This is a genomic window from Endozoicomonas sp. SCSIO W0465, assembly GCF_023716865.1.
In the GTDB taxonomy this organism is placed as follows: domain Bacteria; phylum Pseudomonadota; class Gammaproteobacteria; order Pseudomonadales; family Endozoicomonadaceae; genus Endozoicomonas.
In genome coordinates this window covers 1,654,400-1,712,070 of sequence record NZ_CP092417.1, presented here as the reverse complement: position 1 = coordinate 1,712,070, position 57,671 = coordinate 1,654,400, and the positions used below count along the sequence as shown (strand labels likewise).

Below are 57,671 nucleotides of genomic sequence, written 5' to 3'. Positions count from 1 at the left end.
CTGGTGGTGGTGATTTATCTGCCGTTGTCGTCGTTGGTGGTACGTAAGGCTGGGCAGTGGGGCCGAGTGATTACCTGGTGAGTTAATAATGAGCCCGAAGATCCTATGGTCTTCGGGTTTACAAGGGGCAGCGGTTAGGCATCCATTGATCAACTGAAATAAGACCCATTTAAAAAAGGAAGGAATGACATTTTAGGGAGCGTGTTAGGTGGGGCATACTTTATTCTAAGTGGCTTCTGAACTATTTCTTATTTGTATCAAAAATGCTGGATTACGGCAAATATGTTGTTGACTAATAGTCGTGTATTTTTAACAATTTAATTGTTTATTGTTGCGTTGCAGCATAAAAGATTTTCAGGAGAGATGTTATGTTTGAGCAGATCACTGAGCAGTATCAAAAATCCATGAAACCAATGAGCGAGCTGGCTGATATTAATGCCAAGGTGTGTGAGCAGTTGTTGCAGAAACAGACAGGCCTAATAACCCGAATGATCAAAGGCTATGTTAATTATGCTCAGTCTGCAGGTCATCCTGACGATGTCTCTGGAGTTATGGAGGCTCAAAAAGCATACGTTGAGAGCCTGCAGGATAATATTGTCACCACGGCTAAAGATACCTATGCCGTGATAACTGAAGCTCAGGAAAAAGTAGGTGAATTGATGAAAGACGCTTTCACCGAAGCTAAGGAATCTGTTGCTGATGTGACATCCAAAGCCTCCAAAGCTTCACTCAAAACTACTGCTGCTACGAATCTTAAGGTATTCGAACAGCTAATGAAGCAGCAAGCCGATTGGCTGACAGGGATGGTTAAAGACAGTGCTAGCTTTGCTCAGTCTCTGGGGCGTCATGAAGATATGTCGGGAGTCATGGAGGCTCAGAAGGAATACACTGAGAATCTGCAGGAAAAAATGGTGAACACTGCAAAAAACACCTATGCAGTCATGTCTGAAGCTCAGGAAAAAGTGGGTGAAATGATGAAAAGTGCTTTCACTGAGGCCAATAAATCGGCGGTTGATGTGAGGGCTAAAGCGGCCAAGTCTACGACAAAAACTTCAGCGGCTACCAATAAGTAGTAAAGATCACCGTAGCTCTTCTCTGAAGGGCTTTTTAACCGGCTTCAAGCTGTTATGCCTGTCTAATAAAGGGTGACCTATGAGATACGAGGCATACGATTTCTATAATAAAAGTGCCAGCGCCATGCACAATATATATGGCCTTATACTGGATATTGGCACCCACCCACTCAATCCATACAGTCATACTCCCATTGGGCGAACGACCAACGCTGCGTTGGAGTTTGCAATGCGCCTGACCAAGAGTTATGAAAAGCTTGATTTTGATATTGATAGCGTGTTGATCAATGATAAAACTGTTCGCGTCCGAGAGGAGGTTGTGCTCTCAAAATCCTTTTGCGAGTTAGTCCATTTCAAGCGAGTAGGAAGGGAAGATAAAAACAAGGTCCTACTGGTAGCACCGTTGTCAGGCCATCACGCCACGCTGTTGAAGGGCACGGTGGAAGGACTCTTGCCCGATCATGAGGTCTACGTTACTGACTGGTTAGACGCTCGGGAAGTACCTTTAGATGAAGGAGCATTTACCTTTGACCTTCATGTCAGTTATCTGATCGATTTTCTTCAGTTCCTTGGTCAGGACGTTCATTTGGTTGCCATCTGTCAGCCAGCGGTGCAGGCACTGATTGCCACTGCCGTGATGGCGGAAGAAAAAAGTACCTCTACACCAAAAACCTTGACGCTAATGGCGGGCCCCATTGATGTCAGTAAAAATCCTACCCGTGTTAATAAATATTCCCAAGAGCACAGTATGGATTGGTTTCGTGGATTTGCCATTATGACGGTGCCGCCAGGTTACCCCGGTGAAGGACGCGAAGTCTACCCAGGCTTCCTGCAGTTGGGCGGTTTTTTATCGATGAATCTTGACATGCATATTTCTAAGTACCTGGGTTTTTTTCAGAACTTGCTTGAGGGCGATGAGGAAGACGCTGATTGTTTCCGAGCCTTCTACGATGAATATATGGCCGTATTAGACATCCCCGCAGAATTTTATTTGGAAACTATAGAACGTGTTTTTAAAGCTAATGCGTTGGCTCGCAACTCCATCACCTACAATGGCAAGTCCGTCAATTTTGGGGCGATCAATAATACGGCTCTGCTGACGGTTGAAGGTGCTAGTGATGATGTCTGTGGCATAGGACAAACGCAAGCGGCGCACGCTCTGTGTAAAAACATACCCGAGACAATGCGCTGTCATCACTTGCAGGAGGGGGCTGGCCACTATGGGATTTTCAGCGGCTCCAGGTTTCGAAAGTATGTACGTCCTTTGGTGACTGAATTTATTCACGATTACAGTTGAGGGTGGAATAAACTCATGAGTTTGAGTGAGCAACACGCGAATAGGCCTGTCGCACTGGTGACCGGTGGGGCAAGTGGTATAGGTGCCGCTATTGCCAGAGAGCTAGCCCGCGATGGTTTTTATGTAGTGATCAGCGATATCGACCTGAAGGCAGCAGAGAGTATAGTCGCAACTATATGTGAGCATGGCGGTAGTGCATCAGCTTTGTATTTAGATGTTACCCATCAAGAAAGTATCGATGCTTGTAGAAAAACCATCAAGGGAGAATTTACTCGACTTGATGTGTTGGTCAATAACGCGGGCATTCAGCATGTGGCAAAGTTGGAAGAATTTCCTGTCGATAAATGGCAGCTGGTTATCGATGTGCTATTGGTAGGACCTGCCATGTTGACCCGCGCTTTTTTGCCAATGATGAAAGAACAAAAATATGGGCGCATTGTGAATATAGGCTCAATTCACGGTTTGATCGCATCACCCTATAAGAGCGCCTATATCGCAGCGAAGCACGGTCTGCTCGGTTTTAGTAAAACCATTGCGTTAGAAGTGGCCGAGTACGACATCACCATTAACACTATTTGTCCAGCCTATGTAAAAACGCCGCTAGTGGAAAAGCAGATTGCTGACCAGGCTAAGTACTACGGTATCAGCGAAGATGAAGTGATCAGTAAGATTATGCTGGCCCCGATGCCGAAGCAAAGTTTTATTTCTTTGGAAGAGGTTACTGGTAGCGTTTTGTTTTTGTTGAACCCAGTGAGCCGAAATATGACGGGGCAGACAATAGTGTTGGATGGAGCCTGGACCGCCCGCTAATTCATCGGCTTATTTTTCCTCATTATCTGAGTCTTGGTGGGTGAATTTTTGCCAAGTGTCGAGGTTTTGTTCCATGATTTTACTGATCATGCCGATAGGACCAGCATCAATCATATTTTTAAGCAAGCCTTGCATCGTATCCTGTTGCTGTAATTTCTCAAAAACTGCTGGCAGCACCACACGGAAGATGACGTGAAGCCTCCTCAATCAGGTTACTCAATCTCGGAAATAACCCATCGCCCATTAGTCGGCTTTTCAGATAATCCCAAAAAGAGAGACCATACAGGCGACACGTTTTTTTCAGGCTGGCAAAGGTGTCGCGACATTGCCGCCCCAAATCGCTTCGCGTCCCACTACTGATCTTTCGTCGTTTAACATATTCTCGTATCTGACTCTCGCTCAGGTTGTTGTGCAGCGGTAAGCTCGGGTCATCCAGAACCAGTAATAGCTCTTCCTTGATTACAGCCAACCCTGACAGAGCATCCTGAAGAAGCCCACTGCACGTTTGGGTTTGGATCAGCGCCTGGAACCCCTGTCGTACTTTTATTGCCTTTTTTTCAGTTGGCTCTGTCTTGAAGTCTTTAAGGTCATCGTAAATGGCCCAGAACCATGTCCGAAGCCATTTCTGAGCCATGGCCTGCTGATCATTGACCGGATGAACTTTTGCCAGCCCTCGCTCTGCATGTATCCAGCACTGGCTGTGTTTGAAAACGTCGAACTGCCTTGCCCCATCACTGAAGGTGGTAAGATGTCCTGCTCCATGCTGTATCAGGCTGCCATAAATCATGGCTTCACTGGCCTGCTGGCGCCGTCTACCAGTTAGTCTCAGGTCTTTCATACATTCTTCCCAGGCTTCATGGCTCAGGAAGGTGACGCCTCTGTATGGATTAAGAACGCGTAGCCACTTTTTGGGGTAATCCAGTTTTTCCAGATAGATCAAGGCATCGTCGGTGAACGTGTAAGTTGACCATGGGCGGTGCAGTAGGCTTACGAAATTTTCCCGGCTTTTGCTGTCTGTGCTCTCGAACCAGGCAAAGGACTCGTTATTGATGATGGTGCAGTAACCGTTCTTCCCCTTATGCCTTGTTCCCGTGTCGTCTGTCTGGATATAACTTGAACAGCGAATACCTGTAGTCAACAGCTCATCTTTCTCAGCATGGAACTGCTCGTGTCCTTTCGTCAGAAGCTGGCTGAGTTCCCCGCTGGAAATAGAGATTCCAATGTCCCATAGCCAGTCCAGCAGTTCTGGCTGGGTAACGGAGCAACCATGATACTGGTGCAGAACGTAGGCCTGCAGCATTGGCCCGTAATGATGTCCATGAAGGCTGGCTGGCGGTTTGGCCGTAATGGTTTGTCCATCGGGTGTCACCCATTGCTCTAAAAGATATTCAATACTGGATGTTTGTATTGTCAGTTCCTGAACATGAAAAGGGGTGGTTCCATTCCTGATTGATCCCTCCGGAACATCAGTGGCAGCAATGGGTATGGATTTTTCCGCCGATGGCTTTCGGGGCTGTTTACGCTGCTTTCTGGTTTTCTCGTTGGGCTTCTTAACCTTCTGCTTTGACGAGGTGTCTGGGCTGGCTCCATCGTTACCCTCAGGAGCGGATGGATCTCCATCAGGGCTGCCGGTGTCATCATCGGGAGGTTTGGTGTTTGGTTTGATGTCAGGCTTTGCGGGCAGTTTTTTTAGACGACGAATCTCTGCTTCAAGCAATTCTATCTGCTCTTTGAGCTGAATGATCTGCTCTTGCTGCTGAGTGATGAATCTCAGTAGATCTTCAGGTTGTAACTGCTGGTGTTCTAGAAAAGCCATGGTGAGAGGATAGACGACTGACCGAAATTATCCTGCTTCCAGCACTTTTTGAGAAATTACAAATATTCTTTATCCAATACTGCAATGGCAGTGCTGGATTTAACAAGAAGTTTTTCTATCAACTCACTTATTTTTTTCGAATCTTCCTTAGATTCACCGTAACCAGGAGTATCCATAATGCTGAAAGAGCAATTTTTATCTTGTATCACACCACGCAAGGCAGTGAACTCAATTTCGACAACTGGAATTGAACTTGGTTGAAAGAACTCCTCAATATTAAATTTAATTTCGTTACTTTCTTTGCTTAGTTTTTTTAGGATTCTGAACATATAGTTTAGCTCGATTAAGCACTTCTGAATTTTATCCTCTTCCTGATATTGTGATTGAAATTCGTAATCAGGATTTAAAATTGCCTCTAAAACATTTCTTAATTCAGTGTTTATCTTTAGCTTTAATAATTCATGATTATCCTTTAGGGGTTTATCTTTTATATCATGGCCTGTATCCATTTCTTTACGCAGTTTGGACAATAATTCGTTAAAGGTTTTTGTTTTATCCCCAAGTTTCAATACTGGATGTACATTGCCAGGTGTATGACGAATCAGAGTGGGGAGTGCCGTCATGGCAGAGTCTCGGTAGGGTAGATGTTCCATGCCAACAATTGCATTAATTGTTGTCGATTTGCCAGAGTTGAACGCGCCAAATACAGAAAGTATAAATTCATCTCTCTTTATTTTATCTTGCTCATCTTTAATTGATTTAATATTATTTTCTATCTTTCTGATAATATTATTAAAATTAGCGTGTAAGTCTGTATGTTCCTGTGCTTTTTTATAACATTCTTTTACTTTTTCAAGAGATTCTGTTAAAGCTTCTTGATGTTTTTTCAGACAATTTTCCAGTTTAGCCCTATGTTCTTTAGGACTCAAAGTGAAACTAAGTTGTTCTTGGTCAGCTCTCCACATAGTCATGAAACGCTCAGTATAACAATTACTAGCTACGGTTAAAAAAGTGGATTCATGCTGGTTGGTAGGCTCCGACACAAGCCCCATTTTATTAAGAGCTTCCAGATCTTTCTTTTGATAGGCATCCTCTAATAATGGTTTTCCGTTTCGGAACAAGGACATGTTTGGCCCACACTCACAATGCCTTTCACTCAGGCTACCTGTTTCACCAGACTTCAGGTTTTCGTATATACAGTCCAAGTGAGCCTGTGAATGCACTGTACAATTTGTTGTGACCAATGAGCGCCCACCAAATTGAGATTGGCTCGAAACTGCTTCAAGACAGAAAGTGCATCGCTGCTGAGGTGCTGAAGAACTTGGCATGCTACTACTAGAAGGGTTCATTCACACTCCATTTTTATAAACGGGACCGTTGCTTGAAGAGTCAACTTGAAGATGACGATTATTTATTCTTAAAAAACATAAATTCTGAACTGAACAAGGTATTTCTGCCATCAGAACTAACTTATATTTTTGCTCAGTGATTCACCAAACAAGTTGCCTGAAACCGTATCATAAATACTGACACCCTGAAGATCACCTGTGGATAGTAGTACGTTTGGGCTTTGCTTTTTCAAACAGTTTTATCTGTATTCAATCTAAAACTCTAAGTTAGACAAGTTTTATTTATGTAAATAATAATATTTTGAATCATTAATAAAGCCTTATAAATATTATTGAAATAATTAAACAATAACTCGACTTTAGACTTTATCTGAAACGAAAGACTGGTCAGGTTCCACTAAAACAAAAAGCCGGTATCGCTGAATAATTTTTCAGATTCGCTTTTATTACCGGTTTTTCTCTAAAAGCCTTTGTTTATTCAGCCTCTATTTTATCTGGCTTCAATTGGCCGGACAGTTCATTGAAATTGAACTGTGACTGCTCAGAATATATTGGCGAGTCAATGCGAGTTACGAGTTAAGGTTCAGGGTTAAGGTTCAGGTCTTGCTTCTTGCTTTCATAACGGAATAATACATAAAATCCGATTTTGGAACTCAACTTCAGATATTTACAATACATCATGGAATCCGGATCAGTTCAAAGTAAAAGCTGACCCGACTCCCCGGTATTGATACAGCGTGAAACGAAACTAAACCCGCCCACCCACCCCTTTAAACTTCTCAATAAACGCCGCAATTTTCTGAAACACACTCTGCTTCTTGGTCAGATACTGCGGATTTAACGGACTCATTTTCGGCAAAATGGCATTCAGCTCCGTGCCATTCTCGCTGGCAAACTCCCGTTTCAAAGAGGTAGCAATATACCGTTTGGCAGCTTCATTGTTCAGGCTTTCTGCCTCAATCAGTTCATCAGCCTCACGCTGCTGTTCCTTCTGTGCATACGTGAAAAAAGCATCAATCACACTGGCTTTGTCGCCAATCTCATCAAGATCAGTCTGGTTGATAAAGTCCACCACCAGGCCTTCTTTGGCACGGTTGCCAAGGCTGGCACGAATAACACGGCGCACTTCATCCACCAGATCAGCCTTGCTTTTGGTTTTCTTGTTGTGCTCAAAGATCAGCTCCAGAATGTAATCCAGATTGATCTCCTGGGATTTCAGCAGGTCCACCTCAAAGACCACATCATCCCAATCAATGGTGGATTTATCCTTGTCATCCGACGATTTCTGCCGACGCTGCCAATCACGAATATCGTTATAAGTAGAACGGTAATCCTGAATCTTGCGTTCGGCGGGCAGACGAATGGTCTGCATCTGTGCCAGTTGTTCATCATCCAGATAATGCTCGGCCTTAAACGCTTCAACAGCTGCCGGGTCGCTCATATCCACGTCTTGCAACGCTTTCAGGCTGGCAAATTCATCGTAGTTTTGCAGCACGTTTTCGACGCGCAAATATTCACCAAAGAGTTTGGCAAAGGCTTTTTTATCAGACTCTTTTTCAATGGCGGCAGGATCAGGAAAGCGTTGCTCCAATTCCTGCACCACATCCATAAAGCCCCGTCTGGCTTCGCCGGTGACCAGATCAGTAAAGCCTTCCATGTACTCCTTGTAGCTTTTTTCCAGCACCACGTTTTTGGTGTTTTTATCCCCAAACAGAGTGATGGCATCCACCGTCGCCTTTTCCAGATCGCGGAAGGTGACAATATTGCCAAAGGTCTTGGTGGCATCATAAATGCGGTTGGTGCGGGAATAGGCCTGCATTAACCCGTGGAAACGCAGGTTTTTATCCACGAACAGGGTATTCAGGGTTGGCGCATCAAAGCCGGTAAGGAACATCCCCACCACAATCAACAAATCAATGTCCTTGGCTTTAACCCGCTTGGCCAGATCACGGTAGTAACTCTGGAACCCTTTGCTATCAACACTGTAATTGCTTTTAAAGAATGCGTTATAGTCGGCAATGGCTGAACTTAAAAACTCTTTAGCACTGCTGTTCATAGCCGAGACATCAAAGCTCTCATCCAGAATATCCCCGACCGCATCCTGCTCTTCATTGGCCGCAAAGGAGAAAATGGTGGCGATCTTCAGCGGCTTTTCGCTATCAGCCTGCAACTGGTTCAGCGACTCATAATAAAGCTTGGCGGCATCCACACTGCTCACCGCAAACATGGCATTAAAACCATTGGCACTGGCTTGCAGGCGATGGGTTTTCTGGCGGAAGTTATTCAGAATGTATTGAGAGACTTCACGAATACGCTCCGGGTGCAGCAGGGCCTGCTTGTCTTCTGCGGCGTTGAGCTTTTTCTCATCCTGCTCGGTTTCGATGGCCTTAAATTTCGGGCGAACATCGTTATAGTCCACCTTGAACTTGAGCACCTTTTCATCGCGAATGGCATCGGTAATCACATAGGAATGCAACTCACGGCCAAACACGCTGGCGGTAGTTTCCGCACCTAAAGCGTTCTGCGGGAAAATGGGCGTACCCGTAAAACCGAACTGATAGAACCGTTTAAACTTCTTCTTCAGGTTTTTCTGGGCTTCACCAAACTGGCTACGGTGACACTCATCGAAAATAAACACCACCTGACGGTTGTAAATAGCAAGGTCGCCCTCGCTTTTCATCAGATTGTTGAGCTTCTGGATGGTAGTGACGATGATCTTGTTGTCGTCTTTATCCAGATTTTTCTTCAGGCCAGCGGTACTGTCAGAACCATTCACACTGTCTGGTGAAAAACGCTGGTATTCCTTCATGGTCTGGTAATCGAGATCTTTTCGGTCGACCACAAAAAATACCTTGTCGATAAAATCCAGCTTAGTAGCCAAACGTGCCGCTTTGAAACTGGTTAAGGTTTTACCGGAGCCAGTGGTATGCCAGATAAAACCGCCGCTCTCCGGTTTGCTCCAGTGTTTAGCCTCATAGGAACTTTTTATTTTCCATAAAATACGTTCGGTGGCGGCAATCTGGTAAGGGCGCATGACCAGTAAGGTATCGCTGACGTCAAACACCGAGTAATGCAGCAACACATTAAGCAGGGTGCTTTTCTGGAAAAAGGTGGCGGTAAAGTCCTGTAAATCTTTGATCAGGCTGTTATCCGCCTTCGCCCAGTTCATGGTGAAGTCGAAGCTGTTTTTATTGCGCTGGGTGGTATTGGCAAAATAGCGGGTATCGGTCCCGTTAGAGATCACAAACAGCTGCAAATATTTATACAACGAGTTTTCGCTGTTAAAGCTCTCCTTGCTGTAGCGATGCACCTGGTTAAACGCTTCACGAATGGCCACGCCCCGTTTTTTCAGCTCAATCTGCACCAGGGGCAAACCGTTCACCAGAATCGTCACATCGTAGCGGTTTTTATGGGTGCCGGTCTGCTCAAACTGCCGGATGACCTGACAGATGTTACGGTGGATATTGTGTTTATCCAGCAGATGGATGTTCTGGATATGCCCGTCATCAAAGACAAAATCGAAGATATGGTCATCGTGAATCTTTCGGGTTTTATCAATAATGTTGTCGCCGGGTTTATCCAGATAGGTCTCAACAAGCGTTGCCATTCCCCGTCTGAAAACACCACATTGTTCAGGGTTTGTAACTGCTGGCGGACATTGCTGAGCATCTTCTCCGGCGTCGTTAAATCCGCTATGTATTCATAACCCTGATTTTGGAGGTCAGCGATCAGTTCCCGTTCAAGATCGTTTTCACTCTGGTAGCTTTCGTTGACCTGGTAATCCGGGGTGTATTTATCCAGAACAATAAAGTTTTTGGATTCTGCGATGGTTTTGTAATCGGCCATGATGTTACCCGTCAGCTTGTTGCGTTTTCATTATGCTGCGTTGCTGGTTGACTCAGGTTTTGGAAAACTCAACAGCAAATCACGGTAATATTCGTATTGTTGCTGGCGGAGTTTGATTTCACGGGGTAAGCCTTCAGTGAGGGAGGTGGTTAAGGTGTCGAATGTATCCAATGTTGAGATGATTTGATCTTGTGCTGCAAGTGGTGGGACTGGTACGAGGTATGTCTCAAACTCCTTCACACGAACATGAGGCACACCAGCGCCCTTTTTCATTGCATGAATATGATCCTGCTTATTTTGAAGAAAGTAATAAACAAATCTAGGTCTAAGAATTGTAGAATCAGGATGAATACTGAAAGCGTCAGTTAAAAAAATCGGCTGATTCCAATAGCTCACATAACCTGCATAAGCTCCTGATCGGGCAATAACAACTGTTTCTCCAGTTCTGTTATGTTCGCCATGAAAATATGTTGGTAATGGGCCATTTGCAACAACAGGAATATTTCCATCTGTCGTCTGCTTTTTAGTTATTGCTGTACCTCGCCGAAATGCTGCAACATCCCCCAACGTCTTCCATTCCACTTCAACTTCTTCAAAACTTAACAATTGATCACGATAGTAGTTGTATTGTTTCTTACGTGCGCTAAGCTCGGTGGTAAGCTCGGTGGTTAACGAGGTAAATGTGTCTAAAATTCGGACGATTTCAGCCTGAATCTCCAGCGATTTTTTTGGGTTTTCTGGGCAGGGGATGGGGATTCTTAGCTCTTTTAATTTACTTGCGTTGAGCGCAGGAATTCCATCAAAGGTACACAGTGCATGTATTTCAGATTCCCCCTGTGTCAGCATAGTTGTCGCCTCTCCTGAAATTAGAAATCTCAACAGGGGGCGGTCTATGAGTAATCAATGGCCCGCTATTCAGAAGAGTTCAAAGAGTCCATCATTCAGAAGATGATGCCACCCAATAATGTGCCAGTTTCGCAGTTGGTACGTGAGACTGGTATCTCTGATGTGACCCTGTACACTTGGCGAAAGAAAGCAGTATCTAAAGGAGTGCCTGTGCCGGGCGACGGAAAGAATCCAGATCAATGGACAACTGAAAACAAGTTAGCCGTAATCATTGAAACGGCTGCGTTAAATGAAGCAGAAATGGCTGAATACTGTCGTAAAAAAGGTCTGTTTGCTGAACAAATTCAGCAGTGGAAGGCTGCCTTTATTAACAGTGTTTCTGTCCAGCCTGAAAGTCAGTCAAAACAGCGTAAGGCGCTGTCTGACGAACACAAAAAAGATAAGAAAACCATCAAAAAGCTTGAGCGTGAACTCAATCGCAAGGACAAGGCGTTAGCAGAAACTGCTGCCTTGCTGGTACTCACAAAAAAGGCCCAAGAGATCTGGGGGGCGCCAGAGGACGATTAGTCTCTCTCCCGGATCGACAAAATGCTGTTAGCCTGATTAAACAGGCAGTTAAAGATGGGGCTCGTCAGTCAAAAGCCTGCAAAGCCCTTGGGTCTTACAGAAAGAACTGTACAACGCTGGATGCAGGGTGATGACGTGCGCGCAGATAATCGCAAAAATGCTGACAGGCCAGAACCGGTTAACAAGTTTTCTGAAGCTGAGCGACAGGCGATTGTTGACGTCTGTAACAGCGAGCGGTTCAAAAGCCTTCCGCCCAGCCAGATTGTGCCCACATTGTTAGATGAAGGTCTCTATATGGGGTCTGAAAGGACATTTTACCGGGTGTTGGAGGAAACAGGGCAACAGCATCATCGGGGCAGTGCTGCCAAGCCAAACAGGTATAAGCCAACGTCCTGGTGTGCTACCGGACCCAACCAGGTCTGGTCCTGGGATATTACCTATCTGCGCTCTCCGATACGGGGGCAGTTTTATTACCTGTACCTGGTGATAGACATCTTTAGTCGTATGATTGTTACATGGGAAATTCATGAAACCGAATCAGCTGAGCATGCATCAGAAATGATCACTAAAGCCTGTATCAAACAGGGAATTGCAGCCTTGGAGTGGCCACTGGTTCTGCACTCAGATAATGGTAGTCCCATGAAGGGTGGCACTATGCTGTCAACACTGCAGCGTCTTGGGGTCGTGAGCTCATTCAGTCGTCCCCGGGTCAGTGATGATAACCCCTTTTCCGAGGCCATATTCAGAACCCTGAAATACCGCCCTGGTTATCCGCGCACGCCATTTGCTGATCTTGAAGCAGCACGTAGCTGGGTGCATGGTTTTGCCCAATGGTACAACGAAGAGCACAAGCACAGTGGGCTGAAATTTCTGACACCCGGGCAAAGGCATCGTGGTGAAACCAAGGTGCTTATGGCTAACCGCAGAAAGGTTTATGAACAAGCCAAAGAACGTCACCCAGAGCGCTGGGGAAAGAGGTCAACAAGGAACTGGGATCTGGCTGATGAAGTCTGGTTGAATCCCGACAGACCTGCTGATGATCAACTAAGCAAAGCCGCTTAAGTTGAGGCGACAACTATGTTGACAAACACCGGATTGCATCTTCAACAGCAGATGATAGAGGTATCTATTATTTGGGTGAAAGTCTCATATTGATGAGTACTAACGTTCAAGATCACCCTTCCCTGATGAAAATGGAATCACATTATCACTGACCATATTTACCTTAGCCCGGTACGTTACCGACAGCAGCATCCAGCCACAGTCGAACCAACCACTTTGAATTAGTGACCTGAGTGTCAGAATGCCTTGCCCCCCGGGACACCGCCAACGCATTCCCGAACACTTCATTCGCTGTGTAACCAGCGTTTTACAGGACGCCTCAATGACCCCTGAGCCTATGGGCAGGTTGCGCGACAGGTGTTCTGCATAATTCATCCGTAACCGGTTTTTTCTGAAGTACTTTAACTCTGTCTTTAATTTCGATCGGCGGGGATGCTTGCTATGCTGGTAAGCCAGTGCCTTGATTATTTTTTCAACCCCACCCGGCTCCTCCTTCAGGATATGTCGGTAGGTGCTGAATTTCTCTTTGGACTTCGCGCTATTTTCACCGTAAGCCAGGTCAAATGCCTTCTTCAGGTGTTCTGCCGCATGGTAATAATCAACAATTTCTTCTCCCTCCGGTAGCTCTTTGGTGAAGTATGTCCAATTGTCCCGGGCTCCATCTGCCACTTTGACCAGAGTCAGATTTGGCTTTTGCTGAAGCACCTTATCCAGAAGGTTTGAAAGGGATTTTTTCAATGTCGCTTTCTTGCTTTCAGGCATTCGTCCCATCCTGATCGTAGAGAGGCGATCTCCCTGGTCATCGTAAAACGACAGTGTTCCACAACTGGCCTCCTGACAACCTGCTGGCCCTCGGGTACGTTTGCCATCAGCAACACTCTTTTCACGTTTCTCCTGACGCTTGCCGTCTTTCATTGGTAGCATCACACCGTCAAGGGAAGCAGCTACCGTCACCGCGTCAGGCGGTACTGTGAGATTCTCCGCGAGAAGGGTCTCGAAAGGGTCAAGGTGCTGCTCCCATTGTTCGTTGAGTTTTTTGGGAAGACGTGCCAGAGAGCTGGTTGAGGGTGACATATTCCCCATTAGATCGAGTAAGCTTTTTACGTCCGCGGGCGGCAACTGGGCAACCATCCATGCTGCTTGCTTCGCAGCCTTTGGTAACCAGTAGCCTTCTACAACGCCAGCCTTGAGCTCTAAAGGGACAATGCACTTATCCCCGGCATTGCGGTAGAGGCTGCGCAATACCCGGACAGGTCCTGCTGCTGACTGGTAGGTTTGATAGCTGCGTAATGCCTGGTGATACACGACCCCATTCACTTCGATAGAAGCTTTATTGATGTCTAATTTTTGCAGTTCTTCTGCCAGTATTTCTCGCTCCGCCTGAATAAAGAGGGAGTGAATCTCGTTTTCATGATCCTCAAAATGCTGGATTGGATTATTGGACTGACGAAGGAGGGTCAGTTTTTGCTGCAGTTGGTCAATAGCAGGACAGGAATCATTGGCGACTTTGGTTAGTGGCTGACATACTTCCATCGGAGCGGCCTCTCACAGTTGACTCTTTGTTTGCTGTTAGAATCATAGCTGTGTTTGGCTGCTCTCCATTCAGTTTGAAAAATTTGGTGTTACGTCTGTTTGCTGTAGCTCAAGGCCTGTGGGTGTGATCAATATGAGACTTTCACCCTATTATTTATTTTCTCGTAGTCTTTGATAGTTACTGAATAATTTAAATTGCCACGAAAATATTTGCCAGCTTGCCAAGTTATTGAGCCTACCCCAGCACCTCGTGAAGTAACACCAATTGGGTCATTATGAGCATTCCATTTATCAATAAACCCAAGTGGTTCTCGCCCGCTATTTATGACAGGGTACTCACCCGGATTCTCTAAAATTAGTTGCTTGCTAACAGAACTGCCAGTTTTTATTACAGCAATATCACCAAGAGCTAGCCACTGAATTTCAGCATCCCCAAGCAATCTTTCCAAAGAACTCAATTCACTCATGCCCGACGCTCCACACCTTCAATCTCCGCCACAATCCCATCAATATCCGCCCGGAGTTGTGCAATTCTCTCAAGAGTGATTTTCAGTTCATCATTCAGCTGGACAATATCCACCACATCACGGGTATCCTTGGCTTCCACATAACTGCTGACGGAGAGGTTGTAGCCATTCTCCACAATGGCTTCGAATGTTTCTGTTTTGGCTAGGTGGGCAATGTCTTTTTTGTTGTCGAATACTTTTAAAATCTGCTCAATATGTTCATCGGTCAGCAGGTTGTTATTGGTACCTTTATTAAACAGCCCGCTGGCATCAATAAATTGGGTATCGGTTTTGGTCTTGTGTTTGGACAGCACCAGAATATTCACGGCGATGGTGGTACCAAAAAACAGATTGGGCGCCAGTGCGATTACCGTTTCCACATAGTTGTTATCCACGAGGTATTGGCGAATCTTTTGCTCAGCACCGCTACGATAAAAAATGCCGGGAAAGCAGACAATTGCCGCCCGACCCTTAGCCGACAGGTAGTTAAGGGTATGCATCACAAAGGCAAAATCCGCTTTCGATTTCGGTGCCAGCACACCGGCAGGTGCAAAGCGGTCATCGTTAATCAGGGTCGGGTCATCGCTGCCAATCCACTTCACCGAATAGGGCGGGTTGGAGACAATGGCATCAAAAGGCTTGTCATCGCCAAAGTGCGGGTCAGTCAGGGTATTGCCCAGCTGCATATTGAACTTGTCGTAATTGATGTTGTGCAAAAACATATTCATACGGGCAAGGTTGTAGGTGGTGTGGTTGATCTCCTGACCAAAAAAGCCCTCTTCAATCACATGCTCGTCAAACTGCTTTTTCGCTTGCAGCAACAATGAGCCGGAACCGGCAGCCGGGTCGTAGATTTTATTGATGCTGGTTTGCCCGTGCATGGCCAGCTGGGCAATCAGTTTCGACACCGGCTGCGGGGTAAAAAATTCTCCACCGGATTTGCCCGCATTAGCGGCATAATTGGAAATCAGAAACTCGTAGGCATCACCAAACAGGTCGATATCGCTGCTGTGGAAATCGCCAAAATCCAAACCAGCCACACCCTTAAGCACCGCTGCTAAACGACGGTTTTTGTCAGTAACGGTATTACCCAAACGGTTGCTGGTGGTATCAAAATCGGCAAACAGGCCTTTAATATCCACTTCAGAAGGGTAACCGTTGGCAGAGCTTTCAATGGCTCTGAAGATGTCGGCAAGATCGGTATTCAGGCTATCGTTGGTGTTGGCATGCTTGACAACATTGGCAAACAGCTCACTGGGGTAGATGAAATACCCTTTGGTTTTAATGGCATCATCCCGGATCTCAGCGGTAATAACACCGTCATCCAATTCTGCGTAGTTTACACTCTCATCGCCCCCTTCAATGTAGCTGGCAAAGTTTTCACTGATAAAGCGATAGAACAGGGCACCGAGCACGTACTGCTTGAAATCCCAGCCATCCACTGCGCCCCGCACGTCGTTGGCAATTTGCCAAATCTGGCGATGCAATTCTTTCCTTTGCTGGGTACTTTTCATCATATTCATCCTGTTTGAGAAAATTTTGAGACGCTACCGCCCGCAGCTTGTACCGTTGCCTTTTATTGACGCCGGGGAGCATGGTTCCAGATAGCTCAGGGAGAAGTTTTCAAAAAGTAAACCATTGTACTAAGTGAGGAGTGATGAGAGTAGGACTAGCTGTACGATATAAGTTTCGTAAAACACTTTACTGTATATCTATACAGGTGATAGAGTTTCAAACTGATAAAGATTGATGGTGTAAAAAACATAACCAACAGCGATATAGGATAGTGCTACGATGACGGACTTTATCAGGCAATACCTACCAACCGATCCTCCCACAAGCATGTACCGAGCAGCTTCCCCCAGCCACTTTTTGAAGCTACGGTACTGATCAAAAAAGGCAATGCTAACGATTTATCCTGACCTGTCGGCTGTAATAACGGCCAAAACTGTATGCAAGGAACATGGACTGTATGCTGAAATCAACTACTCTTCTGGAACGAACTGTCACCCTGCTTCCCCTCCCGAAACAACTCAGACTCCCTGAAATCGTAATCCGCACCGATAATCATTGGACAACAGCCGCCTGCTATATTCATAACCTTACTTTCGCGAGGCTGGAAAATCTCTTCTACGTTATCGGATTTTCTACTGTTTTTGATCACGAGATTGAAGCTGCTGTTATCAAATATCAAAACAAGTATTATTCACCAATGCTGGCTGATTCGGTAACGCTACCCTTCAGGGTTGCCTTCGAAATGGATGCCCTTTCCATGTTTGACTTTTACGAACAACACTACAGAGCGCCAGTGTACTCTGATTATGTCAACGGCCTGGTTACGCACGACTGGACCATTTAACACCTATGTTGGTTTGCCAAACGACGACTACCACAACGGTATGTTTGATAAGGCTTTTCTGACTCCCTCCTGAATGATGACTTAATCCTGATTAATGCTATTTAGCCCTATTACGGGCTAAATACGGGCTATTCGGGGCGGTTTAATGCCGGGGCTATATAGCGGGGCGCTAGGCGGCTAGAGGGCGGGAGAGGGCTATATATAGGCGGAACTATTTTAGGGATTAGCGTTCTAAATAATTACTTATACTCTTAGTACTTTTTCATAGGTCATGTAGGGGAAGCGCCAGATATTACCAAGACCAATTGCAGAGCCTACGGCGGCGAGAATAAACCCGGTGCGAGAGGCCCACTGTTCCCGTTGCATACATCACTCCATAGCAACCAATAATACGGAACCAGTTCCATATACTGAAATCGAGAAAAAGGGATTGTGCCTGTTACCGCTGATCCGGGGTGTTGGATCGAAAGGCCTTTGTCGACCGGGGTGATTGTCCGACAAAGTGATTACGGCAAGCACAGCGGGTAGCCGCAGATATCAATGGAGGCTCTATTTTGATTACGAACTGCTCTACAGTGAAAACTGACTGTAGGTCACGAAAAACAAGGATTGAGCAACATTACCGGACAATATGCTGACAACCTTTGTAGATAAAGGGCTTCAGCAATGTTCAACCCAGTAGCAGTCTGAAATCCTACAAGAGCCTCAATGGAAAACGCAAACAAAACGTAATTTTCCATCCACAATGGCTATCTTTTTACAAAACTGCAAACCAATACACATTGACGTAAATCAATAAAAACACGGATTGCACTGCAAAACATTGATAATAGTCAGTTGTTATCATGGATTTCACTTCAGGCATCACAAATAAGGGATGGGCATCAATGCATATGTCTGAGTACCGGGGTGATCAACTGGTTGCACCGCTAATTATGATCTCCCCTGGTTATAATCCGTAAGCAGGTTTCCTGCATAGCATCCGGGATCAGAATCCTGATAGACTTGCGGCGACACTATTTATCAGTAATAACTACCAAAATGATTCAGGAATCTGCTGTCATCCCATGTCATTCGTTGAATTGAAAGCTGCTGTTTCCCTCACCATGGTCTTCGTCTTTCGGATGCTTGGGCTTTTTATGGTGCTCCCGGTTCTGGCACTTTTTACCGAAGATCTTCAGGGGGCTTCACCCGGTTTGATTGGAGTGGCCATTGGTGCCTATGGATTCAGTCAGGCCATGCTGCAGATTCCTTTTGGCTGGCTTTCTGATCGCTGGGGAAGGAAGCCGGTTATTTTGCTGGGGCTTGTTATTTTTCTACTGGGCAGCCTTCTGGCGGCACAGGCTACCACCATTGAAGGGGTTATTGCCGGGCGTATTTTACAAGGATGTGGAGCCATTGCTGGCGCAGTGACCGCCTTGATGGCCGACCTTACCCGGGATCAGCATCGGACCAAAGCGATGGCAATGATCGGGATGGGGATTGGAGCTGCCTTTGCCATTGCCATGGTACTGGGACCCGTTGTTAGTGATATCTGGGGATTGTCTGGGCTCTTTATCTCCAATGCCCTGATGGCTATGGCTGCGATACTGGTTATTATTCTTCTGGTACCTACGCCGGTCATTAAACGGCGGGATTTAAACTCTTCGGTTGATCGTCAGGGGTTATTGCCGGTCTTCACCAACCCGGAGTTGCTCAGGCATATTATTGGGATTTTTGTCCTCCATTTTGTGTTGATGGCTCTATTTATTTTCATTCCCGAGCTGTTGAGCAAAGATTTTGAACACTCTGGCCATGGCGGTATTTATCTGGCCATTATGGGGCTTTCATTTGTCATGATGATCCCACTGATTATCTTCAGTGAACGTCGGCGCCTGCTCAAGCAATGCTATAGCTTTAGCATTATCCTTCTGTTCGTTGCTTTTGCCCTGTTTTATCAGGGAGTGCTCAGTTCAACAATGTTGTTGATGGGCCTATTGGTCTTCTTTTTTGGTTTTAACTTTCTGGAAGCGACACTGCCATCGCTGGTTAGCAAACTCGCGCCTGCAGGGACTCGTGGCACTGTTATGGGGGTTTATTCTACGAGCCAGTTTCTGGGGGCAGCCCTGGGGGGAAGCCTTGGAGGCTTTGCCCTGCAGTATGGTGGTGTTCCCGGTGCAATAGTTCTTTGTACAATTCCCACTGCCCTGTGGTGCTGGTTGTCTGTTACTATGAAACAACCACCTTATGTGAGTACTATAGTAATGGCTCTGAATCCTGAGCTTGGTGATGTCAGTTCAATGGGTGAACGACTGGCCGGTATTGACGGTGTCCAGGAAGTGACTGTGCTGTCAGCAGAGAACACCGCTTATCTGAAAGTCGATAAGCATGCTCTGAACTGGTCTGAATTAAGACAGTTTGGCCAATGCTAACTATCGATATAAGGTTAATTAGCAGCGGTTGCAATGTGCGGTTCAGATACCAAGCCTGCGAGTTTATACAGAATAAGAACAGTGAATCCAGTATAGAGCGTTAATAATATTGAATGACCCTGCAAGGTCATTCCATGGTGTCTTCAGTGAACGCACTGTTGCTGGAGGCAATTGGAATTTAAATGAATATGGCGGAGAAGCTAAATGGCTCGAGGCGTAAATAAAGTAATTCTGATTGGTAATCTGGGTAATGATCCGGATGTGCGTTTTACCCCCAATGGCAGTGCCGTTGCAAACTTGAGTCTGGCGACCAGTGAGTCCTGGAAGGATCGTAATACCGGTCAGCAACAGGAGAAAACGGAGTGGCACCGGGTTGTTATTTTCGGCAAGCTGGCTGAGATTGCACAACAGTACCTCCGTAAAGGATCAAAAATCTATATCGAAGGTAAGCTGCAGACACGTAAGTGGCAGGGGCAGGACGGCCAGGACCGATATACTACCGAGATTGTTGTTGATGGATTCAGTGGTCAGATGCAGATGCTCGATGGCCGTCAGGAAGGTGCCATGGGAGCTCCGATGGGGGGCGGCTATCAACAACCAGGGACGCAACAACAGCAGTCTTATGCTCCGCAGCAGTCTCAGCAATACGGATCACCGCAGCAGCAACAGCAACAGCAACAACCGGTGCAGTCCCATCAACAGCAATCTGCTCCTCAGCCACAGCCAGCCGGTGGCTTTGATGATTTTGATGATGATATCCCGTTCTGACGCCGACCAGAGGCTTGTTTTTGTAAAGTTTTAACTATAAAACATTTTAGAATCAGTCGGTTGAGAAAAAAGTTTACAAGAATTCTTGCAATTCTGTAAACTTTTTGAGTCCTAACAGACTCTGGGGAGCTGACAGTAATGCAGCATTCCCAACTGTAAAAACATACCCTTCCTGATTACAACAGCTTCACTATGAAGCTTTACGATCTTCTCCATAACGCCAGTGCTACGAAAGTACACCCCTGCTTCGCTGGCCTGATTGCTCCCCGGCGATAAGACGTTCAGACAAATCCGCCACAGTGGAACTTATCCAGATTACCAGTGTCTCAATTATATAGGGAAAAATAATAATTAATTTAAGATGATGGCAGAGAGCTTTCTCTGCTTTGGACTAAGCAGGTGGCACCATGGCAGAAGCTGGATACGCTCAATTAGCTGTACCCTTACAACCAAACTTGCCGGTACAAGGCGATCAAACAACGAATGCAAGCCGCACTGAACTGACTAAAGAAAAAAGTCTATATGTTACTGATTCTTTCGGTAACACCAAGTTGGTGAGGGAGATAGAGCGTTGGGAACTCAGGTCTGTTCATGACAGACTTTTTGCCAGGCCATTAGGGCGGCAGATAGTTGAGAGGAATATAGCTAACCAGAATCCACAGGCTTCTCATGCGCGTACAGCGTTGTCTTCACTGCCAATAGTGATTTCACCGCTAGCCTTGATCAGGAACGCAGCCTATGCGGGCAACGACCTATCTGCAGTCTGGAGGGCACTACCCGATAGATCGACTGCTTCTCTCTTTGTGATGCCTCGTGCCGTCCATGTTTTTGCCGCCAGACCTGACCTGACAGAAGGCGCTTCTGCGCGAATGATCATTGAGGTGATAGCAAAAGTAGCTCAACTGGTTGACTTTTTAACCGGGGAAAGTGCCCAGCTGATTGATACCAGACAAAATAACTCTAAAGGTCACTCTGCTTCGCAGGTGGATCATTTCTTCCTGTCTCAAGCAAATTCACTCAGTGAATTATTAGGTAATCTTATCAATAGTCTTCGGTTGCTGGGGCGTCTGGAAGATAGTCAGATAGCGATGGATTTATCCAGATTGGAGGGAAAGTTGTCTTTGGCTTTGAAAGACATTACATCATTGTCGGATCCTGCTTTATTGCAAGAGGTTGACTCACTTTACCATCAGTACGCCATTGCTGCCGAGCCAAAAGGCCTCGCTATTACTCGACAAGGTCTTTCAGCGTTATTAACGCCGGAAGCAGCGAATGCTCTCAACTCCAGAGTGGGACGTGATGGGCTTTCTGCGCAGGAGAGGTCCGGGTTGAATAATATTCAAGGTAAGCATGAACTGAAAGGTGGGGAAAAGCCAGTTCCTCTTGGGAAGCCCGGTGCCCATGAAGCCGTTCGTCCTGAGTCAGGAAACAAGGTCGGTATTAATACCGGTGCCAATAGTAGTGTAATGCCACTCAGTTCTAATCAGGTAACGGGTTCGTTAAACCAGTTACTGGCTGCCACTGGTCTAGCCAATATCGCAGCACAACCACTACTGGCTGCGGAAAGTGGTCCAAAGCAGTTGCCTCCTATTATTTTGCCAAATGCAAATCCGGGGAATCGATCGGATAAAAGAAGAAAAAGCAGGAAAGAGCTTAAAGAAGAGGAAGAAAAAGAAAGGGAAGGTGCAAAGGCATTCTTTATGTTTGATGATGAGCCTTTTGAGCCATTTGATGATGAATAAGCCGAGTCATTATATTGTGGACAACAGAGGGGCAGCTGCCCCTCTGTTGTTTTTCCGGAAGGAAGGCTTGTTCTCGACTTTAGAGTTTTAAGAGCACAATAGTTCCGGCGCATAATCTGCTAAAAGCAACCATCCCCAATGACGAAATTCGAGATGGTTGCCATGCTCACTTCAGATCATCAAGTAATCCTCAGGGAGCTCGCTTCATATACAACCTTTCTTGCTGGAGCGCTATCATCAACTGCAGTACCAACGTTCTGCGAACTGCTGTTCGGTTGCATGCTTTCAGCCGACGGCTTTGTTACACAGGCGTTGTTAACAATTGATTTTCATTGTGTGTGGAGCAGCTACCACCACTGGCTATCTCAGGGCAAGTGGCAATGGAAGAACTTGGCACGCCACTTGATCCGTCTGGTCTGCTCCAAAGCTCCTGAGAATCAACCTGTGGTCCTGGGGCTTGATGACTGGGTAATCGAACGGTTTTCCGACAAAGCCCCTGCTTGTCGTACACATCATCAACACAGCAAGAAACGCAATCGGCCGACGTACATCTGGGGGCAGTGTTGGGTTTCCCTGGCCATCATATTTGAGCGGGCTGCAGATGAAGTATTTACCGCCATACCGGTGATCTCATTTCCGACACCAGCTTCAGGTAACACCAGCAAACTGAAAATTGCCGTGGCCATGCTCAGGGTGGTACGCAATGAAGTGAAGGATCGAGTGCTACGCCTGCTAACCGATTGCTGGTATATGAACTGGACACTGATAAAGCCAGCTCTGGAAATGAACATAGAAGTTGTTGGTCAGATACCTTCAAATCGGGCCCTCTATGCTTTGCCGCCAGCACCCACCGTAAAGAAGCGAGGGCGCCCAAAAAAGTACGGCATCAAGATGACGACAGAACAGGTTAAGAAACTGCCGGAAGAAAAAGCAACAGTATGGATGTACGGCAAATTTCGCAAAATACGTTATCGTACCCTGATCTGTCGCGCCAGATTCCTTAAAGGTCGTGAAGTACGCGTCGTCTGGAGTCGCTTTGAAAATGACAAAGGTCTGACCGAAAGCAGAATATTCATCTCGACCAATCCGGAACTTGAGGGACTGGAGGTGCTTCGTGCCTATTCCCGGAGATGGCCGGTAGAGCCAATGTTTCACCAACTCAAACATGCTTTTGGCTGTTGCCATTTATGGCAGCAGAAATTGCGAACACTGCTTCGATGGATGCATTTGAAAATGGCAGGCTATGCATTATTGCAGTTATTAACCGTTTGTAAAAATCAGGCATGTCTGAATATTTCTCGGATACCCTGGAGAAGCCCGGATACAACCACTGCAGGCATGATGAAAATTGCTCTTTCAGGAATTATTCCGAGGTTCTCTATTCGCAAGGGCTGGAACAGATATAAGCAAAAATATGAGTTCAATTTTCGCGATCTGATCGACCAGTTAATACCGGATAATTCAGAAGCAGCATAACTAAAGGCTTTTAGGCAAAAAACGGAAGTAATAACGAACTTGGAAAAACAGTTCACTGATTTCGGCTTGCTTCACTATAAAAAGCTGACCGAATTATCGTTTTATACAGACTCTAAAGTCGAGGGCTTGTTGCCTTGCCGGATCAATTGGCAACAATATTCACCAGTTTTCCGGGAATCACAATCACTTTACGAATGGTCAGACCGTTGGTGAACTTGCTGACGTTATCATGCTCCAGAGCCAGCTTTTCAATGGCATCTTTATCCAGGCCTGCGGGTACTTCCAGTTTTGCACGAACCTTACCATTAACCTGTACCACCAGGATGATGGCATCTTTTTTCAGGGCTTCCTCGTCAGCTACTGGCCATGAAGCATCCAGTACGGGCTCAGAGTGACCCAAAGCCTGCCAGATGCTGTGCATGGCATGAGGTGCGATAGGTGCCAGCATCAGCGTGGTAGCTTCAATGGCTTCACGCATGACGGCACGGTCCTGATCCTGATGCTGTGAATGGCTCACCTGGAACTTGTTGATCGCGTTGTTCAGCTCCATGATTGCCGCAATGGCCGTATTGAAGGTCAGGCGGCGCTCACAGTCATCCGAAACCTTATTAATGGTTTCATGTACTTTACGGCGCAGATCCTTTTGCTCTTTGGTCAGGCTATTGATATCGAAAGTCAGATCAGGAGCAGCCACATCACCACTGGCAATATGCTCTGCTGCCTGTTTCCAGAAGCGACGCAGAAAACGGTTGGCACCTTCTACCGCACTTTCAGACCACTCGAGAGTTTGCTCAGGTGGCGCCGCGAACATAGTGTACAGACGGATGGTATCAGCGCCGTACTGATCAATCAGGTCCTGCGGGTCAATACCGTTGTTTTTGGATTTGGACATCTTGCTCATGCCCGCATATTCAACCACTTCACCGGTGGCTTTCAGGGTTGCCCTAACCAAACGCCCTTTATCGTCAAACTCACTGTCCACATCAGTCGGGGCAATCCACTGCTTGACGCCTTTTTCGTCAATCTTGAAGAAGGTGTCGGCCAGCACCATCCCCTGACAGAGCAGCCGCTTGAACGGCTCATCACTTTCCACCAGACCCGCATCACGGAGCAGTTTGTGATAGAAGCGTGAGTAAAGCAGGTGCATTACCGCATGTTCAATACCCCCGATGTACTGATCCACTGGCAACCAGTAGTTGGCCTGCGCGGGGTTCAGCATCTGGTCATCAGACGTTGGTGAGCAGTAGCGGGCATAGTACCAGCTGGACTCCATGAAGGTATCAAAGGTATCGGTTTCACGGGTGGCTGGCTGGCCATTGTGGGTGGTTTTAGCCCACTCAGGATCTGCTTTGAGCGGGGACTGAATACCGTCCATTTCCACGTCTTCTGGCAGCAATACCGGCAGGTTTTCCAATAGAACAGGAACTTCAGTTCCGTCTTCCAGGTAGCACATTGGGATTGGTGCACCCCAGTAGCGCTGGCGGCTAACGCCCCAGTCACGCAGGCGATAGTTCACCTGACGCTCACCTTTGCCTTCAGCAATCAGTCGGTCGGCAATGGCGTTGAATGCCGCTTCTGAAGTCAGGCCATCAAATTCGCCGGAGTTAACCAGTTTACCTTTTTCGGTAAATGCTGCTTGTTTAAGGTCAATTGCTTCACCGTTTGCCGGTTCGATGACCTGTTCGATTGGCAGGCCAAAACGGGTAGCAAATTCATAGTCACGCTGGTCATGACCGGGAACGGCCATCACCGCTCCCGTGCCGTAATCCATGAGTACAAAGTTGGCTGCCCATACGGGCACTTCACGACCGGTGATGGGGTGAATGGCGCGGATGCCAGTATCAACACCCACTTTCTCCATGGTTGCCATTTCAGCTTCAGTTACCGCATTGGATTTGCACTCCTGGATAAATGTCGCAAGCTCCGGGTTATTGACCGCTGCAGCTTTGGCTAATGGGTGCTCAGAGGCAATGCCTACGTAGGTCACGCCCATCAGGGTATCAGGGCGGGTGGTGTAAACCTTGAACTCTTCAGGAACACACTCACCGACTGCACTTTCAGCCGCTGCAGTGCCGGGCACATTAGCAACCTTAAAGGTCATCTGTACACCTTCAGAGCGGCCAATCCAGTTGCGCTGCATGGCCTTGACCTGCTCTGGCCAATGTTCCAGCTTGTCGAGGTCAGCCAGCAATTCATCAGCGTAGGCGGTGATTTTGACAAACCACTGTGGCAGTTCTTTGCGCTCAACGATGGTGTCACAACGCCAGCAGCGGCCATCTTCGACCTGCTCGTTGGCCAGTACGGTCGCGTCGTTCGGACACCAGTTAACGGTGGCCATTTTTTTGTAAACCAGACCTTTTTCGTAGAGCCGGGTGAAGAACCACTGCTCCCACTTGTAGTAATCCGGCTTGCAGGTTGCCAGCTCACGGTTCCAGTCATAGCCAAAGCCAAGACGCTTGAGCTGGCCTTTCATGTAATTGATGTTTTCGTAAGTCCAGGGCGCTGGTGCGGTTTTGTTTTTGATGGCGGCATTTTCTGCAGGCAGACCAAACGCATCCCAGCCCATCGGCTGCAGGACATTTTTGCCCCGCATGCGCTGGTAGCGTGCAATCACATCACCAATGGTGTAATTACGAACATGCCCCATGTGCAGTCGGCCACTAGGGTAGGGGAACATAGAGAGGCAGTAGTACTTCTCTTTACTCTTCTCTTCTGAAGAGACTGCTGAAGTGCCTTCGGTGACAGCAAAGCTGTCGTTGTCTTCCCAGAATTTCTGGGCTTCGCTCTCAATCTGATGCGGTTGGTAATGCTCTTCCATCATCGCTCAACAGGCTTAATGTAAAGGATCGCTTTGATGCTTTCTTGAAAGCAGTCTGGTGAGAAAAGCTTCGTGAAAAACCAATCAAAGAGTCAGGGAAACTAATAACCAGCTAGGATACAACACTGCTGGCTCAACTGCACTTTTCCCGTTGATTTAACGACCGGTTGTCCCGGATTGACCTGTATCATCGCGGAGCAGAAAGGAGTTTGCCGTGTTCATTGATGGCATTATACGTGGCGCAGGCGCTTTGCTATCCCATCGTTATACATAGGTCTCCCACCCGATTACAGTCGTTGCAACGGGCACCTCATTTCTGCTCATGCCATCATAATATTCCGGTTTGGTATCCCAAAAATCATTGATTGTTCGATCTTTCAGACAGTCCCAAATTGACTCAATGTCAAAATATACTGCTTCACCTTTTATTACCCCATTGAATAAATTACTTGATAGCACTCTATTATTTTGATTATCAAGTAATAGAGCATAAAGGCGGTATATACTGTGAGGACAGATGATTAAATTCGGTTTAATCGTAATATCTCCTATTACAACATCGGTACCACTAAAGCTGCGAAAAGGTAATTCGAAACTCTTGCCAATATCGTTGATTTTCAGGTTTAATGCTGCCCCTTTAAATGGACAGTGGATTACTGCAACTCTCTTGATATTAACCATTGTTTGTTCTGGAACAAACAGTGTGGGAACTCTTTCATAAACTGATTTACACCCACCCCCACGCCATTGGCCAAATGCAGGGTTATTAGCCTCAACCTGATACGATGTTTGTGCACTTGATTGGAAAGTATGGGCTGACGTGCTTTGCATCAACCAATTATTAGCGTATTGACTATTAATATGTGGATTCATTCAGCAGCCTAAATCTCAAATGCATTTAGTCCATTTATATTTTGAATAGTTTCATTGATAAGAAAATTTTCTGCTTGCTACAGAGCAAAGAAGCAACCCATACTGACTGAATATTGAGACAAGCCCCATACTATGGTCAGCAATAACAGCGTACTTAATTTTGTTATGGGCTCGGGTATCCACCCCGGGCTGATAGATTTGAATTTGAACCACAGAAACAGAGAGACACGGAGAAAAGATTTCTGTTTTCTTCCTTTGTGCCTTTTTGGTTCAAATCATAGGGTGTCTTAAAGCCTACGTATGGCAAGGCTTTCACTCTTAAGTCAATGCCATTGGGTTGAGTGAGAGGCTTATGATCACATAAGCCTATTCCCGTTCCGACTCCTAGCTGGCAAATTGTTGCTGCCGGGCGATGTGCTTTTCAATCATGATATCAATGGCTTCCTGATCATAAGGTCTCAAGCCTGAGAGAATCATGGTTTTCTTCCCCATACCCACCACATCACCATTTTCACGGTAAATAAAGTTCAACGTAACCCTTCCCCGCTTGCCATTAACTTCCAAATCAGCGCCTGCCGCTTCCAGGTGAGGGTTTACCAGGTCAACTTGCTCCATTTTCAAGGTCATGCTGTCATAAATTACCAGTGGTTTAATCGTATTGATCATCACGCCATGGGACTTCATCAGAGGCACAAAGACATTGGGAAAGTTTTCACCAGAGAAAGCAACATAACTGCGCACCAGCTGTTCAATCATCAATGTGTCATGACTGCAGGCTCCATGATGCTCAATATCCAGATACATCCTGCCGGCAAGGTCATAAATACTCTTATGGCCTTTATCATTGTTACAGATTTCAAGCTCAACACCATCGGTGACCATGCCATTGAAAGTGACGCGCATATCGCTATACAGGCCTTCACTCAGCAGGATCTTGGCAAATAGCAAGTCACCCGGAACACAGAATCGTGAATTATCCACGTCGTGAAGTGGATTAAAATCATTGGCAATGCGCTTCGCAAACTGGCTGGCCTGTTCACGGGTAAACGAAAAGCGGTTGTCCACCAGAGGGGTACAGTATTGATCAATAAACATAGTAATAAAGCTGGATCCTGCCGCAGCCATCCCCACAGCCACGCAGCATGGTTTGCTTCTGGCTACCGGATGTTCAGTCATTAGTGACAAATGCCCCCTGTAAAGCAGTGAACATTCTACCCTGTTCTCGCCCACAGAACAGCAAGGCCGGGAAGGCGGCTATTACTCCGGAGGCATAAGAGCAATTACAATGACCTTACCATAAGTGGTTGACCAACCACTTATTTTATGCATGTTACGCATGCATTGCGAAGGCCGTAGTTTCAGGCAGTAGATCTTACGTTAGTACCCCCCTCAAACCTACAAGTTAATCGTAGCTTTTTGTTTAATGCATAGCTCTGCCAAGGCTTCGTTATAACTCCGGAAAAAAGAAAGACTCAACCAAGAACACATTAATATAAAATGCATTCAACATTATTTGCTAAGATATTACCACAAAACAAGGTGAGTAATGAGTTCAATAAATCAGATTTTAATAACCGCTTGAAAGAGCTGAAAAGCATTTCTGTAAAACTTAATGTTATTAATATGGTCTAATTAAGTAATTCAACCGCTAATCTTAGACTCGACAGATGGTAAGCTCTAACAATCCCTATCCTCTACTACCATTTACTCCTCCGAGCCCAAATGGTCACAGACCTTCTTTTGAAGCATCTGCAGAAGCATCTGCAGATGCATCAATAGTGGCTAAAGTGGTAATGAATCTGGATTTGGCGTCACATCTTACAACAGAGCTAAGTGCACAGGAACCACAGGATTTGCGCAGTCGTTCAGTCAAACTAAATGAAGACCAGGTCGTTCATTATACCAAGGATCAACTAATAAAGAAAAAATCACTGTGTGATCGAGGGAGCAAAGTCATTACAGAAAGAGAAAATCGATATTTTCAAACACCATCGGCAAAAACACTCTCTCATCTACTGGACCAGATCCAGACTACTTATTTGAAATACTGGGAGCTGCAGCGGATCGTGGAGATCTTACCAGAGAGGATACCGAAAAGCTTATTATCTGTTGTGGATAATCTTGAGCAGTTCGAAAACCACATTGTTGATTTTTTCCTGAGGTGCACACCATCAGACCCGGATCAGACTCAGGATCTTTTCTTAATGATTCTTTGGTTTGAAGGGGTAAAAAACACTAAACAAGAAACGGAATCAGCTAATTTCATATCAATCAGTAAACGCATTTTATCATTTTTTGAAAATGACAAAATCATCAACATACCCATCACAAAAATTAATAAAAGAGTTACTTGCTGTGATCCCAAGAATCAGAAAATGGAGCTTTTTGATGAAGATTTACTACCCGAGGTTGTCATCTCCGGCATTTCCAACTCATTAAAACACCTGTCTTGTTTCAGAGATACTGAAACCCTGAAATCCAATATATTGAAATTCATTTATGGATCTGAATTATTCAAAGAAAAACACTGCGTTCAAGCCAGTATGGCAAAAAAACTGACTGTCTCAGCACTTTGCGAATCTGCATTCAAGATGATTCACAAACTGAACAGTGATAATCTTGCACTTGTCCATGAGTCACACGACATTCCTGATTTAACTACGGATTCATTATTATTTCGTGCTCTCCGGTTTAGCGATATCGGTGAAATGACATACAATTCACCCGACATAGGCCTGTCAATACTGGAACGTCTTATCAATTTTCTAAGAGTTCCCGAATTTAAGAAAAAGGTATTCCCTGTCATACAGCAATGTGCATTACTATATATCGACAAGCCAATCTGGACGACTATTTGTAATTTCCTGATCACTCAAGATACATCCAACCTTGCCAATATCCCCAACAAAGACAGCAGACACTATATATCAGCTGTTTTTTACTACCTGAAAAACGAACCTGAAAAATCAGAAGCTGAGCTTTTAAAATCTCGAACACCTGAAGCCCAATGGTTACTCAGCAAACTATATGAGAAGAACAACCAGTTAGAAGAAGCCATTAAGAGTTCTAAACTAGCCATACAACAAGGTGTTCACGCAGCCAATCTTCAACAGGCTTTACTGCTGATCAAGAACAGCAAAAATAATATCGTTTCAATAGAGGAGGTTATTGCTGCTTTGAAGCGGGCCATAACGCATTATGATTTTATCGATGCAAAGGAAGTATCATTCTATATTCAGGGAATTATCGATCAACTGGAACTCATCGAAATAAAACCAAGGGCTCTGGAAACGACATCTACCAGGAAAAAGAAATCAAAAAAACAACGACGCCTACCAAACCCAACCGGGGAAAATGAAACCACAAAAATACAAAGTTTAAATGAAGCTCAGAGCAACAGTATTGTAAACAGAGACCTGTCTGAACAAAAACAGAATCCTGATTTTTCTGAAGATCAATGCTCTGAAGATCAATATTCTGAAGATCAATGTTCTATCAACGAAAGCATCACAGAAGAACCCATTCAAGGGAAAATCCTTAAATCAATCCATCGAACCCGGCTGTCTTATATCAGCCTCTGCGTCACACAATTATTGCACAACAGTGACTTTGAACAGGCTCGGGCCATATTACAACAATTCTGTCAGGATACTCAGTTCATAATACAACAAGCAAGCTTCGCTCACATGGACTTATGGAGCCTCAGAGTTATGGCAAAAGAATCAGAACATCTGGCAGCCTTCAATTCATCAGCCAAACAAGAACAAAAGCTCTGTGAGTTAAACATACTTAGCCAATCCGGCGAAACATTAATCCATTATGGTCTGGACCGGAAAGATTCTGAAAGAGTTTTATTATCTGACGACATTCCAAAAAACCAACTTGCTATTCGAAACCTGTTAATTGACAAAGCATTGGGATGGCTATGCTGCCTTCACCCTTGTGATCAGGATTTAGCCGACTACAAGGCGCTATGGATCAGGCAGCCACGCGCTACCGCCAAACGTCAGTTAGCTGAATTTGAACATAGCCTGTCACTGACATTCATCACCGGTTCTTTTTTATCCCTTATTGGCCACATACATGGTGATATGGCAACAGATTGTGATGATCAAAAGGAAAAAAACAGGCTTAAACATAAAGCGGGGGAATTCTATAATACGGCTAATGAATTTAATAAATGGAGAAATCGACTAAAAAATGAACCCTGCTTACGTCATCGCATCGCAAAAATAACCCCATTAGGCGATATTCAAAGGCTGAGAAGAAAACTGGTGGTATCAGGCCCGACGCCAGGGAACGGTAGCGTCAAAAATGGGATGAACCACCTTCCCCCATAGAGGCCGTAACCATCAAAGACCCACGTTGTTCTTCTGTAATACTTGCTCTGCACGATAGCTGGATCGTACCAGCGCACCGGAAACCACCTCAAGAAATCCTTTTTCCAGGCCCCATCGCCGATATTTTTCAAACGCTTCCGGCGTCACATAACGCTCAATAGGGAGATGGTTAAGGGTTGGCTGCAGATATTGGCCAAAGGTAACAATATCCACATTAATGGCTCTCAGATCATCCAGGGCTTCGAGAATCTCATCATCGGTTTCACCAAGCCCCAGCATCAGGCTGGTTTTCGTCAGGACGTCAGGACGGTATTTCTTGGCATGTTCCAGCACAGCCAGTGTCTGTTCGTAACTGGCCCTGGGATCACGCACCGGGTGAGTCAATCGGCGAACGGTTTCTACATTCTGGGCAAAGACGGCGATCGGGCTATCAACAACCTTTTCAACATGGGACATGACACCGAGAAAATCGGGGGTCAGAACCTCGACATCGGTATCCGGATTTTCTTCCTTAACCCGGCGAACCACTGCAGCATAATGTCCAGCGCCGCCATCCGGCAGGTCATCCCGGTTCACCGAGGTCAGAACCAGATACTTCAGGTTCATCAACCTGACTGAGTTAGCGGTATGCTCAGGCTCATCATGATCCAGCCACCCCTTGGGATTCCCGGTATTCACGGCACAGAACCGGCAGGCCCGGGTGCAGGTATCGCCCATCAACATGATGGTTGCAGTACCAGAGCTCCAGCACTCGTTGATGTTCGGGCACATGGCCTCTTCACAAACCGTACTCAGCTTATGTTCATGAACGGTACTTTTGACTTCTTTGTACTTTGTGCCGTGACTTGCTTTTATTCTGAGCCAGGATGGTTTCCGCTGAATCGGGGCATGCTGCCCACCGGCACTGGCTTTAATGCCATTTTTAATGGCTGTGATACCTTTGTCATTGACAAACTTGGTGCCACTTTCTACCTTGACGCTACTGTCTATCTGTACTGTCGGGATAATCTGTTCCGGCTTCATCCGCGAGCCTTCTCCGGCAAGTCCGCTATCTACCCGCTCATGGCTGTCCATTAGCCCATGGCAGTCTAACGGCTCAAGACCGTTGTTTTCTGAATGAGTAGACATGCCTCCCCCTGTTATCTTTGTATACTGCTAACTGGGTCGTTACGCTGTTGACCCATTATGCCCGCTATCCGCAGGCAGTGCTTCGCTCACCGCTTTTTCATCAACATTGAGATAACCCAGTGCTTTCTGGAAGCATACCAGCAAGCGCCGACTCACGTCCTCTATATCGACATTTCCCATCAGCGATGCCATGTCCACCACATGAAGCCCGGGATAACCGCAAGGGTTTATGCGATTAAATGGCTCCAGATCCATGTCCACATTCAGGCTGAGACCGTGATAAGAACACATTTTACGGAATCGAAGCCCTAGCGAGGCAATTTTTGCACCGTTGACATAAACACCCGGTGCATCCAGCCTGTTTTGTGCCTCTATGCCATAACTGGCAAGCATCTCAATCACGGCACTTTCCAATGCAGAAACCACGGCCCTTGGACCACTCTTCTTTCGGCGGACATCCATCAGGAAGTAAAACACCAGCTGTCCCGGACCATGATAGGTAACCTGGCCACCGCGATCCACCTGAATAACCGGTATCTCTCCCGGGAAAAGGACATGTTCCGGCTTGCCAGCCTGCCCCTGGGTGAATACCGGAGGGTGTTCTACCACCCAGAATTCATCACGGGTCTGATCATCCCTATTGGCCGTAAAGGCTTTCATCGCCTGCCAGACAGGCTCGTAGTCTCTCTGCCCGAGATAACGAACCACCAGGTCACTTCCGATACTGTCCGACGATTTGCTGCCTTTAACCATCGTAGCCCTGTCCATTACAAGACCATCTGAATACGGCCACTGGCTTTCAAATCTTCAAAAAGTGCCTGCAATTGCGGTTCGCCAGTGGCATGAATCACCACTGTCGCTGACATGTACTTGCCATTGCGACTGGTTTTCATCTTTGCATGGCCATCGAAGTCCGGTGCGTGTTTTGCCACCACCCTCAGAACAAAATCTTTATAATCGGGAGCGGAGTGCCCTACGATACGAATAGGGTAATCACAGGGGAATTCAATTTTGGGGGCTTGTGGCTCTTGCATAACCATCTACCTACATCATTGTCGGACTGTAAATAGTAAAAAGCGCTGCACCCTTTCGGAAATACAGCACTGTTTATCCTTATCTCAATCCAGGAGGCTGCCAAAGCAGAAGGCTTAAGAAAACAGTCCGGTAAAGAACAAGATAATACTATCCCAGATACGCTTGAAGAAACCTCCGGGCTCAACAGCCTGCTGGGCAACCAGCGGCACTTCACGAACCAGTTCATCGTCCAGCATAACCTTTACTGAACCAATGGTCTGGCCTTGCTCTATAGGCGCTTCAAGCTTTGGATCGATAGTCAGAGAGGCGGTCAGATTCTTACCCGTGCCTCGGGGCACGGTAACAATCAGGTCCTCAGTGATGCCAGCGGTAATTTCACTGATATCCCCTTTCCAGACCTTGACCGTTTGTAGCGGCTCGCCACCTTTTTTCACGTCCACGTTTTCAAAGAAACGGAAACCATAGGTTAGCAGTTTCTGGGCATCATCAGCACGCTGTTTCTCACTCCTGGAGCCCAACAGCACAGCAATCAGACGGCGATCATCACGCTCAGAGGTGACCGCCAGATGGTAGCCGGTATCTTCAATATGCCCGGTCTTCAGACCATCCACATAGGGGTTGGTCCAGAGCAGACGATTGCGGTTTGCCTGACGACGCAGGGGTTTGCCGGTTTTTTTATCCACGCCATACTGATAATACTTCTCAGCATACCAGCCGTAGTATTCCGGATAGTCCTGAACGATATGCTTGCCAAGAATGGCCAGGTCTCGGGCTGTGGAGTAATGGTCATCTGCAGGCCAGCCGGAAGCATTCTGGAACAGTGTGTTTTTCATACCCAGACGCTGGGCGGTGCTGGTCATCAACTGGGCAAACGCGCCCTCGCTGCCGGCGATATGTTCAGCAACAGCAACGCTGGCATCATTACCAGAAACAATGATGATACCTTTCAGCAGTTCTTCAACCGCTACCCGTTCCCCAACTTCAATAAACATCGTGGAACCGCCCAGGCTCCATGCTTTTTCACTGACCAGAACCTTGTCATCACGGTTGATGTTGCCTGCTGCCATTTCCATTTCAGCCAGGTAAGCAGTCATCATCTTGGTCAGACTGGCTGGGTGCATGGGGTCATCGGGATTCTGTGAGGCAAGCACTTCGCCACTGCCGGCGTCCATCAGGATATAACTTTTCAGGGACACTTCCGGTGGCGAGGGAATCTGTCCATAAGCACTGGCCTGGCCTGCGAAAACCAGACCAGCCACGGTCAACACTCCCAGCAAGCGCCGGGCTACCAGCTGGTGAAGGGAAGATAACATTCTTTTGCTCATGCAGGAAAATGCTCTGGGTATATGGATTTCCATCATTATAATATTCAAGTCTTTAGAGGTTAACTGCGACTCTTAGGGTAGACATTAAGCTCAAAAAAGGTTCGTTTCCGGCGGCAGAACCCACCTTGAACAGCCACAATAAAGCTTCGAAACCATTATCAATGGCTGAACAAGATGAGTACTGCAAATAGTAGATTAGTTGAAAAAAACTGTTGACCTGTTTCGACCGGTCAGAACTCCTAAGTATGGCGGAACAGCTTGGTTTTACTATACGACAGCGAGATATCCGTCCTTTGGATTTTATCCTCTCACTGATCGATGCCCTCGCTGGTGATGGAAACTGCGATACCCAGGCGGATCTACACCGTAAATTTAACGAGTTGACGGGGCTGAATGTCTCTTATCGTTCTTGGACAAATCAAGCTAAAAAGGACGCGCTGCCTACTCTTATCCTGTGGCTATGGGTGCAGTGTCTGGAAATATTTTCCCGCAAAGTCATGGCGTTTGATGAAGACAGTCCATTTTCAGAGTTTGAGCACATTCTGATTCAGGACGGTTCGTCACAAGCTGTCTATGATGCCCTGAAAGAAGCATTTCCCGGCAGGTTCTCAACGGTCAGTCCTGCTGCCGTCGAGCTTCATACGACAATGGATCTTCTCACCAACAACCTGGTGCGGGTGCAGCTGACTGAAGATACCCGTTCAGAAAGAGACTGTCTGCCACCACTGCCAACATCCATGGCCTATATCCTGATGCTAATGGATGCCGGTTATTTTGAGCTGGAACTCTTTGCCGCTATTGATGACAGGGAGGGTTCTTTTATCTGCAAGGCACCTCAGAGTATCAACCCGACGATACTCAGCGCGGTACGGGAGGATGGCAAGAATCTCAATCGCTACAAAGGACAAAAACTGAAGGATGTACTGTCTGGCTTCCCCAAAGACCAGTGCCTCGACCTGGATGTAGAATGGCCGGGATTCAAAGCCTGGCCATTCCGCTTGGTTGTCCGCTGGAATGACAAAAAACAGAAGTGGGTTTTCGTTGTGACCAACCTGAACCGGGTGGAGTTCACCTTGAGTGATGTGCTCCAGGCCTATCGTCTACGGTGGCAGATAGAGCTGATTTTCAAAGAGATCAAATCCTATTCAGGGTGGCATCGTTTTAACACCAAATCAGCGACACTGGTGTTTAGCCTGATTCTGATGTCCTTTGTGGTTGTGACGTTGAAAAGGTACCTTGCCCATGCTGCACAGGCGAACCTCTGTGAAAGTGGGAGCATTGAGGAAATCTCGACGCACAAGGTGATGAAAAGTGGGACTCACCTGTTTGGTAATGTGATTTCATCGTTGATGAATGCAGGAAAGTCATTGGTCTCATGCATTAAAAAGCTACTGGACTTCTGGGGAAATAATGCGAAACGAGAACACCCTGCACGGGATGGTTGTTCAGGGCGTACAAGATTAGGCCTTTGTGCGGTGGGTGGGGCTTAATGTCTACCTTAAGAACTGCGACTTACAACGACTGATAATAATTCATCGTTGAGCACAGCAGATCTTCCGTCAAGTCAGAAGCGAGTAAGCATGTAGTATGACTATATACTCATGAGAAATATTTTTTTCCCAAGATAGATATCGTCATTAAACGTGCGCCAACCCAACTTCTCATAAAAACTGACCTGATCCGGAGTATACAGGAATAGCGGCCCCAAGTTCTGCTGCTGTGCATATCCCATTGCCACCTTTACCAGCTGCTGACCATAGCCCTGCCCTCGCCTGGATGGCTCAACATAGACATTGGCCAGCCATGGTGAAAGCTCCGGATAGTTTGGCAGATCCTCTTTGAGAATACTTACGGACCCCCAAACACGCCCCCCCTCTGAAAGCCTGACTCTTGATCACATCTCTCCAGCGCTGAACTGCCGGGCTATCTGCCAGGTTTTTACCCGATCCTGCAATTTCGCCCAGCCTTCCCATACCACTAACCAGCCGGGCTGCCCTGTATGCTTTGAATCACCCCAACCACCAAGCCGAGCAATCGTTTGAAGCAGCCAAGTGACTGTTGGCGGCTTATCGGGCAACGCTTTTTTTTCATAGGTTAGCCAGAGAACCTGCCATTCATCATCACTGACCACCTCATTCGCGAGTGTTTTTTCACTCCAAAGCTTTCTGTCTTTGTGCTGCCTGTCATTCGGTAACATTAATGCTTCACGGATTTGCATTAGTCTGACAGCGACAAACATTAATATGACCGCAAGTCGTTCAATGTTATCCGGAGATTGCAGACGAAGCCTTTCTACTCCTGCTCCCGATTTCCAAGCCTTATGGAACTCTTCTATTCGCCATCGGAGCTCGTAAAATCGAATGATAGAGCGACAGTCTTCGAATGTTTCAATATCTTCAGTTGTCAATAGTACCCAGTGCAAACGGTCTTCGGAGTCATTGCCAATCTCTTCAGCCGACACAATATTCATAGTTACCGGTTCCGGCCTGCCGCCTGGCCTTTGCGGCGCCTGTATTGTCATCTTCTTTCTTTTGACCTGCAGCGTTGCCTTTCGCTTCTTTCTACCTCCTTTTTGAGGAACCACTATCGTATATTTCCCCAACACTTCAGTCTGAGCTAAGGAATCAAATAATAAGAGTTCGCCATCCACCAGGATTCTGTTTTGTGTAGCTCTTACAACAAACCGCTGTCGGTTATCCAGTTTGTAGTGCATATATTCGTATATATCCGCCTCCCGGTCGCAAACACTGATGATGTCAGGCATTTTACCCCCCATCCTTTGTTCTGTGTTTTCAGAGGCTCTTTGCCACTTAAAGCTTTCCTTTCCCTCGTAAGGTAGCTGACGACGTTGGTTCTTTTTCCCCCGCTGAACGTCCTCTCTAACCCATCGTTCTTGATCAATAAGCCCAATGCTTCGCTCTGTATCCGCATCAACCAAGAAGACAGAGTGGACGTGGAATCCTCTGGTTTTAGAGCCTTCAGGACCTCCAAGATCACCAAGCTCGGATCTGACAGCATGTTTATAACCCAGGGTTGTTGTATCTTCGAGAGCCAGAAGTAGGCGAGACTGTCTCGCTATTTTGGCAGTTGCCTGAAAGCCTGCCTCAGCTATTGCTTCAGGCTTTACGGCCTCATTCTCAATCAGCCGGTAAGCTCCAGTTACCAGTGCGGTATAACCTTCGCATGAAGATGACAAAGAATTACCGGTATGAGCTGAAAGCTCGGCAGCAACTTTGACAAGTCGTTTTGTACGTCGAGTATCACCCAAATCAGCACATCCAAAAGTTAGTTCTGACCATGGTTTAGGAGAAAGTGGAAGCATGACCTGTTTTATCAGTGAGAAATGATAGAACAAGGTAGCTATTTGTGATCAAGAGACAGCTCTGAAAGCACCCAGGTTTGAGGGATAACGTCCGCCAGTAACGAGGCTTCCATATCTGCTCGAAAGTCATTCAAACCACTCCCGGGGTATAAAGCCCCCCACTCAATATAATGCCACCTCGTGAGCGTTTTGATGCATGAAGGCAGATCTTTCAAATTAACAATTTTCATCAGTATTAATAGCAAAGAAATCTATGACCACAATTGTACCTCAAAGCACCGAAAAACCTGCCCCCCAAGAAAACAGGAAAGATATAAATTTGCTATACCCCCCATTTATAAAGGCCTGAAGCTGACAATGAATTATCTTGGCAAGGTTTCCAAACGCCCTCTATTTTTACCCTATGAATACACGACTATGAGCCAGCAATGCCTTTCAACCGTAACAGTAATTAATAATTCTATGATTCATAAAACATGGGGAAGCGGGAGTGACACAATGTTAAATGAAGATTTGTACGAGTGTCTGATTGAACTCGGTATTAATGAGCCTAAAGCACGAGCAGCCGCAAAAGAGAATGCCAAGCTGACGGAAATGGGTGAAGATATTGTCACTATACGGCAAACGGTCTTCGAACTCACTCGCCAGAGCAGTGGAATGAATGAGCGCCTGATCAATGTTGAAGAATTAATGACCGCTCTGATTCAGCGCATAAACGGTATGGAACAGTGGCAGACACAAACCGATGGTCACCTGACGGATTTTCAAGGTCGCCTGACAGGTGTAGAAGGGAAATTAACCAATGTTGCAGGAAGATTAACCGGTGTGGAAGATCGTTTAACCCGTGTAGAGGGTGAACTCGCTGAAATCAAAGGTATGTTGAAAATACTGGTTGATCGAGAATAGGCCAGAGTTGATCCAGCCTATCCGCCAGATCTTATGGGGCCCCAACTAACTGCTCAGGCTGTTCTGCCTCTACTTCAGTCACAGCTTTTTCTGAAGATCCCCCTTCACCGAAAGACTTTTCATTGCCAGGCTTTTCATGAACCGGCTTTTCATAAACTGGCTTTTCATAAACCAGGAAGGGCGATGCAAACTCAGCAGAGCTTAACCCCTCCAGCAACTCCTCAAGATGATCGGGACTTTCTACCGGACCAATCCGCACCCGATAAAGTGATTCAGGTGCTTCACCCTTGACAACTTTCGCCTGAGCACCAACTCGCGAAAAGATATCTCTGCGTAAGAGCTGTGCATTATGGTAGTTTTTAAAGGCGGCCAGTTGCAGGTAGAGCAAATCACCATCCCGTTGATGGGCGGGAGAGCGGGCAAAGGTCTCCGGGTCAATCCCTTCTATTGCCACATTCGCCAGCCCTGAATCAGCAAAACCCAGTTTTTTTGCGGCAACATAGGAGAGATCGATCAGTCGATCACCATGAAACGGCCCACGGTCATTTACCCGCACAACCACCGACTGACCGTTCTCCAGATTAGTTACCTTGACATAGGAGGGAAGTGGCAACGTTTTATGGGCTGCCGTCATCTTGAACATGTCATAGATTTCACCGTTCGCCGTCTGCTTCCCATGAAACTTGGTGCCATACCATGAGGCCTGGCCATTTTCAGCATACCCATTGGCAGACGCCATCGGCTGATAGTGAATACCGCCCAGGGTGTATGGTGTATTCTTCAGAGGAACCTGTATTGGCGATGGGATAGCGTCAGGAATAGTGCTGACATCAACAGAGTCAGCTGGTGGGCCATCCTGAACTTGTGTACTACTACAGCCAACCAGGGTAAACAGCATGACTGCAGCTACCAGTCTGAATAGCAGGGTGTTAATGGCCATGATGGTCCTCAGCGATACCAAGCCTGAAAGACAGGCTCCTGATCGTTTCCATTGATCAAACCTACTTCTCAACATTCTGAAAAGATCAGTAAACTCAAGCAAGACAATAATCAACCTTGCTTACCTTGCGAGGACTTCTTTTGTAACGCCAAAGACTGGTTGTAACTATCCTTCACCTCGCTGGCCAGCTGATAAACGGCAAGGGCATACATTTGGCTACGATTATAGCGGGTAATGACATAAAAATTATGGAGCCCAACCCAATACTCAGCACCGGCACTGCCTTCATGCCGCATCGCCAGAACTTTTGCTGATTGTGGTACCCTTTTCGGAACAGCCCACCCCGCCTTCTGAACCAGACTCATTTTTTTATCCGGTTTCAGTCCCGATGACACTATCTGGTCATGCTTAAGGCCTGAAACCTTTGCCTGCACTGCTACACCACTGCCGTATTTCCAACCGTGTTTTTGCAGATAGTTAGCAACACTGGCTATAGCGTCTTCGTCGCTTAACCAGATATTTGCCTGTTGATCTCCCGTATAATCAACAGCATAGGCACGATAGCTGGACGGCATAAACTGTGGAATGCCCATGGCTCCGGCATAGGACCCGGTCAGTTCATCAACATCCAGCTTCTGTTCACGAGCCAGTATCAGAAAGTTTTTCAGCTCTTTTTGAAAAAACTCAGCTCTTCGAGGAAAATCAAACCCCAGGGTCGTGAGTGCATCCAGCACTTTAAAGCCTCCGGTCTGACGACCGTAGTAGGTTTCTACACCAATAATGGCCACAATAATATTGGCCGGAACCCCCAGCTCCTGTTCAACACGTGTAAGCGTTTCTGCATTTTCTTCCCAGAAGTTAACCCCCTTCGCTATTCTTTCCGGCGTGATAAATATCTTGCGATAGTCTTTCCACTCCAGAGTGCCTTCTGCAGGACGGCTGATCAGTTCCAGAGCTCGCTCAGAACGCTCTGCCCTGGCCAGAATATGCTCAAGCTCTGTCCGGGAAAAACGATGCTCAGCTACCAACTCATCGATAAATGCATCAACATCCTGCCGGCCCAGATAGTCACTGTCATGATATTCCTGAGCCAGCACACAGGAAACCGGTGTAGCAACCACGGCGGCCATCAGCAGGCCGCCACGAACCACTCGACGGAATACCCCGGGAAAATTTTTCATGCATCCGTACCTTTTCAAAAATAACAAACTCTCAATTCTCTAATACAGCAATAACAATACATACCCAACCCTGTTTCTACATTAATCGACAGTGACTTTGAATTCTATGGTCGAAAGGTAAAGCTCTATTCTATCGGGAGACTCCCAGGAAAGAGCGATGGGTATGTATCGACATCAGGAGACCAAAACCCGCTAACAGGGTGAGCAAAGAAGTCCCCCCCCGGCTAACCATGGGCAGTGGAACACCCACGACTGGCAGCAGTCCACTCACCATCCCGATATTCACAAAAATATACACGAAGAACGTCAGAGTAATACTACCCGCCAATAAACGACCAAAGAGCGTCTGGGCATTCAGGGTGATGAATATTCCACGCCCCAGAATCAGGGTATAAAGGACAAAAAGCACCAGACACCCCATCAGACCAAACTCTTCCGCAAGTACGGCAATGATAAAATCCGTATGGCTCTCTGGCAGAAAATCAAGGTGCGATTGCGTTCCCTGTAACCAGCCCTTGCCATAAACCCCACCCGAACCAATGGCGATAGTGGATTGTATGATATTCCAGCCAGCTCCCCATGGGTCACTTTCCGGGTTCAGAAATGTCAGTACCCTCCGCTTCTGATAGTCATACATAAAGAACTGCCAGAGCACATAGATCGCAGGTACAGCAAGACAGATTGCAGAGAATATGAAACGTTTGCGCAAACCAGCCAGCAGTAAAACAAACATACCCGAAGAACCAATCAAAATTGACGTACCAAGGTCAGGCTGCCTGGCAATGAGCACCACCGGAACAGCAATAATAATCAATGAGTAAATCACATCTTTGAAAGAGGGGGGCAGTGGGCGCCTGGCCAGAAAAGCTGCCATGGTAATTGGCATAATCAATTTGATCACTTCCGATGGCTGAAACCGAAAGCCCGGCAGCTGAATCCAGCGCTGCGCACCCTTGGAGTGTACGCCCACGAACAGAACAGCCAGTAATAACAGTACCCCTGCCACATAAAACCACTTGGCCCACTGCATCAGCATTCTCGGCGGAATTTGGGCCACGATCAGCATTCCGGTCAGACTAATGCCCAGGTAGGTAGCTTGTCGAATAACAACCGACATATCCCTGCCGGTCGCACTGTAAAGAATAAAGAGTCCCGCGCCACAGAGTAACAGCAAAAAACCAAGCAGCACAAAATCAATATGCCATCGCACGGACAACCCCGGACTGCGGCCAAACCCACGGAGATCAATCTGGCGAACAAAATCCTGATTAGCCATTATTTCTCTCCTTTTGGTTGCTTACTTTCACCACTTAATCGTGGCAACAGGTAAGAGTCCATGACCTTTCTGGCGACATTTGAAGCGCCATTATTGTTTTCCAGGATCACGGCAATGGCAATCTGAGGGTCATCTACAGGCGCAAACGCTATAAACAAACTGTGATCACGTTCGAACTCTTTCAGCTTCTCCGCATCATACTCCTCCCCCTGGGGAATACTGACCACCTGCGCAGTACCGGTTTTACCGGCCATTCGATACTTTAGCCCACGTCCAATCCGCCAGTTTGCAGTCCCTCCGGGAGAGTGAATAACATCCTCCATGGCATTGATAATGAGCTCCCAGTTTTTGGCTTCTGTCTCGGGAGTCCGACCAATTTTGATATCATCCCCCCAGAATTCACCCTGAATGTCAGGAATATTCTCTTTAACCAGGCGGGGCTGGACATACTTACCACGGTTAGCAATGAGTGCTGTTGATTCTGCCAGCTGCAAGGGTGTTGCCAGCATATACCCCTGCCCGATGATCGCAATCACCGTTTCACCCGGATACCAGGGCTGACCATAGGCACCTCGTTTCCACTCTTTAGAGGGCAAAAGACCCGGTCGTTCTTCCCTTATATCAATGCCGGTTCTGTGGCCAAATCCAAATTGATCAGCAAAATCATAAAGGTTATCGATACCCAGTTTCCCGGCCTGAATATAGAAATAGGTATCATTTGATACGGTTATCGAACGAGACAAATCAACCCAGCCATGACCAGAACGTTTCCAGTTGCGAAAACGGTGATCGCTGCCCGGTAACTGAAACCAGCCTTTATCAAAAATTTTATCCTCTGGATTGACCACATCATTAGCCAATAGCGCAAGACCCATAACCGGTTTTACCGTAGAAGCCGGAGGGTACTCACCTAATGATGCCCGATTGTACAATGGTCGCTCGATATCTCTGTTTAGCCCATTGAACGTTTTACTATCAATACCCGTAACAAACAGATTAGGGTCAAATGATGGATTGCTGACCATGGCCAGCACCCCCCCGGTCTTCGGATCCATGGCAACCAGGGCACCTCTTCGGCCATTGATTGCCTCAATAGCCACCTTCTGCAGCTCATTGTCCAGATAAAGATTAAGATCCTGACCGGCTTGTGGGCTAACTTTTTTCAACACTCGCAATACCCGGCCACGAGCATTGGTTTCTACTTCCTGATGACCTGGCCTGCCCAGCAGCACAGACTCATAAGAACGCTCAATACCAATCTTCCCGGTGGTATGAGTCCCGGAGTATAAGGCCGGGTCCAGATGTTTCAAATCCTGATCATTGATTCTGCCTACATAACCAATGCTGTGGGCAAAATTCTTCCCTTCAGGGTACTGCCGAATCAGTTCAGCATTGATATCTACCCCTGGCAAGCGGAAAAGATTCACTGAAATCCGGGCGATCTCTTCTGAAGTAAGATCAAATTTAAGTGGGACGGCCTCATAAGGTCGACGTCGTTTGATTCGTTGATGAAAGCGCTGCAGTTCCCCCTCAGTCAGAGGCAAAATAGGGTTAATATCATCCAGCAAACCATCAAGATCTTTTGTCTGCTCGCGAACAATCGACAAGATATGACTGGGTTTGTTAACGGCAAGGAGCTGGCCATTGGTATCGTAGATCAGGCCACGGGTAGGCGGAATTGGTTGAACCAGAACACGGTTCTCATCCGATTGCGTCGACAGCTCATTGTAGCGAACGACCTGAAGATAGAAGAGGCGGGAAACCAGTCCCACACCAAGGATTACCATAAAGCCAATGGCAACCCAAATCCGGATATTTACCAGTCTTTTTTCTGCCCCATGGTCCTTTAAGGTATCCTGCGGCATGTTATATCTCAGTCATCAGTTTTACTTATGGTAAGGATGATGGTGCAGAATGCTCCAGGCTCTGTATATCTGCTCCGCCACCACCACCCGGACCAGCGGGTGAGGAAGTGTTAATGGCGACAGTGACCAGCGAAGATCAGCCCTTGCCAGGCATGATGAATGCAGCCCTTCCGGCCCGCCGACCAACAAACTGACATTCCGGCCACTATGAAGCCACTCCCCCATATTGTCCGCCAGTTGCTCTGTGCTCCAGGCCTTTCCCATAATTTCCATGGTGACAACCAGGTCGCCTGAACCTAATGCGGCAAGCATCTGACCAGCTTCTTTTTCCTGAAGGCGGTTTATATCAGAACCTTTACTGCGCTTGCCAAGAGGAATCTCAACAAGCTCCAGTTTCACGTCTGCACCAAGGCGACGACTGTATTCTTTATAACCCTCTTCAACCCAGCCAGGCATTTTCGAGCTAACCGATATCAACCGAATTCGCATCAGGATGGCTCGGCGGCAACCAGGTCAGCGCTGTCCCAAAGTCTTTCCAGGTCATAGAATTGCCGGGTAGCAGGAAGCATCAGGTGTACAACGACATCACCAAGATCCACCAGAACCCACTCGGCCTTGTCCTGACCTTCAACCCCCAGAGGCCGAACACCATTTTTCTTACACTGCTCAATAACATGATCAGCCAGCGACTTCACATGACGGTTAGAGGTACCACAGGCAATCACCATATAATCAGTAACACTGGTCTGACCCGTAACATTCAAACAGGTGATTTCATTACCTTTTACTTCTTCAATAGCTTCTACAACAAGCTGTTTTAACTCATCAGAATGCATAGACTGCAAAATTAACCTCGTATTGACGGCCCGGCAGAACAGGGTTTCTAAACCGAATCAGGCCATTTAAACCGGGTAGGCTCTCAGCATTAACCATAGATGTCAATGCCCGATAGGTGCCAAAGGCGGAAATCCACTAGAAAAACGATATCACTGGCGAATATGGCCATCCCCCAGCACCACATATTTTTGCGAAGTCAGTCCTTCAAGGCCGACAGGGCCCCTTGCATGGATCTTGTCGGTAGAGATACCAATTTCAGCGCCCAGCCCATATTCAAACCCATCCGCAAAGCGGGTAGAGGCATTCACCATAACAGAACTTGAATCCACTTCCCGCATAAAACGGCGGGCACGGGTAAAGTCTTCCGTCACGATGGCATCGGTATGATGAGAACCATAGCGATTGATATGAGCAATCGCCTCATCCATATCCAACACCACTTTAATGGCCAGAACGGGACCAAGATACTCTTCCGACCAATCGTCTTCTGTTGCAGATACCGCACCCGGCAGAATCTCACAGGTAACCGGGCATCCCCGGAGCTCAACCCCTTTTTGGGCATAAAGCCCTGAAAGTTCCGACAGCAAAGGCTGAGCCACATCCTGATGAACCAGCAGTGTTTCCATCGCATTACACACACCATAGCGATGGGTCTTTGCATTCATGGCAATCCGGACGGCCTTGGCATGATCCGCTCGATCATCCAGATAAACATGGCAGACACCATCCAGATGTTTGATCACCGGTACATGGGCTTCAGCACTGATGCGTTCAATGAGGCCTTTGCCACCACGAGGTACGACCACATCAACATATTCAGGCATGGTGATCAACACACCAACAGCGGCACGGTCAATGGTTTCAACCACCTGAACCGCATCTTCGGGCAACCCGGCCTGAGCCAGGCCTTGCTGAATACAACGGGCAATAGCCTGATTGGAGTGAATGGATTCACTGCCTCCGCGCAGAATAACGGCATTGCCGGATTTCAGACAAAGGCTTGCCGCTTCGACGGTAACGTTCGGACGGGATTCATAGATAATGCCAATAACGCCCAAAGGCACCCGCATTCTGCCTACCTGAATACCACTGGGGACATATTTCATATCATCAATCGTACCGATGGGGTCTGGCAGGGCTGCCACCTGGCGGAGACCTTCAATCATGGTATCAATTCGGGCATCCGTCAGCTCAAGGCGATCCAGCATGGCGGCATCCAGTCCACGTTCGCGGCCAGCCTCAAGATCCCGGGCATTAACAAACTTCAACGGTAAACGGTCCGCCTCAAGTGCGTCTGCTATCGCCAGAAGAGCACTGTTTTTAATCGCAGTATCAGCAACAGCCATATCCTTACTGGCCTGCCGGGCTCTCTGGCCCAGCCCATGCATGTACTCCGTCACCTGATCAGCCAACGTCTTTTCTCCCGGCAACTTTCATCACCTCTATCAGTAACAATATCAGTAACAATATCAGTATCAGCTCTGTCATTTATTCTCTGCAATAAACCGCATATACAGCAGGCATATTATCAGTCCGCAATCGGCATGGTAAATTCAAATATCGTCCCACCTTCAGGGTGACGCTGAAATGTCAGCCGACCACCATGAGACTGTATAATGGAGTGACATACCGTCAGCCCAATACCCATGCCATCAGCCTTGGTGGTATAAAACGGGGTAAACAGTTTTTCTTCGGCATCATCTGCCAGACCGTGGCCACGGTCAATTACCGAGACCTTGACAAAGTTATCATCCAGTCTTTCGGTACGAACATAGACACCGATACTGCGGGTATCCATATCTCTCATCGCTTCCATGCCATTTCGAATCAGGTTCAATGCCACTTGCTGGATCTGCACGGGGTCAACCTTCACATTCGGAAGCCCCTCTTCCTGCTCCAGATGAATTTCCATATGGTTGTTACGGGCGTCGACTTCTGCAAGCTTGTAGGTATCCTGAATCAAACGGTTCGGATCAACGCTGCCCAAAACATGGTCCGGTTTCTTCACAAAAGAACGAATACGGGCAATGATTTCACCAGCGCGCCTGGCCTGGATATTGACTTTTTCCATAGCCTCAGAAAGGCCAAGATCATCTTCCAACTCCAGCCGGGCCAACATTCTTCTGGCCACCTGCGCGTAATTGGAAATCGCGGTCAGCGGCTGATTTACCTCGTGGGCAAAGCCAGCAGCCATCTCCCCCATAGTGCTCAAACGGGACACATGCGTCAGCTGCTCTTTCTGGCTTTCCAATTCATCCAGAGCCTTCTGCAAGGCTTCCTGCTGCCTTTTTTTCTCGGAAATATCTCTGAAAACAACCACTGCACCACTGGGGGAACTGTTTTCCATAATCGGCGTACAGGAAAAATCCACCGGAAATGGAGAGCCGTCACTGTGCAGAAACGTGGCATTTTCAACGGTTTTACTGACACCTTTGGTCAGGGAAACTTCGATAGGTGCCAGCGGCCCTGGAACGTTCCCTGACTGGCTCGATGGAGCATTGTTACCCTCATTCATTAACTGAATCAGGTTCTGACCCGTCAGTTGCTCTATAGACCAGCCAGTCATAACGGACGCCGCCGGATTGGCAAAGGTAATCAAGCCCAGTCGATCAAGCCCGAATATCCCTTCATTCATGCTTTCCAGAATGCGCGCCTTGTCCGCCTCCAGCTGCCGGTTTCTTGCTGATAGTGCCTGTTCAAGCTGATGAATTTTCAACTGGGTCTGCACCCGGGCAATGACCTCTTCCGCTTGAAATGGCTTGGAGATAAAATCCACGGCACCGGATTCCAGGCCCCTGACCTTGTCTTTGGTGTCATCCAGAGCCGACAGAAAAATCACCGTTATATTGCGGGTTTCAGGGTTTTCCTTTAGCCGGTGACAAACCTCATACCCATCCATGCCGGGCATCATAATATCCAGCAACACCAGTGCAGGCCTGGCCTTGGCAGCAATTCTGAGGGCACTCTCGCCATTTTTGGCAATCAGAAGCTTATAGCCACGGCCACTGAGGGTTTGCAGCAACACCTGCAAATTCGTCGGGTTGTCATCCACTAGAAGAATACGTTCTTCTTCATGCTGCTCAACAGGAGCTTCAGCCAGATACATCGTCAGCAGACCCTGATCTCAGAAGGTTCATCAATGTAAAAATAGACGGAAATAAGTGGCTTATCTTACTATAACTGCGGCTTTTATCAGAGGTCTTACTGCCATCGGTCACTCTGGTTAATGCCTGCAACACAGAGAATTCTTTTCCTGAGCAGTGTTATTCATGTTTCAATAAGAACTGTTTTGCGTATTGATCATTGACTCATAATGGCCGGATGCTTATGAAAATACTATTGGTGGGTGGTACCGGACTGATCGGCTGGGAAGTACAACGGCTATTCCTTGAAAAACAAATCACGTTTATCGCTCCGGGAAGGGATGAATTAAATCTCGACAATCCTGAATCCATTGATTCCTGCCTGAAAAACCACCAGCCAGACATCGTAGTCAACTGTGCCGGTTATAACGACCCGGTCAAGGCAGAAAACGAGCCATCCAAATGTTTCCGTATAAACCGTGATGCCATGGCGACACTGGCCGATTGTTGCCACCGGCAACAGGCAATTCTGGTCTATATTTCAACCTACCGGGTTTTTGATGGCAGCAAAAAGGAAGCTTATACCGAAAAAGATATACCCAACCCTTCCGGTGTTCTGGCGACCAGCCGATGGCAGGCAGAACAGCAAATCAGTGAGCGCTGTCCAAAGCATATCATTCTTCGTCTCTCCTGGGTCATTAGCTACCGGCGCACGAATCTGTTGAAGTACCTGCTGGATCAAATCAGCAGGGAGCAAGAGGTTGCCGTGGTAGCCGATCAACAGGGATGCCCGACACCCAGCGAGGATGCTGCGAGGGTCATTGTGGCGATTATCCAGCAACTGGGTTGTGGGGCTGAACCCTGGGGCACTTATCATTATGCCGGAGCCGAGTCGATCTCTGAAAATCGTTTTGCCGAAGCAGTGATTGCTGAGGCATCACAATATCAGGATCTGAAAATTCGAAAACTGCGAATGGATAAATTGAATGATCGCAATGGTATTCAGGCACCCGCCAATGCGACCCTCTCCTGCCGAAAAATTTTAAGTACTTTTGGCGTTCATAATAAACCCTGGAGGGGAACCCTCTCACGGATGATCAGAAGCTATTATGAAGGAAATACGACTGAACTTACGTCATGAGGATTGCCATTAATGCCCGGTTCTCTTTTATCTGCAAAGCTATATAAGACTGAGCAACTCAGTGCCAATACACTGCAGTTGAGTTTTGAGTTGGAACAGGACGAAAGTACGATTTTTAATTTTATTGCCGGACAGTTTTTGCAGCTACAGTTTGAGATTGATGGAGAACGCTATAAACGAAGTTACAGCATTGCTAACACGCCAGACGATTTTACGGCAACCGGACAGCTGCAAGTAGCACTCAGTCTGGTCAGTGGAGGAGTTGCCTCTGGACTTTTCCAGAAAGCCCCTCCCGGAATCGAACTCAACATCGCAGGGCCATTCGGAGCCCTCACGCTTCCGGAAACCTTTCCCGGGCAACTGATTCTGGCTGGAACCGGCACAGGGATTGCACCCTATCGAAGCATGATTCCGCAATTGCAAACGCTTACCGATAAGGGAACCGCTGTCACTGTAGTAAAGGGTTTCAGATATCGGGAAGAAAGCATTTACGCTGGAGATTTTGCGCAACTGTCGAACATAAAGTACCGCACCTGTTTAAGCCGTGAGCCCAACGTAAACAGCGCTAACAATGAGTATGCTGGCCACGTGCAGGACCAGTTTGACGCCCTTAACCTGAATCCTGAAAAAGATGTCGTTTATCTCTGTGGAAACCCCAACATGATTGATGATTGCGTGGCTCTTCTCAGAGACAGAGGGCTATCACCCCGGCAAATCAAACGGGAAAAATACGTTTACTCCGGGCACTGACGCCGCTTTTCAGTCCTGCTTTTCAGGCCAGCTTTTCAGTCCAAGCACAACCAGCCACCAGAATAAACCAAGGCACAGTCCCACCATGACATCGCCAAACCAGTGAACCTGCAAAACCAACTGGGAAAAAACTTCAATCATCACCCACCCCAAAGCGACACTGGCCCACAACCACTGGACCTTGAATGGGCGGTTTGCTGCTACAAGCACAGCAAAAGAAAACAGTACATAGACGGTGACTGTTGTCTGTGCAGCAGGAGAAGCATAAGGATCAGGCCCTGTCAGAGGCTTTTCATTGGCGCCCAGCCACTGGATAAACCATAAAGAGCAAGCCATTGATACGCCACCACAGAGCAAGGACAACAGGGTGGCAAGCTGATTAGAGCGATAAAGCCAGAATAGGCCGCCAGCAGAAACAATACTCAAAACCGGGATGCTGCCAATCTGGGCAACCCGGTACATTACTGTTTGCAACCAGGGCAGTTGAACCGCTGTCAGCCAGTGAAAAACTCGTTGATTGATGCTGTCCAGTAAGCCAATGCCGTTAGCAAAAACAAGCAACGCAAGAAACCCTGATGTAAACAACAGATACCAGATAAACCGGGGCTTGAAGTGGCGATGAACACTGATCAGCAATGGCGGTAACAGTAAAGTAATAACGGTGAGGGCTAACAGCACAACCAACAATTGATCGGGCACTTTATCATGCCACTGAAGTGCGGCTCCCGTCAGATAACCCGGAAGCAGGTAAACGGGAGACCAGGCAAGGGCTGAGAGAAAATTAACGGTAAAAAAGTAGCCGGGAACCATACCCATCATACCGGCTACTGCCGGTATGATGGGGCGGACGGGCCCGACAAAACGTCCAATCACAACACTTAAAATGCCATACTTCCTGAAGAAATCCTCACCACTTGCCAACCACTGAGGATGACGATTAAAAGGCCACCAACGTCTAACTCGCTCACGGTAATAATAGCCAAGCAGGTAACTGATCCCATCCCCGACAATCGCTCCCAGAAAAGCCCACCAGAGCATTGGATAAATGGCAATGGCATCCGCCCCGGCAATAGCCGCCAATGCAAACAGCATGGCAACGCCTGGCAGAACGATACCCACCACAACCAGCGATTCCAAACAGGCTACTATTGCAATTGCAGGACCAATCCAGCCAGTATTCTGCTGTAACCATGCATGAATGACATCAAAATAAGCATTATCCATGACCGCTGGATCCTTCGAGGCAAATACCTTTCAACCGATTTGGACCGGTGCGTTACCAGAGCCCGGCTGAAGATTTATTCTAATAGATTACCGGAAATAATCATGACACCATTGAATAAATAAGTGGTAACTGTTCAGCACCCCCACATAAATCTGGAATTTTCTGATTTTTATACCATCCTCTTAAGCACCATTTTTCCACAATATTCGCCAGCATGATTCCAGAACTACCCGCAACTATGTCGGCTGAGATTCTCTTGAAAGAGAATGCAGAGCTGCGGATGAGAGTTGCCTGTCTGGAAGAGCGATGTCGAGAATTGGAAGAAAAGGTTGGCAAGAACAGTCAAAACAGCAGCAAGCCGCCATCGTCTGATGGTTATCAAAAACCTTGTAAAAACAGTAATTCTCCAGATCATTCTGACGACCTTTCCGCAGATAAAGGTACCGATCCATCGGATGAAAAACCCAATCCTAAAAGTCTGAGACAGTCTTCTGGTACTCGACTTTAGAGTTTTAAGAGCACAATAGTTCCGGCGCATAATCTGCTAAAAGCAACCATCCCCAATGACGAAATTCGAGATGGTTGCCATGCTCACTTCAGATCATCAAGTAATCCTCAGGGAGCTCGCTTCATATACAACCTTTCTTGCTGGAGCGCTATCATCAACTGCAGTACCAACGTTCTGCGAACTGCTGTTCGGTTGCATGCTTTCAGCCGACGGCTTTGTTACACAGGCGTTGTTAACAATTGATTTTCATTGTGTGTGGAGCAGCTACCACCACTGGCTATCTCAGGGCAAGTGGCAATGGAAGAACTTGGCACGCCACTTGATCCGTCTGGTCTGCTCCAAAGCTCCTGAGAATCAACCTGTGGTCCTGGGGCTTGATGACTGGGTAATCGAACGGTTTTCCGACAAAGCCCCTGCTTGTCGTACACATCATCAACACAGCAAGAAACGCAATCGGCCGACGTACATCTGGGGGCAGTGTTGGGTTTCCCTGGCCATCATATTTGAGCGGGCTGCAGATGAAGTATTTACCGCCATACCGGTGATCTCATTTCCGACACCAGCTTCAGGTAACACCAGCAAACTGAAAATTGCCGTGGCCATGCTCAGGGTGGTACGCAATGAAGTGAAGGATCGAGTGCTACGCCTGCTAACCGATTGCTGGTATATGAACTGGACACTGATAAAGCCAGCTCTGGAAATGAACATAGAAGTTGTTGGTCAGATACCTTCAAATCGGGCCCTCTATGCTTTGCCGCCAGCACCCACCGTAAAGAAGCGAGGGCGCCCAAAAAAGTACGGCATCAAGATGACGACAGAACAGGTTAAGAAACTGCCGGAAGAAAAAGCAACAGTATGGATGTACGGCAAATTTCGCAAAATACGTTATCGTACCCTGATCTGTCGCGCCAGATTCCTTAAAGGTCGTGAAGTACGCGTCGTCTGGAGTCGCTTTGAAAATGACAAAGGTCTGACCGAAAGCAGAATATTCATCTCGACCAATCCGGAACTTGAGGGACTGGAGGTGCTTCGTGCCTATTCCCGGAGATGGCCGGTAGAGCCAATGTTTCACCAACTCAAACATGCTTTTGGCTGTTGCCATTTATGGCAGCAGAAATTGCGAACACTGCTTCGATGGATGCATTTGAAAATGGCAGGCTATGCATTATTGCAGTTATTAACCGTTTGTAAAAATCAGGCATGTCTGAATATTTCTCGGATACCCTGGAGAAGCCCGGATACAACCACTGCAGGCATGATGAAAATTGCTCTTTCAGGAATTATTCCGAGGTTCTCTATTCGCAAGGGCTGGAACAGATATAAGCAAAAATATGAGTTCAATTTTCGCGATCTGATCGACCAGTTAATACCGGATAATTCAGAAGCAGCATAACTAAAGGCTTTTAGGCAAAAAACGGAAGTAATAACGAACTTGGAAAAACAGTTCACTGATTTCGGCTTGCTTCACTATAAAAAGCTGACCGAATTATCGTTTTATACAGACTCTAAAGTCGAGGTATTTTAATACTCTCTATAAAATGAGTGTAAGTGCAGGCACTGTCGCCAATTTTGTGGCCAGAACCTATGAAAATCTGGCTTCTACTGAAGAGGTTATTCGTGACGCCTTGCGGGAATCGTCTGTTGCCGGAGCCGATGAAACGGGTATGCGGGCCGAGGGCTCTTTGCACTGGCTACACGTTATGCGGGATGAACAATGGACGCTCTACTACTTGTCTGAAAAGCGAGGTCGTGAGGCCATGGACACGATGGGCATACTGCTAACATTTGCAGGCGTTCTGGTTCATGATCATTGGAAATCCTATTTTGCATATGCGGCAACTCACGTACTTTGCAATGCCCATCACCTGAGGGAGCTTTTGGGTGTTGTTGATAGGGACAGCAATCAACTGGCGTTGCGATTGATGAAGCTACTGAGGCTTTCCTGGCATTACTGCAAGGGCTTTAAGACCATAGGTATGCTACAGATGCCAAGTGTTGTCTGTGAACGAATCGAGAAGATTTATGACCGGTTGCTTCAGCGGGCTCTAATGAAAGAAGTCGTCTATATGGAGAAGCAACGAGAGGAGCTTAAGCGCAAGAAAGTCAAGAATACTAAAGCTTACAATCTCTTCAAACGACTCACTGAGTTCAAGGCTGAGACACTGCGCTTCATGTCAGATTTTACCATTCCCTTCGATAACAATGGCAGTGAGCGGGATGTTCGAATGGCCAAGTTAAAGCAGAAAATCTCAGGCTGCTTCAGGAGTGCAGACGGTGGTTCTATGTTTGCACGGATTCGCAGCTATTTGTCGTCTGCCAGAAAACAGGGAATGGACATATATCAATCACTTCATAGAGCTGTTCGGAATTACTGTAATATGCCTTTGCTCAGTGCTGAATAGTTACGTCTGGCCATTCCGTTTGGTTGTCCGCTGGAATGACAAAAGGCAGAAATGGGTTTTCATTGTGACCAACCTGAACCGGGTGGAGTTCACCTTGAGCGAAGTGCTTCAGGCTTATCGTCTGCGGTGGCAAATAGAGCTTATCTTCAAAGAGATCAAGTCCTATTCAGGGTGGCATCGTTTTAACACTAACTCTGCCACGTTGGTGTTTAGCCTGATTCTGATGTCTTTCGTCGTTGTGACGTTGAAAAGGTATCTTGCTCACGCTGCGCAGGCGAACCTCTACAGCAGTGGTGTCATTGAGGAAATCTCGACGCACAAGGTAATGAAAAGCGGGACGAGGCTGTTTGGCAGTCTGATTCTATCTTTGATGAATGCAGGAAAGTCACTGGTCTCATGTATTAAAAAGCTGCTCAGCTTCTGGGGAGATAATGCGAAACGTGAACACCCTGCAAGAGATGGTTGTTCAGGGCGTACAAGATTAGGCCTTTGCGCTGTGGGTGGGGCTTAATGTCTACCTTAAGAACCGTGCCTTATATTCTGGTTGCAGCCTTGAGCCTGATAGCAGGCTGGGCAGCCTCAACCCATCATCAAGAAATTGTTCCCTATGATGTCGCTCCGGGTGTAATGCTGGATACCGGTGCAGACCGCACCAGTATCAGCTTTATGCCTGCCGATGCTGAGATCATCAAATATGTTGATGTTCATTCGGCTGGCGGGGTTGATCGGCGGCCTGTGGTGAAATGGACAGCGGATTACTATGGCTGTGCTCAGGATCTGGAAGTGTCTGTTCGGAACAAAGCTAATGGATTAGCCGATGTTCTGCTGGGGCGTGATTTTATTGATGCCTGTAATTTCAAGGTAGATGTATGAATGCATTAGAGCAGGCCTACGCCAGCGCCGATGTAAACAAGATTCCGCTCCAGACCATTGAGTTATTGCACCCTACCTTTGTTGACCTTGCCAGCGATGAAGACACTATTCGGTATGTGAGTTCTCAGAATATTACCAGGCCAGTGTTGTGCAGGCTTGAAGATAATGCGCCGGTGGATGGTGGCAAGGTGGTGCAGTTTAACCCTGCACCCATTGCCATCAAACGACCGGAGAAGAGTAACAAAGGTTATGCAGACCTGAGCATTACCATTGGTGTCACCAGCCTTGAGATAGAACGGGCGCTGGATGCGGTATCGGAACACAGTGACCCGCTCCGGTGTTATTACCGGGTGTATATTCTTAACCCTGAAACCGGTGAAGTTGACGGACCTCAGAACCAGCCGTTTGAATGGACGCTTTACGGCAGTACTACCAAACGGGGTGAACTCTCGGCAACGGCATCACTGGCGGATATTGTTAACCGGCCTTTCCCTTACTTCCTCTATACCCCTTCTTTCGCACCTGGGCTGGTGCGAACTTAAAAGAAAAAAGACTTTTCACCACAAAGGCACAAAGAGCACAAAGAGCACAAAGGAAAAGACAAAAGCTTTTCGCTCTTCTTTGTGTCCTTTGTGCCTTTGTGGTGCAAAAAAAAGGATCTTCAATGCACTGGGTTAATGATTACATCGGGCTCCCATGGGTAGCCTATGCCCGTGGCCCTTTCGAATTTGATTGTTGGGGGCTGGTGCTGGATGTTCTGTCGAAACAATTCCGGATTGATCTTCCCCAGTATCTCACGGTGAAAACCGATGACCCGCAAGGTATGACGGAAGCGATGCTCTCAGGCCTGCAACAAAACCTTGCAGCACCGGTAAAACAACCGGCTCATGGTGCCATTGCCTGCTGTTACATCGTCGTGAATGGCAAAGAGCTGTTGCGCCATGTGGGGATTTATCTCGATATCGATGGCGGCGGCATCCTCCACAGTTACGAAAAACATGCTTGTGCCTTTGACCACCCTAAAAAACTGAACCGGCTTTTTCATCGGATTGAGTACCTATGCCCGCGCACATTATAGAGATTCCGAACCTGCTGAAACCCAATGACGGGCGGGTGATTCATGCCGTTGAGCCAGGGCTGACCATTGAGCAATGGTTGCTGAGCCATGTGCAGAACTATCGGGTGATGCAGCAGCCACCCATTACCGTGATTTTCAACGGTGAAGAGCTGGAGCCGGAATACTGGGCACGGGTGGCACTGGCAGAGAATGATACGGTGACGGTAGCGCCACGGCCTTTCGGGTTTGACCCGATCAGTTTGTTGGTGATTGCGGCGGTATCGGTAGCGGCCTCTCTGGTGGTGACGGCCCTGATGCCAACGCCGAAACAACCGGCAGCACTGAATACGCCAGAAGCGAGCCCCACTTATAGCTATGAGGCACAGAGCAACCGGGCGCGGTTGATGAATCCGATACCCTGGGCCTGTGGTCGGAACCGACACTGGCCGGATCTGCTGACTCAGCCCTATTACGAGTACGAGGGAAACGAGCAGTACGTTTACCAATTGTTCTCGGTGGGCTGGGGTTCGTTCAAGCGGGAAGAGCTGCATATTGGCGATACGCCAGCGAACAATTTTAAAGAGATTGAGTACGAGTTTTACGGGCCTGATGATCTGGTGACGCTGTTCCCGGATAACGTGGTGACCAGCCCGGATGTGGTGGATATTGAGATTGTCGATGAAACGCCGTTTATCTGGCATGGGCCGTATGTGTCCAGCCAGCCACGGAGTGAGGCGAACTATTTAGCCATTGATATTCATCTTCCACAGGGGCTGTATTATGCCAATGATGATGGTGGCCTTGGTGGCCTGAGCAGCCGGACGACGGGTGTAGAGGTGCAGTACCAGGCCATTGATGATGATGGCGCCCCGTTCGGCAGTTGGTATCAGCTGGGGGAAGGGAGCCATAATCAGCCAGGTATCTATAAATGGACCATGGCCAGCAATACCCCTCAGCGGTTTACGGTGAAGCAGAAGGTGGACGCCGGGCGTTATCATGTGCGGTTGCGTCGGGCGGTGCATTATGGCGACCGGAACAGCCGATTGGTGGATAAAACCGTGTGGATCGGGTTACGGGCTTATCTGCCATCGAAACAGCAGTATGAAGGCGTGACCAAGTTTGCGGTAAAAGTGCAGGCATCCAACAACTTAAGCAGCACTTCTGAGAATAAATTCAACTTGGTTGCCACAGCATTGAAGCCAACCTTTAACGGTTCCAGCTGGGGCAATCCGGTGGCGACCGATTCAATAGCCTGGGCGTTTGCCGATGCCATTCGCTCTGAGCATGGTGGCAGACTGCCGGACGGGTTTATCAATACTGAAAAC

General features: G+C 47.3%; 45 protein-coding genes and 4 pseudogenes (1 of these 49 cut by a window edge). 22 read left to right on the top strand and 27 right to left on the bottom strand.

The window, feature by feature from the left end; genetic code table 11:
* The first annotated feature begins 368 nt into the window (after window positions 1-368).
* The 3 genes from MJO57_RS07280 (at window position 369) to MJO57_RS07270 (ending at window position 3,180) form a co-directional block, all read left to right on the top strand.
* Window positions 369-1,073, top strand: a complete 705-nt coding sequence (locus MJO57_RS07280; RefSeq protein WP_252024115.1) for a phasin family protein — start codon at window positions 369-371, stop codon at window positions 1,071-1,073.
* 79 nt (window positions 1,074-1,152) lie between these two features.
* Window positions 1,153-2,370 carry a polyhydroxyalkanoate depolymerase gene (locus tag MJO57_RS07275; RefSeq protein ID WP_256493248.1) on the top strand — a complete coding sequence of 406 codons (1,218 nt, stop codon included), beginning with the start codon at window positions 1,153-1,155 and terminating at the stop codon, window positions 2,368-2,370.
* A gap of 15 nt (window positions 2,371-2,385) precedes the next feature.
* The gene (locus MJO57_RS07270) at window positions 2,386-3,180 is read left to right on the top strand and encodes a 3-hydroxybutyrate dehydrogenase (RefSeq protein ID WP_252024113.1); all 795 of its coding nucleotides are present in this window, start codon (window positions 2,386-2,388) and stop codon (window positions 3,178-3,180) included.
* 9 nt (window positions 3,181-3,189) lie between these two features.
* Here the strand turns inward: MJO57_RS07270 and MJO57_RS07265 are convergent, their stop codons facing one another.
* From MJO57_RS07265 to MJO57_RS07245, 5 genes are all read right to left on the bottom strand, one after another.
* On the bottom strand, window positions 3,190-3,357 hold the full coding sequence (locus MJO57_RS07265) for a hypothetical protein (protein ID WP_252024111.1): 168 nt from the start codon (window positions 3,355-3,357) through the stop codon (window positions 3,190-3,192).
* The gene (locus tag MJO57_RS07260) at window positions 3,338-4,996 is read right to left on the bottom strand and encodes a transposase (RefSeq protein ID WP_252017470.1); all 1,659 of its coding nucleotides are present in this window, start codon (window positions 4,994-4,996) and stop codon (window positions 3,338-3,340) included. Before MJO57_RS07260 ends, MJO57_RS07265 begins: the two co-directional genes overlap by 20 nt.
* Before the next feature lie 56 nt (window positions 4,997-5,052).
* Complete coding sequence (locus MJO57_RS07255) at window positions 5,053-6,324, bottom strand: dynamin family protein (RefSeq protein ID WP_252024109.1); 1,272 nt, start codon at window positions 6,322-6,324, stop codon at window positions 5,053-5,055.
* A gap of 769 nt (window positions 6,325-7,093) precedes the next feature.
* Window positions 7,094-9,952 (bottom strand): HsdR family type I site-specific deoxyribonuclease, encoded by a 2,859-nt coding sequence (locus MJO57_RS07250; protein WP_252024107.1) that lies wholly within the window; start codon window positions 9,950-9,952, stop codon window positions 7,094-7,096.
* A 269-nt stretch (window positions 9,953-10,221) separates the two neighbouring features.
* Window positions 10,222-11,037: a restriction endonuclease subunit S gene (locus tag MJO57_RS07245; protein ID WP_252024105.1), complete on the bottom strand. Its 816-nt coding sequence runs from the start codon at window positions 11,035-11,037 to the stop codon at window positions 10,222-10,224.
* Between the two features lie 57 nt (window positions 11,038-11,094).
* Between MJO57_RS07245 and MJO57_RS07240 the strand changes: the two are divergent.
* Window positions 11,095-12,666, top strand: a pseudogene (locus tag MJO57_RS07240) (IS3 family transposase).
* Window positions 12,667-12,765: 99 nt separating this feature from the next.
* On the opposite strand, the gene MJO57_RS07235 reads toward MJO57_RS07240, so the two are convergent.
* From MJO57_RS07235 to MJO57_RS07225, 3 genes are all read right to left on the bottom strand, one after another.
* On the bottom strand, window positions 12,766-14,199 hold the full coding sequence (locus MJO57_RS07235) for a hypothetical protein (RefSeq protein ID WP_252019822.1): 1,434 nt from the start codon (window positions 14,197-14,199) through the stop codon (window positions 12,766-12,768).
* Between the two features lie 128 nt (window positions 14,200-14,327).
* Window positions 14,328-14,666, bottom strand: coding sequence for a restriction endonuclease subunit S (locus tag MJO57_RS07230; protein ID WP_252024103.1), 339 nt, complete (start codon window positions 14,664-14,666; stop codon window positions 14,328-14,330).
* Window positions 14,663-16,222, bottom strand: a complete 1,560-nt coding sequence (locus MJO57_RS07225; RefSeq protein ID WP_252024101.1) for a type I restriction-modification system subunit M — start codon at window positions 16,220-16,222, stop codon at window positions 14,663-14,665. The genes MJO57_RS07230 and MJO57_RS07225 overlap by 4 nt, the downstream gene beginning before the upstream one ends.
* A gap of 455 nt (window positions 16,223-16,677) precedes the next feature.
* Between MJO57_RS07225 and MJO57_RS07220 the strand changes: the two genes are divergently transcribed.
* Window positions 16,678-17,064 (top strand): hypothetical protein, encoded by a 387-nt coding sequence (locus MJO57_RS07220; RefSeq protein ID WP_252024100.1) that lies wholly within the window; start codon window positions 16,678-16,680, stop codon window positions 17,062-17,064.
* A gap of 261 nt (window positions 17,065-17,325) precedes the next feature.
* Here MJO57_RS07220 and MJO57_RS07215 read toward each other — a convergent pair.
* Window positions 17,326-17,430 (bottom strand): annotated as a pseudogene (locus tag MJO57_RS07215) (hypothetical protein); the annotation flags it as partial.
* A 701-nt stretch (window positions 17,431-18,131) separates the two neighbouring features.
* Here MJO57_RS07215 and MJO57_RS07210 point away from each other — a divergent pair.
* From MJO57_RS07210 to MJO57_RS07195, 4 genes are all read left to right on the top strand, one after another.
* On the top strand, window positions 18,132-19,475 hold the full coding sequence (locus tag MJO57_RS07210) for an MFS transporter (protein ID WP_252024089.1): 1,344 nt from the start codon (window positions 18,132-18,134) through the stop codon (window positions 19,473-19,475).
* A gap of 204 nt (window positions 19,476-19,679) precedes the next feature.
* A complete protein-coding gene (gene ssb, locus MJO57_RS07205) occupies window positions 19,680-20,243 on the top strand; it encodes a single-stranded DNA-binding protein (RefSeq protein WP_252024087.1) in 564 nt (187 codons plus the stop codon).
* A 407-nt stretch (window positions 20,244-20,650) separates the two neighbouring features.
* The gene (locus MJO57_RS07200) at window positions 20,651-21,985 is read left to right on the top strand and encodes a hypothetical protein (RefSeq protein ID WP_252024085.1); all 1,335 of its coding nucleotides are present in this window, start codon (window positions 20,651-20,653) and stop codon (window positions 21,983-21,985) included.
* Window positions 21,986-22,123: 138 nt separating this feature from the next.
* A complete protein-coding gene (locus MJO57_RS07195) occupies window positions 22,124-23,461 on the top strand; it encodes a transposase (RefSeq protein WP_252017304.1) in 1,338 nt (445 codons plus the stop codon).
* Between the two features lie 142 nt (window positions 23,462-23,603).
* Here the strand turns inward: MJO57_RS07195 and leuS are convergent, their stop codons facing one another.
* The 3 genes from leuS to MJO57_RS07180 all read right to left on the bottom strand — a co-directional run bounded on the left by leuS (window position 23,604) and on the right by MJO57_RS07180 (window position 28,277).
* Complete coding sequence (leuS, locus tag MJO57_RS07190; RefSeq protein WP_252026976.1) at window positions 23,604-26,279, bottom strand: leucine--tRNA ligase; 2,676 nt, start codon at window positions 26,277-26,279, stop codon at window positions 23,604-23,606.
* 264 nt (window positions 26,280-26,543) lie between these two features.
* Window positions 26,544-27,152, bottom strand: a complete 609-nt coding sequence (locus tag MJO57_RS07185) for a hypothetical protein (protein ID WP_252024083.1) — start codon at window positions 27,150-27,152, stop codon at window positions 26,544-26,546.
* 384 nt (window positions 27,153-27,536) lie between these two features.
* A complete protein-coding gene (locus MJO57_RS07180; RefSeq protein WP_252024081.1) occupies window positions 27,537-28,277 on the bottom strand; it encodes a DUF3581 family protein in 741 nt (246 codons plus the stop codon).
* 542 nt (window positions 28,278-28,819) lie between these two features.
* Between MJO57_RS07180 and MJO57_RS07175 the strand changes: the two genes are divergently transcribed.
* Window positions 28,820-31,492 (top strand): lipopolysaccharide assembly protein LapB, encoded by a 2,673-nt coding sequence (locus MJO57_RS07175; protein ID WP_252024079.1) that lies wholly within the window; start codon window positions 28,820-28,822, stop codon window positions 31,490-31,492.
* A 12-nt stretch (window positions 31,493-31,504) separates the two neighbouring features.
* Here MJO57_RS07175 and lipA read toward each other — a convergent pair whose 3' ends face one another.
* The 4 genes from lipA to MJO57_RS07155 all read right to left on the bottom strand — a co-directional run bounded on the left by lipA (window position 31,505) and on the right by MJO57_RS07155 (window position 34,980).
* Window positions 31,505-32,515, bottom strand: a complete 1,011-nt coding sequence (lipA, locus tag MJO57_RS07170; RefSeq protein WP_252026975.1) for a lipoyl synthase — start codon at window positions 32,513-32,515, stop codon at window positions 31,505-31,507.
* A 144-nt stretch (window positions 32,516-32,659) separates the two neighbouring features.
* Window positions 32,660-33,388, bottom strand: a complete 729-nt coding sequence (gene lipB / locus MJO57_RS07165; protein WP_252024078.1) for a lipoyl(octanoyl) transferase LipB — start codon at window positions 33,386-33,388, stop codon at window positions 32,660-32,662.
* Window positions 33,388-33,654 carry a YbeD family protein gene (locus MJO57_RS07160; protein ID WP_252024076.1) on the bottom strand — a complete coding sequence of 89 codons (267 nt, stop codon included), beginning with the start codon at window positions 33,652-33,654 and terminating at the stop codon, window positions 33,388-33,390. Before MJO57_RS07160 ends, lipB begins: the two co-directional genes overlap by 1 nt.
* A gap of 114 nt (window positions 33,655-33,768) precedes the next feature.
* On the bottom strand, window positions 33,769-34,980 hold the full coding sequence (locus tag MJO57_RS07155; RefSeq protein ID WP_252024074.1) for a D-alanyl-D-alanine carboxypeptidase family protein: 1,212 nt from the start codon (window positions 34,978-34,980) through the stop codon (window positions 33,769-33,771).
* 212 nt (window positions 34,981-35,192) lie between these two features.
* Here MJO57_RS07155 and MJO57_RS07150 point away from each other — a divergent pair, with 212 nt between their 5' ends.
* On the top strand, window positions 35,193-36,470 hold the full coding sequence (locus MJO57_RS07150; RefSeq protein WP_256493246.1) for an IS4 family transposase: 1,278 nt from the start codon (window positions 35,193-35,195) through the stop codon (window positions 36,468-36,470).
* Window positions 36,471-36,571: 101 nt separating this feature from the next.
* On the opposite strand, the pseudogene MJO57_RS33170 reads toward MJO57_RS07150, so the two are convergent.
* A pseudogene (locus MJO57_RS33170) lies at window positions 36,572-36,847 on the bottom strand (GNAT family N-acetyltransferase); the annotation flags it as partial.
* Window positions 36,848-36,874: 27 nt separating this feature from the next.
* A complete protein-coding gene (locus tag MJO57_RS07145) occupies window positions 36,875-38,302 on the bottom strand; it encodes an IS4 family transposase (protein ID WP_252017676.1) in 1,428 nt (475 codons plus the stop codon).
* A 192-nt stretch (window positions 38,303-38,494) separates the two neighbouring features.
* On the opposite strand from MJO57_RS07145, the gene MJO57_RS07140 reads away from it, so the two are divergent.
* Window positions 38,495-39,208, top strand: coding sequence for a hypothetical protein (locus tag MJO57_RS07140; protein WP_252024070.1), 714 nt, complete (start codon window positions 38,495-38,497; stop codon window positions 39,206-39,208).
* A gap of 31 nt (window positions 39,209-39,239) precedes the next feature.
* On the opposite strand, the gene MJO57_RS32670 is transcribed toward MJO57_RS07140, so the two are convergent.
* The 8 genes from MJO57_RS32670 to MJO57_RS07095 all read right to left on the bottom strand — a co-directional run bounded on the left by MJO57_RS32670 (window position 39,240) and on the right by MJO57_RS07095 (window position 48,413).
* Entirely contained in the window at window positions 39,240-40,148 is a 909-nt protein-coding gene (locus MJO57_RS32670) for a septal ring lytic transglycosylase RlpA family protein (protein ID WP_305881910.1), read from the bottom strand.
* Window positions 40,149-40,258: 110 nt separating this feature from the next.
* Window positions 40,259-41,329, bottom strand: a complete 1,071-nt coding sequence (mltB, locus tag MJO57_RS07125; RefSeq protein ID WP_252024068.1) for a lytic murein transglycosylase B — start codon at window positions 41,327-41,329, stop codon at window positions 40,259-40,261.
* Window positions 41,330-41,459: 130 nt separating this feature from the next.
* Window positions 41,460-42,605, bottom strand: coding sequence for a rod shape-determining protein RodA (gene rodA / locus MJO57_RS07120; RefSeq protein ID WP_252024066.1), 1,146 nt, complete (start codon window positions 42,603-42,605; stop codon window positions 41,460-41,462).
* Window positions 42,605-44,470 (bottom strand): penicillin-binding protein 2, encoded by a 1,866-nt coding sequence (gene mrdA / locus MJO57_RS07115; protein WP_256493245.1) that lies wholly within the window; start codon window positions 44,468-44,470, stop codon window positions 42,605-42,607. The genes rodA and mrdA overlap by 1 nt, the downstream gene beginning before the upstream one ends.
* A gap of 21 nt (window positions 44,471-44,491) precedes the next feature.
* A complete protein-coding gene (gene rlmH / locus MJO57_RS07110) occupies window positions 44,492-44,959 on the bottom strand; it encodes a 23S rRNA (pseudouridine(1915)-N(3))-methyltransferase RlmH (RefSeq protein WP_252024062.1) in 468 nt (155 codons plus the stop codon).
* On the bottom strand, window positions 44,959-45,306 hold the full coding sequence (gene rsfS, locus MJO57_RS07105; protein WP_252024060.1) for a ribosome silencing factor: 348 nt from the start codon (window positions 45,304-45,306) through the stop codon (window positions 44,959-44,961). Before rsfS ends, rlmH begins: the two co-directional genes overlap by 1 nt.
* Before the next feature lie 150 nt (window positions 45,307-45,456).
* A complete protein-coding gene (locus MJO57_RS07100) occupies window positions 45,457-46,695 on the bottom strand; it encodes a glutamate-5-semialdehyde dehydrogenase (protein WP_252026973.1) in 1,239 nt (412 codons plus the stop codon).
* 140 nt (window positions 46,696-46,835) lie between these two features.
* The gene (locus MJO57_RS07095; RefSeq protein ID WP_252024058.1) at window positions 46,836-48,413 is read right to left on the bottom strand and encodes a response regulator; all 1,578 of its coding nucleotides are present in this window, start codon (window positions 48,411-48,413) and stop codon (window positions 46,836-46,838) included.
* Between the two features lie 221 nt (window positions 48,414-48,634).
* Here MJO57_RS07095 and MJO57_RS07090 point away from each other — a divergent pair, with 221 nt between their 5' ends.
* On the top strand, window positions 48,635-49,531 hold the full coding sequence (locus MJO57_RS07090; RefSeq protein WP_252024056.1) for a sugar nucleotide-binding protein: 897 nt from the start codon (window positions 48,635-48,637) through the stop codon (window positions 49,529-49,531).
* A gap of 12 nt (window positions 49,532-49,543) precedes the next feature.
* The gene (locus MJO57_RS07085; protein ID WP_252024054.1) at window positions 49,544-50,281 is read left to right on the top strand and encodes an FAD-binding oxidoreductase; all 738 of its coding nucleotides are present in this window, start codon (window positions 49,544-49,546) and stop codon (window positions 50,279-50,281) included.
* Between the two features lie 9 nt (window positions 50,282-50,290).
* On the opposite strand, the gene MJO57_RS07080 is transcribed toward MJO57_RS07085, so the two are convergent.
* Window positions 50,291-51,505, bottom strand: a complete 1,215-nt coding sequence (locus MJO57_RS07080) for a VTT domain-containing protein (RefSeq protein WP_252024052.1) — start codon at window positions 51,503-51,505, stop codon at window positions 50,291-50,293.
* A gap of 215 nt (window positions 51,506-51,720) precedes the next feature.
* Between MJO57_RS07080 and MJO57_RS07075 the strand changes: the two genes are divergently transcribed.
* The 8 genes and pseudogenes from MJO57_RS07075 to MJO57_RS07040 all read left to right on the top strand — a co-directional run.
* Window positions 51,721-52,014, top strand: coding sequence for a DUF6444 domain-containing protein (locus tag MJO57_RS07075; RefSeq protein WP_252024050.1), 294 nt, complete (start codon window positions 51,721-51,723; stop codon window positions 52,012-52,014).
* A gap of 55 nt (window positions 52,015-52,069) precedes the next feature.
* Entirely contained in the window at window positions 52,070-53,407 is a 1,338-nt protein-coding gene (locus MJO57_RS07070; protein ID WP_252017304.1) for a transposase, read from the top strand.
* Between the two features lie 103 nt (window positions 53,408-53,510).
* On the top strand, window positions 53,511-54,416 hold the full coding sequence (locus MJO57_RS07065) for an IS66 family transposase (RefSeq protein WP_256493327.1): 906 nt from the start codon (window positions 53,511-53,513) through the stop codon (window positions 54,414-54,416).
* Window positions 54,406-54,927, top strand: coding sequence for a transposase (locus tag MJO57_RS07060; protein WP_252024047.1), 522 nt, complete (start codon window positions 54,406-54,408; stop codon window positions 54,925-54,927). The genes MJO57_RS07065 and MJO57_RS07060 overlap by 11 nt, the downstream gene beginning before the upstream one ends.
* Window positions 54,927-55,289: a hypothetical protein gene (locus MJO57_RS07055; protein WP_252024045.1), complete on the top strand. Its 363-nt coding sequence runs from the start codon at window positions 54,927-54,929 to the stop codon at window positions 55,287-55,289. The genes MJO57_RS07060 and MJO57_RS07055 overlap by 1 nt, the downstream gene beginning before the upstream one ends.
* Window positions 55,286-55,831 (top strand): DUF1833 family protein, encoded by a 546-nt coding sequence (locus MJO57_RS07050; protein ID WP_252024043.1) that lies wholly within the window; start codon window positions 55,286-55,288, stop codon window positions 55,829-55,831. The genes MJO57_RS07055 and MJO57_RS07050 overlap by 4 nt, the downstream gene beginning before the upstream one ends.
* A 122-nt stretch (window positions 55,832-55,953) precedes the next feature.
* Window positions 55,954-56,367, top strand: coding sequence for an NlpC/P60 family protein (locus MJO57_RS07045; RefSeq protein ID WP_252024041.1), 414 nt, complete (start codon window positions 55,954-55,956; stop codon window positions 56,365-56,367).
* A pseudogene (locus tag MJO57_RS07040) lies at window positions 56,349-57,671 on the top strand (host specificity factor TipJ family phage tail protein); it runs 1,752 nt beyond the window's last position. Before MJO57_RS07045 ends, MJO57_RS07040 begins: the two are co-directional and overlap by 19 nt.

What these genes read in the sequence shown, in the direction of transcription:
- MJO57_RS07280 (WP_252024115.1), top strand. Translation starts at nt 369, where the DNA reads ATGTTTGAGCAGATCACTGAGCAGTATCAAAAATCCATGAAACCAATG.
- MJO57_RS07275 (WP_256493248.1), top strand. Translation starts at nt 1,153, where the DNA reads ATGAGATACGAGGCATACGATTTCTATAATAAAAGTGCCAGCGCCATG.
- MJO57_RS07270 (WP_252024113.1), top strand. Translation starts at nt 2,386, where the DNA reads ATGAGTTTGAGTGAGCAACACGCGAATAGGCCTGTCGCACTGGTGACC.
- MJO57_RS07260 (WP_252017470.1), bottom strand. Translation starts at nt 4,996, where the DNA reads ATGGCTTTTCTAGAACACCAGCAGTTACAACCTGAAGATCTACTGAGA.
- MJO57_RS07255 (WP_252024109.1), bottom strand. Translation starts at nt 6,324, where the DNA reads ATGCCAAGTTCTTCAGCACCTCAGCAGCGATGCACTTTCTGTCTTGAA.
- MJO57_RS07250 (WP_252024107.1), bottom strand. Translation starts at nt 9,952, where the DNA reads ATGGCAACGCTTGTTGAGACCTATCTGGATAAACCCGGCGACAACATT.
- MJO57_RS07245 (WP_252024105.1), bottom strand. Translation starts at nt 11,037, where the DNA reads ATGCTGACACAGGGGGAATCTGAAATACATGCACTGTGTACCTTTGAT.
- MJO57_RS07235 (WP_252019822.1), bottom strand. Translation starts at nt 14,199, where the DNA reads ATGGAAGTATGTCAGCCACTAACCAAAGTCGCCAATGATTCCTGTCCT.
- MJO57_RS07230 (WP_252024103.1), bottom strand. Translation starts at nt 14,666, where the DNA reads ATGAGTGAATTGAGTTCTTTGGAAAGATTGCTTGGGGATGCTGAAATT.
- MJO57_RS07225 (WP_252024101.1), bottom strand. Translation starts at nt 16,222, where the DNA reads ATGATGAAAAGTACCCAGCAAAGGAAAGAATTGCATCGCCAGATTTGG.
- MJO57_RS07220 (WP_252024100.1), top strand. Translation starts at nt 16,678, where the DNA reads ATGCTGAAATCAACTACTCTTCTGGAACGAACTGTCACCCTGCTTCCC.
- MJO57_RS07210 (WP_252024089.1), top strand. Translation starts at nt 18,132, where the DNA reads ATGTCATTCGTTGAATTGAAAGCTGCTGTTTCCCTCACCATGGTCTTC.
- ssb (WP_252024087.1), top strand. Translation starts at nt 19,680, where the DNA reads ATGGCTCGAGGCGTAAATAAAGTAATTCTGATTGGTAATCTGGGTAAT.
- MJO57_RS07200 (WP_252024085.1), top strand. Translation starts at nt 20,651, where the DNA reads ATGGCAGAAGCTGGATACGCTCAATTAGCTGTACCCTTACAACCAAAC.
- MJO57_RS07195 (WP_252017304.1), top strand. Translation starts at nt 22,124, where the DNA reads ATGACGAAATTCGAGATGGTTGCCATGCTCACTTCAGATCATCAAGTA.
- leuS (WP_252026976.1), bottom strand. Translation starts at nt 26,279, where the DNA reads ATGGAAGAGCATTACCAACCGCATCAGATTGAGAGCGAAGCCCAGAAA.
- MJO57_RS07185 (WP_252024083.1), bottom strand. Translation starts at nt 27,152, where the DNA reads ATGAATCCACATATTAATAGTCAATACGCTAATAATTGGTTGATGCAA.
- MJO57_RS07180 (WP_252024081.1), bottom strand. Translation starts at nt 28,277, where the DNA reads ATGGCTGCGGCAGGATCCAGCTTTATTACTATGTTTATTGATCAATAC.
- MJO57_RS07175 (WP_252024079.1), top strand. Translation starts at nt 28,820, where the DNA reads ATGGTAAGCTCTAACAATCCCTATCCTCTACTACCATTTACTCCTCCG.
- lipA (WP_252026975.1), bottom strand. Translation starts at nt 32,515, where the DNA reads ATGAAGCCGGAACAGATTATCCCGACAGTACAGATAGACAGTAGCGTC.
- lipB (WP_252024078.1), bottom strand. Translation starts at nt 33,388, where the DNA reads ATGGACAGGGCTACGATGGTTAAAGGCAGCAAATCGTCGGACAGTATC.
- MJO57_RS07160 (WP_252024076.1), bottom strand. Translation starts at nt 33,654, where the DNA reads ATGCAAGAGCCACAAGCCCCCAAAATTGAATTCCCCTGTGATTACCCT.
- MJO57_RS07155 (WP_252024074.1), bottom strand. Translation starts at nt 34,980, where the DNA reads ATGAGCAAAAGAATGTTATCTTCCCTTCACCAGCTGGTAGCCCGGCGC.
- MJO57_RS07145 (WP_252017676.1), bottom strand. Translation starts at nt 38,302, where the DNA reads ATGCTTCCACTTTCTCCTAAACCATGGTCAGAACTAACTTTTGGATGT.
- MJO57_RS07140 (WP_252024070.1), top strand. Translation starts at nt 38,495, where the DNA reads ATGCATGAAGGCAGATCTTTCAAATTAACAATTTTCATCAGTATTAAT.
- MJO57_RS32670 (WP_305881910.1), bottom strand. Translation starts at nt 40,148, where the DNA reads ATGGCCATTAACACCCTGCTATTCAGACTGGTAGCTGCAGTCATGCTG.
- mltB (WP_252024068.1), bottom strand. Translation starts at nt 41,329, where the DNA reads ATGAAAAATTTTCCCGGGGTATTCCGTCGAGTGGTTCGTGGCGGCCTG.
- rodA (WP_252024066.1), bottom strand. Translation starts at nt 42,605, where the DNA reads ATGGCTAATCAGGATTTTGTTCGCCAGATTGATCTCCGTGGGTTTGGC.
- mrdA (WP_256493245.1), bottom strand. Translation starts at nt 44,470, where the DNA reads ATGCCGCAGGATACCTTAAAGGACCATGGGGCAGAAAAAAGACTGGTA.
- rlmH (WP_252024062.1), bottom strand. Translation starts at nt 44,959, where the DNA reads ATGCGAATTCGGTTGATATCGGTTAGCTCGAAAATGCCTGGCTGGGTT.
- rsfS (WP_252024060.1), bottom strand. Translation starts at nt 45,306, where the DNA reads ATGCATTCTGATGAGTTAAAACAGCTTGTTGTAGAAGCTATTGAAGAA.
- MJO57_RS07100 (WP_252026973.1), bottom strand. Translation starts at nt 46,695, where the DNA reads ATGCATGGGCTGGGCCAGAGAGCCCGGCAGGCCAGTAAGGATATGGCT.
- MJO57_RS07095 (WP_252024058.1), bottom strand. Translation starts at nt 48,413, where the DNA reads ATGTATCTGGCTGAAGCTCCTGTTGAGCAGCATGAAGAAGAACGTATT.
- MJO57_RS07090 (WP_252024056.1), top strand. Translation starts at nt 48,635, where the DNA reads ATGAAAATACTATTGGTGGGTGGTACCGGACTGATCGGCTGGGAAGTA.
- MJO57_RS07085 (WP_252024054.1), top strand. Translation starts at nt 49,544, where the DNA reads ATGCCCGGTTCTCTTTTATCTGCAAAGCTATATAAGACTGAGCAACTC.
- MJO57_RS07080 (WP_252024052.1), bottom strand. Translation starts at nt 51,505, where the DNA reads ATGGATAATGCTTATTTTGATGTCATTCATGCATGGTTACAGCAGAAT.
- MJO57_RS07075 (WP_252024050.1), top strand. Translation starts at nt 51,721, where the DNA reads ATGATTCCAGAACTACCCGCAACTATGTCGGCTGAGATTCTCTTGAAA.
- MJO57_RS07070 (WP_252017304.1), top strand. Translation starts at nt 52,070, where the DNA reads ATGACGAAATTCGAGATGGTTGCCATGCTCACTTCAGATCATCAAGTA.
- MJO57_RS07055 (WP_252024045.1), top strand. Translation starts at nt 54,927, where the DNA reads ATGTCTACCTTAAGAACCGTGCCTTATATTCTGGTTGCAGCCTTGAGC.
- MJO57_RS07050 (WP_252024043.1), top strand. Translation starts at nt 55,286, where the DNA reads ATGAATGCATTAGAGCAGGCCTACGCCAGCGCCGATGTAAACAAGATT.
- MJO57_RS07045 (WP_252024041.1), top strand. Translation starts at nt 55,954, where the DNA reads ATGCACTGGGTTAATGATTACATCGGGCTCCCATGGGTAGCCTATGCC.